Origin of the sequence: Nitrosomonas sp. Nm34 (assembly GCF_900113925.1) — a bacterium.
GTDB lineage: Bacteria > Pseudomonadota > Gammaproteobacteria > Burkholderiales > Nitrosomonadaceae > Nitrosomonas.
Genome location: NZ_FORD01000018.1, coordinates 1 through 57,671 on the forward strand (window position 1 = coordinate 1; position 57,671 = coordinate 57,671).

The window sequence follows — 57,671 nt, forward strand, 5'->3', positions numbered from 1 at the left end:
CGGTTTCCCCCTTGCGTTTCACTACGGTTGTCGTTACTAACTCCGGTTATCTCCTCTCAGATAACAAGTTTTAACCCATGCCGGGCACACTAGGGTGCAATAAGTGTAACGCATTGCACCAGATGATGAAATAAGGCACATACGGCGCAATGTCCGATGGTTATTGCGCCTTACGCGGGTTTAATGACGTAATTCCATTTCCAAATCAAACATGACGTGAAGGCGACCGTAGGTACTATGAATAAAACGTCAAGGTTACGCCTACAAAGCCAGTTTTAATTTAGAAATGGAATAAAAATTAATGCGTCTCAATGAGGCATAAGGACAAGAAATCTTTTAAGAAAGAAATCAAGCTTCACTTTTCTGCCAAAAAAAACCGGTAAAACTGTCATTCGGGGATTTCCCTCCATCTCAATAAAATTTTTAAGCTGTACAGGCGTATTAGCAAGCCTCTCGTATCAAAGGGCAAATACGCATAGAGGTCAAGTTGCCGGTCGCCACAGAGAATCCCATGACACCGATCCCTAGCCCATCAAACTGTACCCATGCTCACTTCCATACCTCTCCCCAAATATCCCATTATCCCATTTGAAGCTTTTTAGGAGCTCAAACACCCAGGGATAGAAATTGTATGTCTTTGCATTATTGTCTACTTGCCGTCTATTCCTTAGCATCATCATAAAGCAGAGCTAGATCAATTTGATTCGCGACCTCTGCTTAAACTCCAGCTGTCAATCAGCTTGGTAAAGAAAATTCATTTTCCTAGGCACATTCGCTGTCCCCTAGCATGGCTAGACCCACTAAAACTGAGCAACCAAGACGTATTGCCTAAATCATCCATTCCATGGAGGAACGCAAATGTATAAAGTCTTGCACCAACTCGCCTCAGCTCTTTTCTTCCTCTTAATCTCGACAACCGTTGCCACACTTTACTCAAAGGATGTATCAGCCCGCTCTGCTCCGCCCGGACCGTATTTGAAACAGGAGACGCCCGCCACTCACTTACAAAGCACATTCGATCATGATCAGCCGATCGTTGGCACCTATTACTTCTACTGGTACGATATCAATACTAAAATGCACATCCTGGATCCGGATGGGACGGATGCTCTCACCGATCACCCCACCGATTCCAGTGGAATGTCGTATCGTTCTTCCGCTTGGCATCTCCAGCAATTACGCGACGTTCTTGCCGCTGGAATTGATTTCATGCTTCCAGTTTATTGGGGTTACCCAGGGTCCGGGTCGCATTGGAGTTTGGAAGGACTGCCAGCCTTAGTGGACGCTGCTCAAAAACTTGAGAAAGAAGGGATTCGCTCTCCCCGCATTGGAATGTTTTACGATACAACCACTTTGCGAGACAACAGCAAAAAATATCATGTTGATCTTAGCAAACCAGAAGGCAAGGAATGGTTTTATCTTACTGTGCGCGACTTCTATTCGATGATACCCAGCAATCTGCGCGCTTCGGTCAATGGCAAACCGATTGTATGGCTCTATTCAGCTGCATTCGCAAAGAACCAGGATGCGACTGCATTCGATTATCTCAGGACGGAATTCGCCAGAGACTTTGGCATCGAACCTTTCATCGTCAAAGAAGCTTCATGGCAGGGCCGTGCGGATCTGGACTATAGCTGGGGCGCTGCGCTGGAACCCCAGATAAAAGGCGTCGCGGCTGTTGGACCAGGATTCGACAATTCAACTGTCCCGGGTGTCAAACACCACCTCCGTCAACGGGAAGGGGGAAATTTTTACCGAAGCGCCTGGAATATAGCGCTCTCTCTCGATCCCGTAACGAGACCAAGAATCGCCGTTGTTGAAACATGGAACGAGTTCCACGAAGGTACTGATATCGCACCATCAAGAGAATATGGACGCCTGTATGTTGATCTCACCCGAAAGTACGCCAATCTCTGGCACTCCGGTATACAAACTAAGCGCGAAGGCCCATACGCAGATGATCAGGAAGTCTCCATTATTCTCGAACAACCCCCAGTCAGCCACGGTTTAACGCTGGGATCAAATCCTGACGGAAAAACAACCCTTGATTTAACAGCTGGCATACCTGCCATGCGGGCTGAGTGGTCGAATCACGCTGTCAATTATTTCTATTTCAACGTTGACAATTCCTTCTTCTTTCGGGATAAAGTACCACTTGAACTGGAATTCGAATACCTGGACATAGGAAACGGAAATATCATTGTTGAATACGATAGCACCATGACAGTACTTCCAAATGATAATGCATTTAAATCAGTCATAAACGCTCACTTGACCAATATGGTAGCGTGGAAAACAGCTAAAATTCGGCTTTCTGATGCCTATTTTGGAGGACGGGTCAACGGTCAAGATTTTCGTATTTCGGCACCGGATGCCGGTCTAACCATCCGAAAAGTCATACTACGCAAACTTCAGGATGCTAGCCCGCCCCTTCTGGTAATGCCTTAATGAGTTATGATGCCCTACTGGCATTCAACCAATTGATCGACCACCAATTGAAGTTGACATAACATAATACCCTGGTTAATACACTGATTAAAGCATGTCCGCGAACCGTAGAACCGTAGCAGGATCATATTGCGCCCTTTTGAAAAGTAAGCATTTACTGGACGACGCATTTTTTAAGTATGTTTATCCAAGCTCGGTTTTGCGGCTAGTCTCAAAATTTATTTACATTGCTTAATATTGTTCAGAAGTCTAACCGATTAAAAACAGGAAAAACTGCATTTCACTATATGTATTCACCAATAACGACAGTTGGAACAACTCTCAACCAGATCAATCAGGAATATTGTTTCACCGCACATGACTCTGGCTTGCAAACCGAAGTACACTACACTACGTTAAGAGTTAATGTCATAAACTGGAATGATATGTTTATTTCTCGCTTTGCTCAATAAGATTAAAGCCAGCAAATATATACCTTATTAGGTTGCGGTTTATTCGGTTAAGTTTATAACATATGGCGAATGGCACAGGCTTATCCGCACTAACTCACTGCTTGAAATCCATAAACAAATCAGCCAGCCACTAGAGATTTGTTCCAGTAAAACAAAACATTTACCTGTCTAAGGTGAGCGTAGCCGAACCGCTAAGCAATAATATCAGCCTTCGACACACTCAAGTTGAACGGTATTTCTGTCATAGTTGAGAAAATCTACGAATTAACTAATGTGCAATCTGTTTATCAGCGAAACTTCATCTTTACTTTTTTTCAGAAATATTAATAGCAAAATAGCAAAATTCAGTTCCTGGGTTATCTTCGCTGTCAGGCAAAATACCTACAAAATCTCCACGACCATCTTTCATGACTGGCACATCATACTCCATGGTATGAATTGACCATTCTGACCCTGCGATAAATTTGCGCCAACCGGAATTACCAACTTCGTTAGTTGAATAAGCCACAGCAAAGTGTGATCGATCACTACCAGAAGCACGGGCAATAACATGTACAGTGACATGATGGCCACTTGCTGCAGCTTCAACTTGATCAGGAAGACGAACGCTGTAACCATTCGTAGGTCCACTGGAAAGAGCTTTAGGATTACCTTTAGCGAGAGTAATATAACCATCCTCACCATTCTTGCCACCGTAGCTTGAACAAACCATTCCTGCAGGGATAGTTGTTGCACCGCCTGTTTCAAAAACGTAAATATAAGCGGCATCCTGAGCAATTTCAGTACGTAACTGCTCTATCAGACTAAATGATTTCGCTGGTATTTCTGTTACTTCAGAAGAAGTAGTCTTAGGAGAATGAATAGCTATAGAAGAAGCTGGAGAATTGATTTTTGAAGAAGAATGTTCCGAAGGAACCTTTTCTCCACCGAATACCTCCTGTATCTTCTCAAAAAATATTTGTAAAATTCCTTTTGTCATCGTTTGAGCCTCTCTTTATAAAATCAGAATGGAATTTTATACAAATTCCTATTTCATGCCACCACACTAATTTCTTTAGGATAATACATCTAAATGAAATTCGTTAATATATAATCAAAACTAAAACATTTCCTTTCATGAACACGCCTGCTTTTTAAATAAAAGCTGGATCTTTAAATACAGCAATGTTAAGAGACATGACGCTTGCTGTCACATTGACTCTCATTTTTACCCTGACTTATTATCCCTCTGAAGCGCAACAGTGTAAGAACTTGTGACACACAATCTTCCAAAGGCAAGCTATCTGTTGCAACCACCAATTCTGGACTTAGAGGCGGCTCATAAGGAGAAGATATACCTGTGAAATCCTTCACCTCACCAGCACGGGCACGACGGTAAAGCCCTTTCACATCGCGCTGCTCACAAAGCTCCAGCGGGGCTTGGCAATAGATTTCAATAAAGTCACCATGTGAAAACAAATTGCGTGCCCGTTCCCGGTCGCTGCGGAAAGGGGAAATGAAGGCTGTCATTGCAATCACCCCTGCTTCAGTGAGAAGTTTAGCCGTTTCAGCAATACGACGAATATTTTCTGTACGATCTTCAGCTGAAAAACCAAGGTCCGCACAGAGGCCATGACGAACATTATCACCGTCCAGTACGAAAGTACGACACCCTTGACGATGCAGTTCCTCCTCTACAGCATGGGCTAAAGTGGATTTACCTGCACCGGAAAGTCCCGTGAACCATAACACTACCGAACGGTGACCATTCTGTTGTTCACGACGGTTACGAGTGACAGTAGCATGATGCCAGATTGTGTTAGTGCTTTTTTTCATACAAATAATTGAGTGGAGTAATTAGCACTTCAAGTAAAAGCTAACGATAAGGATGAGCATATGTTCTTTTCATACAAACACAAAGCAGCCATCAACTCAAGTCTCAGCAAGTAATTGATTGCAATGAAATATACAAGTTGTCAAATGTGAATATTACTAAAGTAAAATTTTATTGATTTGTTACTATTCAAATATTTCTTCGTAACTTTGATACACCATTGTTCTGCCAAGTTAACATATATTTTCTATACTTCCGCCATTCAAAATTTAATTTATAAAAGAGTTTTTTATTACTTATTATTTATGGTACTTTTATTATTCTAGTGTAAATGCTTCTAAAATAGAATTAGCTACAGTCTAATAAACGACATTCTCCACCGAAACATTAGAACAAATTTACATTGCCATTTCCTTTAGCATAAGTCGGTAGATTTTGAGCATTCTGCTAACAGCATATTACACATCAAAATGACAAGAACTTTCTGTTACACTCTGTTAAGTAAGAAAGCATAAGAAGTTAAATCATAATCCGAAAGATTCTAATATACTAGAGACATATGCTGAAATTAATATAGAGATTAGTTTATTGAATCGCTCCAATAGAGTCATTACAGCCCAGCCTGCACTGAGCAGTCGGTTTGCCGAACCGTTAGCAATGAGCTTGTCGAATCGTTCGCGGTGAACCTGTCAAACCACTAAGCAGCTGACATCTGCCTTCAATACGCTCAGGACGAACGATAATTTTATAATTGTTATGCTAATACGATTATCTAGCAGCATGATCTTTACCACTTTAAACACTACACAAAATTTGTAATGACAAAGGCTTACCGAGCTCAGACCACAAAGAAAAGAATTAAGCCAAATCAACTTGATGTAGAACAAGCTCCAGCTACTTCTCTGGCAGCTTTGTTCGCCACCTTACCACAACAAACTAGTGCAGAACATTTTTATGCACAGCCTATTCTTGGCCTGGATGTCCCTGGCATCAGTCCTTTTTATGGTTTGCATCTGGCGATCTGGCAGATCCGGGATAAAGATCTGCAGCAGATGTGCCCGCTCACCACAATTGACGGTCGCCATCGCTTTCTTGCCTGGTGTGTCGTGCATGGCCGCAAAGAATATGTTGCATTGCGTGAACTCATCCCATTCTGGCAAACATTGTCTTTACCTGCAGAGCTACCCGTTACCGAATGGTCTGGGGGGATCTCGCGCTTTATGCAATTGGTTATCATGGAACGCAAAGATCTCGACATCAATTCAAGTCTAGCTACCAGTGAAGATCAATTAGCAGTACTCGGCTGGTTCTGGTGCGCTGGGGGATGGCGTGAACTCGATCTCGCAATAGTTGAAATTCCTGCATGGCAAAAGCACTTTTTAATTGATCATGATGAAATCGACAAAACTTGTTTTGCTCATCTCTTATATCAATACCGCGCCGATCTGCGAGCTGCTTTTGATCTTACCACTACACGGGGTTGCGGCGGGTTCCGTCACTGGCTGGAGCATTATGCGCCGCAGGAAACTGCCCTACCCTTGCTCACTCAAGTAAAACCGCAAACCTGGTCGCATATCAGCAACAAATCTTCAACCACACATCAAGATTTTGGTATCAACCTGATAGGCTACGCCTTTGGTGAGCTTGGTATCGGTGAAGATGTCCGCATGGCAGCACATGCATTTCAAGCTGCCAATATTCCCTTTACCGTCATTGACTTCCCTCCTGGCAGTAATATTCATCAACAGGATCGAAGCATCGAGCAATGGGTTTCGAGCGAACCACGCTATTCTATTAATCTTGTTTGCCTGACAGCTCTGGAGCAGTTGCGCCTTTATATTACCCGCGGCGCGCATCTATTTCGTAGCCGCTACACTATCGGCTATTGGCCGTGGGAACTGCAGAACTGGCCGACTAATTGGAACCACTGCTTTAACCTTGTGGACGAGGTCTGGGCTGCTAGCCAGCATATTCAGCAAGCAGCACAACGCGCCAGTAGTGTGCCAGTACTATATATGCCAACGGCAGTAAAGCTCCCGGATATCGATCTCACGGCACCCACTCAACGCCGCCGTTTCGGTCTGCCGGAAAATAAAACATTGTTTGTATTCTCATTCGATGGCAATTCCTTCATTGAGCGTAAAAATCCTTTAGCCATTATTAACGCATTTCATCAAGCATTCCCTTTGATCGAAGATGCGGTCGGTCTTGTCGTCAAATGTATGCGCCCCGATATTCATAACCCAGCTTGGCAAACTATCCTTACTGCTGCAAAAGCTGATAACAGGTTGGTTATTCTTGATGCCCGACTCAGCAAAACTGAAGTGCTGGAGCTATATAGATCATGTGATTGCTTTATTTCGCTGCATCGCGCTGAAGGATTTGGCCGTGGTATTGCCGAAGCGTTGCTACTGGGTCTGGAAGTCATCGCCAGTAATTACGGCGGCAATACCGATTTCTGCCGTACTGCAGGTGCAAGATTAATTCCTTGCCACCTCAAAGCTACGAATTCAAATGATTATGTTGAGGGACAAGATAATTTCTGGGCAGAACCGGATATATCTGCCGCAGCCGAAGCCATGCGTGAAGTATTCCGAGTGCGACAACGTCATACCAAGGGAAACATCTCGATTGAGCGGCAACAACAGATGAAAGATTTATTTTCTCCGGAAATTATCGGTGATCGCTATCTCGAACGTCTCACTGTTCTGAAAAATCATATAAAAAATTAACTTTAGGACGCTCTAAAAATTAGAGTTCTAAACAACACAAGATTTGAAGTGCAAAACTATATTAATATATGTACTTAAAAGCCTGCTCCTCGCAAAGCTCTCTCAATCACCTCCTCATCACACACAACGTCTGCCTCACTCTGCAGTGAAGCCAACAGTGGCACGGAAGTTTGTTCGGTTGCAAAATGGTTGCTTTGATCGGGGAAAAAATGTTTACTAAACATCCTCATCACATGCTTAACTCCGATTTCAGTCACTTGCCTCAAATCATCAGCATAATACCTGCCACCTGCAGCTGGTGAGGTTATAATTTCGTATGAAGGAAAGTAAATCACATTTTTATAGCTTCGTTCAGCCACATCAGCCGCAACCCTAAGCGCGGCCTTACTGTAAGTAGTGGATACCCACACATGCCGATTCTCGTACGTCGCGATCAGAGGTACGGGTGAAACCGTCAGCAGAATCTGCACATCAGGATTCACGCTTCGAATTTTTTCAATAAGCAGACAAAGATCCGCCTGAACTTCGTCACAAGTGAAATTAACAAACTCATGCTTGGAAGAATCAAATTCTCCTCCAGCCACACCAGGAGCTGTAGGATAAATTGCTCCATCCAGTCTGGAACGCCAGGCTTCTGTCAAACCCAGCGTAAAAATGAACCAATCAGCCTTCTTAAAAACATCCCGTACACAATTCAGATGATTGGCGACATCTCGCTTTACCTCATCTATTGAACCATAACCATCTGGCTCGATTTGAGGCCGGAAAGCATCAACAAATCGCCCGTTTCTTTTCCATATCCCATCAATAGGTGAGAATTCTTCAAATGCCCGCTCAAATAATTGAACAGCCTGCCGTACCGTGTACACATTCCCGTATCGGGCAGAAAATACACCATAATTTTTCTGAGTAGCCTCCTGCTCACTCATACCTACTGGCGCTGACTCTGGCACATAATAATTCAAACCGGACGCCCTGATATGCTTAGCCAGGTGCTGGGCAAAACAACTTCCCATGGTAGCGACTTTGTGTGACGGTAATATGCTGGCGTTTCTTGTCGCTGGATCTATTTGTCCGGGAGGAGGTGTTGTCATACTGCGCGACCAAAAGCAATAATCATCCAATCCTTTGTAAGGGTTAGTCATTTTTTAACTCCTGCAATTGGCCCGAGAACGTGGTCATATACGGATTCATCCCGTCCACGGAATTTGATATCATAGCTCTCAACCCTTTGGCTTTGAAAATTATTAAAGCTGTATTCAATATAATTATTTACTCCACTTATTATTATATTTCCATAAAATTTCCAGTCATAAGAACCGCCGGGTAAAGCATAAAAATCTGCAATCTCTGGATAAACGGGCCAGACAATATCAGTTAATCCATCTCTAATATTAATATCTTTTTCCAGAATTGACTGATTAATACCAGCTTGCATAGCAATCATTTTTGCCAGTCTTACTAAAACATATACTTTTGGATGGTTGATCGAATACATAAACAATCCCTGTCGGATAATGAAGGGTAGAAATAAATTTGCATCCAAATTACAGCTCTTAAATAATTGCAAAAGATAATCAACGCTTGATTTCCACTTAGAGAAATAACCTAACTTATAATAAACCTCTGATGTAAAAAGTGCAGCAATATCAACAATTTCCAGGTTATTTTTATAACCCCAGACACATATTGCTGAATGATAATCATGCGGAGTTCTAATTACTTCATTTGTCGATATTTTATTGGCATAAATTAAATCAGGATGAAAAGCTGGAAAATGCAAAGAAGGGATTTTGTAGATCGCTAACTTTGGATTAGTTGTTAAACACTTCTGAGCTATATCAAATCGATCCGACGAAATCCAGATATCTGCTTCAGATAAATGCTCAAGTAACTGATCATTGGTGAAGTTTGGGTGAGGCACAGCCAAGACCTTGTCTTTCCAAAATATTTCTTGTAAAGCAGCCGTTATTCCACCGGTCTGGCAGTTACTACTGACAATAATCGTTCTTCTCACGATATTCTTTTGTTGAAGAACATTTTGAATTTCAATCCTCTTTGTTATAGTAATAGAAAAATAGCAAAAATCAGTTCCCGGGTTCCTCTCACTGTCGGGCAGAATACCGATAAAATCTCCCCGACCTTCTTTCATGACGTTAACATCATATTCCATGGTGTAAACTGACCATTCCGATTCCGCGTTAAACCAGTGCCAACCGGAATTGCCAACCTCATTTGTCGAGTAAGCTATAGCAAAGCGTGATTGATCGCTACCCGAGGCACGGGCAATAATATGCACAATGACATGATGACCGCTTGCCGCAGCTTCGATTTGATCAGGAAGTCGCATACTGTAACCACCTGTAATTCCATCGGAAAGAGCTTTAGGATCACCTTTAGCAAGTGTTACATATTCAACATCATCATCCGTGTCAATATGATTTGAACAAATCATTCCTCTTGGGATGGTTGCATTGCCTGTTTCAAAAGTGAAAAGAAAAGCAGCTCCCTGAGCAATTTCAGTACGTAACTGATTTACTCGACTCACTGATGTTGTTGGCAATACCACTTCTAATGATAAAAGTTCAGTATTAGCAGCTACAGAAGAAGAAATAGCCTGAGTAGTACTTTTTGAAGAGTCATCTTCTGAGGAAGTTCTTTGCCTACCAAACGCTTCCTGTATTTTTCTTAGAGATATTTGTAAAATTCCTTTTTTCATTATTTTGAATTTCTATTTATAGAAATAAGAAGCTGTCTGGCAAAACACTAGACGCACTTTGCAAGTGTTATTTTCATCATGGCAATACGAATCATATTTTAAGCAGTACCAGTCAAGATTTCAAAATCCTTGGATGAACGGCGGAAGTTACCTAGCCAGGAAAACGTACGTTCGACTACCCATCGCTTTGGCAAAACAGCCCATTTACCTTCGATTTTTTCTGAAATGTGGCAAACTCAGACCTAGTCTACCAGCTGCGAAATCAACTGCTGTACCTCGGTAGCCGGCATCCCCTGAGAATGCTTTGAGTGAAGGGCATTTATCGTATTTATCGATAACGCTTTCCAACACTATACAAGCGCTTTTGGTATCGCTCATATTGGCAGCATGAACTTTGACATGGAGTAAATTGCCAAGAATGTCTACTACGACATGCCGTTTGTGACCTTTAACTTTTTTGCCACCATCAATTCCTCGTTCTTCGCTGGCATACTGGGTTTTTAAGCTTTGCGCATCAATGATGCCATAACTGGGTACTGCACGGCGTCCAGTTTTTTGGCGACGAAGAACCGTCAACTTATCCATGCATTTCTCCCAGACACCTCGCTTGTTCCATCGGCTAAAGTGATCGTAAACAGTTTGCCAAGGAGGAAAATCGTTCGGCATAAGCCGCTACTGAATCCCGCCTTTGACAACGTATAGAATGGCATTCACAATGCTTTTTTTGCTATGTTTGTGGCTATTGCCGCGTTTACTGATAGGGTCAAACTCTTTTTTATCAAATTCCATTCCTCATCATTTATATCCGTTTTGTATGACATTTCTTAACTTATTATAACTAGAGTTTAGAGTTTCAGCATCAAAGGAGAAAAATAATCTAAAATCAATGAAAAAGTAACATAAGGCTTGACAAAGCAACGAAAAAATCGTTGCCGCCTTTCTAAATAGCTTTGTTTTTAAAAGCTATTTAGAAAGGCTGCCTCTAGAAAGAAATGTCATTTTACTTCTGGAGGCCGCGATGAACGCAAAAGGACAGGTTGGTATCCCTGGCGAACTATGTAATTGGATAACATTTTTAGCGAAAGTGCTACCCTTAAGATCAACAGGTACCTTTATTGAGCTGTTGATCGGGGCGATGTTGACCCTAAGGGGATTTGTCACGGACGCGTATTTGATGCTGGCTATGCGCAATCACTGGACGAGTTACTACAAGTGGCTGCAACAGGGAAAATAGTCCTGGCTGGCGCTGGCACGGCAATTTATGCGACTGATGTTAGCAAACGTCACACACGATGTGGTTCATCTGACGATTGATGATACGTTGACATTGCGTGCTTCGAAAAAAGCACCAGGCAGCCGGATTCATCACTAGCATGGCAATAAGGTCAATCTGTCAACATTTGTGCAAGATCAATGCTGGGTCAATCTGGCGATCATCAATCGTCGGCCCAGCCAGGAACCGGTAGCGTTGCCGTTACTTTCCCGATTGATGCCAGCGAGTAGCCACACCGGGAAACGGGTGGCAGCTAATACGCTGATACGTGCTGTACAGAGCTTGCTTCGTGGTTTTAGGGTGCGCGTACTGATGGATAGCTGGTATATGCGGCAATACGTTATCAGCAAGATGCTTAATCGCGGCTTTGATGTAATGGGTCAGGTCAGAAGATATACTCGTCTATACGATGTGCCTGCACCAAGGTTAGAGAACCAACGGGGGCGAAGCCGGAAATACGGCGAGAAGTTTACGCCCGAACAGGTTGAACACTTGCATCGTTGGATGGCTACCTTGCACATCTACGGCAAAGAACAACGCGTCCGTTTGCGCAGCATACTGGCAAAAGCGCGCTTCCTGAACGGCCGGTTGGTTCGGGCTGTCTGGTGCGAGTTTGAGAATGACCATAAGCCTGGACAATGGAAAACAGCCAGGCAGTGGAGATATTGTACCAGTATTCTCCATGGCGCAAGCATCAACCCCAAACTGCTGGTCAGATTCGTAAAGGACTGGTGGATATTTTAAGACATGTCGCTATTCGCTCATGGTGGAATGCAAAATGTAAGAAATTCATGCCGCCAGATTGGAATAAAAACTCGAATTCTGGATAGGTATAAAGCAACAACATGTAATACAACAAAAAAGATCATATGCATTACATTTTTCAGGTTGGGAAAAAATTCCAACTATAAGGGGCGTTTACTCTAAACTCTAGTTATTATAAAAATCATTGATTTTAATTGAAATTATTTTTCCAGACAGCTTCTGAAGGCTGCCAGGTAATAATCAAAGCAGCAATTTGATAAAAATAAATTATTACTTAATAGTTTAAGTACGACATTATCGAGAAAATACTTTTTATCAACATTTTTGCCACATCAACATCAAACTGAGGCACCACCTCGGCTATCGTAAACTTTTCTTTATCTTGGAGAGCCAGGACTTTATTGCTGAATGCAGTGAATTTGCCAATAAAGTTCGTTCTTATAAAGGGCTTATAGCTCATGTATTTGGAAAACTAACTGTGTCTCCCTTTTTTCTGGAATTTTTACATATTAGCTCTTAATTCAAATTTTAATGATTAGATTTCGCCAGCGATGCGTACCCGCTCCAGTGTCATCTTCACTAATTCCTTTGCTTGCACCTCGGAATCTGTCTCAGCATAACACCTCAGTTCCGGGGCATTACCCGATGGTCGCAGATGAATAATCTGCCCAGAAGTAAATGTCAACCGCAAACCATCCGTTTCATCCTGGCTTACTACATTACCACATGCATCCCCCAGCACTGTTAATACGTTCTGACGAGAACTCGCCAAGTTGGCGATCATCGCTTGACTGCGCTCAGTAGGGAATTCCTTAATCCGGTCACTTGCAGTAAATCGCTGAGGCAAGGATGCGGACAATCTAGAAAGTGGTACGCCTTGCTCTCGCGCTAATGCAAGCAGCGCCAACATTGGCAAGACAGCGTCACGGGTTGGTAAAGGTTCTAGCTTGCAGCCGTTTCGTTCAAAATTGTTCCCAACTAGAAAGCCGCCATTGGCTTCGAATCCAACTACACCACTTCTCTCTGCAATCAATGCTGTCTGCATAGCACTGATTACATAAGGTGATCCTATTTTAGTACGCATGACATGAGTAAAAGCATCGCAGCGCTCAATCGCGGTAGTACTGCTAACAGGCGTCACCACCGTGTGAGCATTGAGATATCGGGCACAGAGTAAACCTATAACATCTCCACGCAGCCACCGACCAGCTTCGTCACCAATTAAGGGACGATCTGCATCGCCATCCGTGGATAACAACGCATCTAACCGATGCGCGGCAGCCCATTTTTGACCCAATACTTGGTCTTCTTCACTCACCGCCTCAGTATCTATCGGCACAAAGTTATTTGTGCGACCGAGTGAAACTACCTCGGCACCAAATTGTTTGAGCAGCTCCATCAAGAAATCCCGTGCCACGCTGGAATGCTCATAAACACCAATTCGCTTACCACTCAGAAAGTTTTTCGGAAAGAATTTTCGATAACGCTCCCGGTACATATCTAGTGAAGCGGTAACTGGGATTAGGTCCGTAGCGCTGCTATAGGTTCCCGCATCAGGAACTACTGCTTGTGTGATCGCAATTTCGTGCTCCTTGCTTATTTCACCCTCGTCAGTGTAAAACTTAATACCGTTGCGGTCAAAAGGGATATGGCTACCCGTAATCATAATGGCGGGTATCTGCTCCTGTAATGCATAATAGGCCAAAGCGGGCGTCGGCAGTGCACCCGCATAGACAACATCCAACCCTCGCGCCTGGATTGCTGCTGCACAGGCCTGGATAATCTGCGGGCTGCTCGGCCGCAGATCGTGCCCTAACGAAATACGCTTCGCTCCGGGTATAACTTCCTGTAGGAACGCGGTTGTATACGCCCAGCACACACGATCAGTCATATCTGATACTAAACCGCGTGCGCCGCTGGTGCCAAAGCGCACCCCCGAATCTTTGACAATGTCTTCCAAACAAATTTTGTTACTCAAGACCTTCCCATCCCTTATTTGTACAAGTCAAGTATTTAATACACTATATACGAAGGTATTACTAAGGTCAGCTTAGTATCTATTTCAAGCCTGCCGATAACGATCCTGATTCGCCACAAACCAGGCATAGGTTGCACGCAGACCCTCTTCCAATTGAATTTTCGCCTGCCATCCTAGCGCTTTAAGACGAGAAACATCCATTAATTTGCGTGGTGTTCCGTCGGGTTTACTGGCATCGAATGCCAGCTGCCCCTTAAAACCAGTAACCCGCGCCAGCGTTTCTGCCAGCTCGCGAATGGTGCAATCAACTCCAGTCCCCACATTAATGTGAGACAGCATGGGCTGAGTATTGGCGCGATAAATATCTTGATTCATATTCATAACGTATACACTGGCCGCTGCCATGTCATCTACATGCAGAAACTCTCGCTTGGGTGTTCCGCTGCCCCAGATCACCACTTCTTCGGCTTCAGCCTGAACCGCTTCATGAAATCGCCGCATCAGCGCAGGAATGACATGGCTATTATCCGGATGAAAATTATCATGCTGACCATAAAGATTAGTTGGCATGACTGAACGGTAATCCCTGCCATATTGCCGATTGTAACTCTCGCACAGCTTGATACCGGCAATCTTGGCAACCGCATAGGGCTCGTTAGTTGCTTCGAGCACACCGGTAAGGAGTGCATCTTCCCGCATTGGTTGCGGAACATTCCGTGGGTAAATGCATGATGATCCTAAAAAAAGTAACTGCTGCACCCCGGCGCGATGAGCGGCGTCGATAACATTGCATTCCATCATCAAGTTTTCGTAGACGAACTCGGCCGGATAAGTGTTATTGGCATAAATGCCCCCAACCTTTGCTGCTGCCAGATAAACCTGATCAACACGCTCATCCCGGAAAAATTTCTGTACATCCGCCTGATTCAATAGATCCAACTCCGCGTGAGTACGTGTTACGACTTCACAGTCACCTCTCGCTTCCAACTGTCGCACAATTGCTGAACCTACCATACCCCGGTGTCCAGCTACATAGATTCTTTGCATATAAACTCAACTCCAAAAAACTGAATAGTTGGAAGGCTCATTTCAATATCTTGACAATGGCACAAGCAGATCCATAGCCAGAGCAAAATGGAATAGGCACAGACCCTTTTGTCATAGTAACCCACCAGATATGCGTATTTATATTCTATAGCAATGCTGGCAAGGTTACGCAAAACGTTAATTTAGCTTATAGATTAAATATTATAAATGCCAATTTTTAATCGATCATCACTCATGATAGTCAAACACCGCAAAACCATGGCGTTTCACCAGATCATCTCGCTCAGCGGACTTCAGGTCTTCCTGCACCATCTCAGACACCAGCTGAGCAAAACTTATGCGTGGCTGCCAACCCAATTTTTCCTTTGCCTTGGTTGGATCACCTAATAAAGTTTCCACCTCAGTAGGACGGAAATAGCGAGGATCCACTGCTACAATCAGCTTCTCATTCCCTGCCAACATTGAAGAAATCGAGGGAGAAATCCAATAACCCTTTTCTTTCACCCCTTGCCCTTCCCAGCGAATTTTCATCCCAAGTACATCCGCTGCCGCATTCACAAAATCACGTACACTGTACTGCACCCCCGTAGCAATCACAAAATCATCCGCTTGATTCTGCTGCAACATCAACCACTGCATTTCTACATAATCTCGTGCATGCCCCCAATCGCGCTTGGCATCAAGATTCCCCAGATACAAACAATCCTGCAGACCAAGCTTAATTCGTGCCAAAGCGCGCGTAATTTTGCGAGTAACAAATGTTTCACCACGCACAGGTGATTCATGATTGAACAGAATACCGTTGCAAGCATACATTCCATATGCCTCACGATAATTAACCGTAATCCAATAAGCATATAACTTAGCTACCGCATACGGACTGCGCGGATAAAATGGCGTGGTCTCCTTCTGAGGAATTTCCTGCACCAGGCCATAAAGCTCGGAAGTTGACGCCTGATAAAACCGTGTTTTCTTTTCCAGTCCGAGAATGCGAATCGCTTCCAAAATTCTCAAAGTACCCAGCGCATCAGAATTGGCAGTATATTCAGGTTCCTCAAATGATACCCCAACATGACTCTGTGCCGCCAAATTGTAGATCTCGTCCGGCTGCACTTGCTGGATAATGCGGATCAAACTTGAAGAGTCCGTTAAATCTCCATGGTGGAGGACAAATCGACGATTTTCGACATGAGGATCCTGATACAAATGATCAATACGATCGGTATTAAAAAGCGAAGTGCGCCGTTTGATACCATGAACTTCATAACCTCTTTCTAACAGATATCCTGCCAAATAAGAGCCATCCTGACCAGTAACACCACTAATTAAAGCTTTTTTCATTTTATATTTCTTATAAAATTAATTTGAATATGTCGATTAAATGGAGATTAAAACGGCCATAATATGCTGTAATTATCTGTTTATTTATGATAAATTCTTTCTCCTCCCGAGGTGATAGAATTGATCATAAAAATAATCAAACTCACGAATAATAAGAGCCTGGCCGATTTATAAATTATATTCAACTATTGATTATGACAAGACCATTATAATCAATAAGAATTTACCGGCAACTATTGTTTCTGATTAAACCCAAGTGCAATAGAAATGGAAGGTCTTCAGAAAATTTGCATATAAGGGTAATCGGCAATTTATTCGTTGGCTTTAGCAGTTTAAGCATGGTTAAAGCATCAAATTATTGACGCTATCCACAATAACCCGCTTCAACAGCCACTTCATCGCAGTCCACTTCAGCCATTAACGCAATTTACCGCATCAGATCCTGATCAAGAAAGTTTACTTGCTTTTCAACCGCAGCTCGATCGGCATCAACGCTGGCCGGACACAGCCACAGGTGAGGCAACATGCAATCCATGGTTTTTTACGAACTCGTCCAGCATGACCTGCATTGAGCGCATGCCCTGTGGGTCGCGCGTGTCGCAGCCCCTGCAGGTATCGCAGACTGGTTCCTGCCCCGGGTTGAGCTGACCCCGCCGCAGCGCACTGAACAAGGGATTCCGCCACAGAGTCTTGAAGCCCTTTTCCTGCGGGAAATCGAACGGTGTATGGGGCGCAAGGTTCAGGGTAGCCAGAGGTCCCAGGCAGGGATACATGTAGTGTCCGCCCGGAGCTTGCGTCTGGTACTTTTCGCTGATCCCGATAGATGCCTGCCGCCAGAGGTAATGACAAGGAGCAGACTCTACCGGTCGAAGCGGTGTACTGATCAACAGCTTTTCTAGCCGTGAATCGTGGAGCTCCGAGTTGGCAAAATCTAAGAACTGTCGGTGCTCTATACCGAAGGCCGCTGCCTTGGCGCCAGCAGGCGCCGGCAATTCAACGGACACTTGCCAGTGTTCGGCTGCCTCGACTGTGCGGGCGTAAATCTCATCGTAGGCGGAGCCAACATGGTGATACGCATCGTTCGGACCCAGCCGATCGAGGCGGTCATACCCTAGCGAGAAAAATGGGATGGCAGTGAAACGGTCCACACCCAGCTGCCTGCATAGCCGCGGCATCAACGGTAGCTCGTACACGCTCTCGCGCGTGAGTACCATTGTGCCGTACAACACTGGGGTAAATGACTTTCGGTGGCGCTTTTCCTCCAACAAAAACCGCAAGTTACGAGTAACTCGTTCGAACTGCTTCGTGCCGCAGAGCCTTGCCCAGAGCTCTGGCGTGGCTGCGTTGAGCGAAACGCTGATCCACGCCAGTTGGCTACCCACGAGTGCCGGGATCAGACCAGCACGGTCCAGCAAGATCCCGTTGGTGAAGAAATTCATCGAGATCTGCGGAAAAGCCCTACCGATATAGCCAACGATGTCCGCTAAGCCGCGGTTCACGGTGGACTCTCCGTTGCCGCTATGAAGCCGTAAAATACGGATATCTCGCAGGAAATCGAGTTTCATCATTTGCGCAACCGATGCCTGATCCTTGCGTGCGGTGTTATGGCTGTACGAGCAGAACCGGCATTCGAGGTTGCACAACCCGCTCAAGGCGATGTGGATTTCCGACGGAATGCTATCGGGCTGGGGTTGACCCGAACGGTGCTCCACCACGTTGAGTAATTCGTTGAAAATCCATCTGGCTGCGGATGTCTCGCGTTGGGCGACCAGCGCCATGTGCAATTGCTCCACGTTTCCATCGATGGGCATGCGGTGCGCCGGATGCAGGATGGCTTCCGCCAGAGCAATGTTCAGGTACGCAGGCGCATCGAAGGGCATCACCGCACTACTCGCGCCCGAACCGGCCATGGTAGGCGACAGCTCAGGCCCTGAGGTCTCGATGGACTCCCAGGCTTCGACTGCAACGCCCGCTGCGGGCTGCTTCGACCGTGCTGCAAGCTTGCTTGTCAACCGCCGCAGCAGCTCGGGCACGGCTCTTTCGTGGCCACTCAGTTCGCGCAGGGACACGGCCACAGCGTACAAACTGCCGTCTCCGGTGCCCGCGCAGGCAATGCTCGTGCGAAGCGCCCTCCTGAGCAGCGCATCGAGCCGCGGATCAATACGCAACAGGTAAGAGGCCGTGGCAAAAACAAGGACCTCACAGCTGGCAAGATGCTGTGGCCTAGTCCCCATCGCAAACCGCTGCAGAAATGCGCCCAACGGCTCACGTCCGCGCGTAGCCCAGGAAACGATACTGGCGGCATCAGCTGCGGCCCATTCGGACGATAGATGCATGATGTGATTCGAAGCTGCGTCATAGCCGGCCACCTGCGCCCCCAGTTTCACCAGAGCTGCGCCCGCCAGCGAAGATGTCAGCTGGCGGATGGACTGCACTAACACCCCACCTAAAAACATCGGTCCACTAGGCGCCTCGATGGGTGTGACCGGAAACATCACGTAGATGCATACCCGCGGGACTGGCTCTTCACGCGCATGGCCTTCGCCCCTTGTAGAAGACTGTCGCCACATCACCACTTATCTCACCAGGGGTATTTCTATAGCACGATGCAGTTCGGCCAATCCACCTTCGTTGCACTGCTTCACCTTCCGCAAAGCACTACTAATGACCGACAATGTTTCTTCGAGCTCAGCCTCAGTGTGGGCGTAACTGGGAAGCATAATTCCGGAATACGTAATCAGCCCACCGCGTAGAAGCTCCTGTAGGTATAACGTACGAATCAATCTGTGACGCTTCGGATCGGTCTCATTGAAGTGGAGCACAGTGCGAAACGGCGGCCCCGCAATAGAGGCATCCAGCCCTGCTTCGGCACAAAGTCGAGAGATGCCCTCCTGCAAGCGCCGTCCGTACGCCCAAACATGGTCAATTACCGGTTCAGTGCGGTACAGCGTCAACGCAGCCTGGGCCGCCGCCATAGAGTACACCTCGCCCTTGAAGGTTGGGCCGTAGAATGTGCGATCCATATGGCGCATTACACTATGCCGGCCCAACAGGACCGAGATGGGATATCCGTTTCCCACGGCCTTGCCAAAGCATGCCATATCTGGTACCACGCCAGTAGCCTTTTGCACACTACCCTTAGGGTACCGGAAGCCGGTGATAATCTCATCGAAGATTAGCACCGCACCAGCCTCGCGCGTGGCTGAGGCGGCTGTCTGAAGGAATTCCAGGTCGATGTCCTCCCCCACCATCCGATGACCACCCGAGGCTCCGGACGGCTCCATTATGACGCCTGCCAAGTCCCGGCGATGCGCCACGATCAGCCGGGTCAGAGACGTCGTATCGTTGAAATCCACCCGCAGTACCAGGCTTGGTTGGCGCTCGGGAACACCTGTTCCGCCAAATCCCAGCGACTCCGAATACCAATCCTGCCAACCGTGGTATCCGCAAAATAAGATGATCTTGCGCCCAGTTGCCTGACGCGCCAGGCGGACGGCCAGCGTGCACACGTCCGAGCCATTCTTGCCGAAAGCCACCACTTCGGCGCAGGGAATCTCCGCGGTCTGACACAACATGTCCGTCAATTCCAGTTCAAGCCGGTGTGGCAGGGGCAGCGTCGGTCCGCATCCCATCGAGCGGCGCACTGCTGCTTCGACAACGTCGTTGCCATGCCCCAGAAGGGCGCAGCCCCAGCCCATCGTGTAATCGATGAAGCGCCGCCCGTCGAGATCCCAGACATGGCAGCCCTTGGCCCGCTCAAGCACTTGGGGCAGCGCCGTGCCATCGGCCAATCTGGAGACCCCCAGTGACGGGTGATAGAATGCCCAGTTGCTGCGCAAGGCGGTATCGTAGAGCGCGGCTCCAGCTGGGACGCTGGCTGAGCTGACCGTGAGTGGGGTTTCCATGGAAGACACGTTTTTCGCCTTGAAGTATGTAATGCCTTCGTGCACTAGATTGACCTCCAGCACATATTGCCCAGGTACCACAGGCGCGGACACAACCATGTGCAGGTCGCAGATCTGGAGCGGCCCCACCGGAGCGGGCAAGCTCTCACCGGCCACGATGTGACCATTGATCCACGCAACCACCCGAACACGACGGCCAGATGCCGCGGAGATATCCCAGTGCAAGGAGCCGCTATTGCGCAGCCGCACCCAAATGCCGAAGCGCGCTTTTGGGCACACCGTCGCGGGTGAGCTGAATTCCAAGAAATCAACACCATAGGTCGGCGGGTTGGCAGTGACATTGCTGGTCAGCTGCAACAGCGCCGATCGTGCATCGGAAAAATACGTAACATTCTGCTTGACCATGTCCACAGTCAGCACCACGGGATCAGAGGTTGAAGGCCAGAGAAACACCATCTGAACTCGCGCCGCTTCCTGCGGATCGACCGGATGTGGCAACGGGAACTGGTGTGTGACTTGCTCCACACGTAGGACTAGATTGACAGCCTGGCCATCCGGAGGATGCGGTTCCCAACGCTGCGTGCCCTCGTTGCGTACATCCACCCATGCACGGCACCACTGGCCGGGTATGAAGTGTGAGGGTAGCGAATGGTCGACATAGCGAACCGCATGTGCTCTGGCAGGTTCGGGTGCGGGCGGGCTATCGATGCACGCAATCGACAACGGCTCCAACTCGATGTATTCCAAGATTTAACCCTCCTTAGTCGGTAGATTGGCAACGGCCTTACTGGTCAGCTGCAACGGCGCCGATCGTGCATTGGAAAAATACGTGACGTTCTGCTTGACCATGTCCACGGTCAGCACCACGGGGTCAGAGGTTGAAGGCCAGAGAAACACCATCTGAACTCGCGCCGTTTCCTGCGGAGCGACCGGATGTGGCAACGGGAACTGGTGTGTAACTTGCTCCACACGCAGGACTAGATTAACAGCCTGGCCATCCGGAGGATGCGGTTCCCAACGCTGCGTGCCCTCGTTGCGTACATCCACCCACGCACGGCACCGCTGGCCGGGTATGAAGTGTGAGGGTAGCGAATGGTCGCCATAACGGACCGCGTGCGCTCTGGCGAGTTCGGGTGTGGGCTGGTGGTCATCGATGCGTGCTACTGACAATTGCTCTAGCTCGATGTCTTCCATGGTTTTGCCCTCCTTATCCAGCAGCGCGAGCGACAGCCGCGCCAGCGCTGCGCCATCCTCTCGAGATTGTTCTAGCGGAAAATACGCGATGCCTCCTGATGGTACCTCGGCCCGCAAGCGTAAGCGGCCGACCACCTTATCATCGTCGGCACGGTGCATGAGCAGGTGCACAGACGGCCGGTCTTCAGCTAGATGCCATCCGTGGGTGCCGATATTCTGGATCACGATCACAGCGTTCGGGCTACTGCAGGTTCCGGATATCCAGCGTCCCGCATACTTCGAGGGCTGAGTATCTGACGCAACCATGGGGCCAGGCACTACGCCGGTTCTGAACATTTGCATCATTTGACCGTGGCGTTGCACAAGCTGGCCCGGTATGTCGATACCCTGCGGGCAGCGGCAGCTATGGTTATCGCATGCCGAACAGACGGCACCTTCGGTAACCGGGTGAATATCGAAGTACTGCCTTTGCTGGGGTGTTTCGAATGATACGGCGCCAGTGCGCTCGATGTCGCTGGCACGAAACAGCCATGATATGGGAAGCTGTCGGCTGCACAACGGCTCACATTGGCCGCAACGTGAGCAAACCGAGTTCTGCAGCTGATCCACTACCGCCGACACGACAGACTCGAGGCCCACGCTGCCCCCCAACACGCCGTGTCCGGCCGACGCGTTCTCAAGCGCCTCCTCGACACTGGCTGTGCCGGGCATCACGCAGGCAACAGTGGGTGCCCTGCGCAGAATATAGCGCAGCAATTCGCTCACCGCCGGGAGCGATGCATGGGTCGGGGTAGCCTGCGCATTCCCCGTCTGCAGTGGTATCCGAGCGGGAAAAGCACGACTGCGGCACAGCAGCCCGCCCGCGAGTACTTCCATCAGCATGACACCCACGTCCCGGGCATGGGCCAGTTCGAACAGAGCCAAGTTGGCGTCGACAGCTTCTCGGCCCCGGTCATCGGGAGGAGTGAACGAGAGCATGTGGTAGCCCAGCGGGTTGTACGCGAACATCACCGCGTCGAAAACATCGCTCTTGATCAGTCCGTGGATGTAATCGGGCGAGCCGTGGGATGTGCAGAAGGTATGTAGTAGCACTCCTTCTCGCTTCTTACGCTGCAGAAAGGCGACCAGTCCCTGGCTGCCCCAGACGTCTTCATGGAGTATTTCACGATCCTCGACGCTTGCGATACCGAAGAAGTCGAGCTGCACTTTACCATTGCTGCCCTTGTGTCCGAACTTCGATATCGTGTCCTCGAACAGCTGCTCGAAGTAGGAAGTACTGCCCCATCCGTTAGAGCATACATAAACATGCCGTCCGCTTACCCGTATCGCTTCGGCGATCAGCTCGGGAGCATCACCGTAGTCGGGTGCGGTATGGACGATGTTGACGCCCATGTTGAACCCAGTTACCAGCGTTTCGATAGCCTGATGGACAGGCACCATGCGTAACTGGCAAGTGCCAAAACCAACCTCCGACACCTTCAGATTGGTACGTCCCAGACGCCGATACCGCATCTAGACACTCCTCTTGTGTGAAATCGACGATCGTTGGGCTAAGTGTAGGATAAATAAATACTCATTTTTCATAAAATGAAAATACAAGAAAACAGATGGAGTGTCAAACTTAAGTCTCTTCCAATGAGGAATGAGTCTGAAGTGATGAAGCGTAGCGTTATTTGAGACCCCATCTGCCAGTATCAGCCGTAGGAAAGCCACGAGGGTTGAGTATGCGTCAAGTGGTAACAGATTGCCAGTGGCGACAATTGCCTCGTGAATTCCCGGTCTGAGCTCGGTTTATTACTATTTCTACCGCTGGTCCTATAACGGGACATGGAAACGTCTTCATAATTTGTTGCGCTCTCGCTTGCGAGAAAAATGTGGTCGACATAAACAACCGACGGCAGGCTGCCTGGACAGCCAAAGCGTCAAATGTAGTGCAGTTCCTGGGCAACGTGGTTTTGATGCAGGCAAGAAGATCAATGGTCGTAAACGCCACATTCTGGTAGACACACTGGGATTGCTGTCGGCGGTGTAGTGATTGCTGCCAGTGTGCAGGACCGTGACGGTGCCCGCCTGCTGTTGCGACATCTGCCCAGAGGGTGTAAAAATTAAGGAAGATTTGGTTGGATAGTAGCTATGGCGGTCGTTTAGTAGACTACAGGGTCGCAACGGTTTAAATTCTGTCTGAAAGTGGTGTTGCGCCCCAGGGAAACCAGGAAATTTGTGCTATTGCCTCGTCGCTGGGTAGTCGAGCGCACTTTTGGCTGGCTGAACCATTCACGCAGGCTTAGTAAAAGCTATGAGCGCCTCACCCGAACACATGAAGCCTGGGTTTACATCGCCATGACCCGCATTATGTTGAGGCGCTTGACATAAAACAGGAGTTTCCAAACAGTTTCTTAGGTATAAAAGTTAATTAATGCAGTATTACATTGAACAAAGCCCAGTGCATTACTTTAATTCTTACAATTAGTTGGAACGGGTGAGGTAACAGGATATAAATATTTTCTTATTGCCTTAATTTGCTCAATCTGTGCTGGGTCAATATAACCCACATATGGAGTAGGTACACTGGGCCCAGCACTTCCCTCTCTATTAAACCCCAGAGTCCCTACATCAAATGTCAGCGCACCTCCTTTTGAGGTAACTTGCGCTATATACTCACCTAATTCTTGGTTGGAAAAACGAACTCCACCTGATGACCAAAATCCACCAAGATATGTCCAAGAATGCCATTGTGCTCCATCAAGCCAACGATTATTAGGGATCGAGCGGAGGTTTTTGCTTTCACCAGCAATAAAATCAGAATTAAGCGTATAACGATTACTCACTTGTCCTGGATTAAAGGCAACAAGAGCATTCGGATTCCCCACACGCAAAGCATTAGCAATCATAGTAAACCAGCGCTCACGATTTAGTGATTTTTTATACTGTGGCACCCCAGCTCCATCTACCCACCAAGCGGCAACTTTATTACCATAGCGCAGTGAATATTCCCTGTAAACAGCGGCAATATTATTAATTAAAGCATCATTAGGCGGCCATCCACCCATGGTATCCTTTACCATTGAATTAGCTGTCATAAAAATATTGACGTAAAGTATCAATTTGATGTTTTTCTTACCTAGGGCTTTATATAGCTCGAGCGGGATATCTCTACTAGGTGTGTAGTCACTATTACCCACGATAGTATCAAATGTCTCATTAGGAGCCATCATCATCCAATTTTGGTGCTGTAATGTAAAAATAAACCAAGACGCCCCTGATTCTTCAACTTGATTCGCCACTTTCTGTACTTGAAAGGTATTGGCGACTTCCTCCACACTCTCCTTCTTCAAAGGAAAATAGTGCGTAGAAAGTCCTATTTTTCCGCGATACATCCAATCTGTCTTGCACAATACTGAATGGTTGACACTCGTTTGTACGTTGGCCTGCTCTGCCCAAGACAAGTCGGCAGCAGTAAATAACCCGAAATAAAAGATAAGTATGACAGCTAATCCGCGCCAAGATCGCACACTCTTTTCACATATTGCATAGCGTTTAGATCCGAGTTCTTCTCCCTCTGTCATAATAGAGATATTTGATTTTTCTATCATAAATACACATCTCAAGAGATTTTGATCAAAAAAATGTATGTTTTCTTTTCATATAGCCCACCAACAATACAGAGCGAAATCAATCTTTGAAAGATTCTCAGTTTTTCAATTTTTAACCTCAACTTCTCAAAAATGAATAAACTCGCCACAAGCATCGGGTTATCAGAAGATGGCTAGTTGCTTATCTTTGCATAACTGTTGATGCTCTTTTCTCTGTTTTGACATAGTTTCTCATTATACTTTCATTTTTATGGTAGCCAACTGTGCTGGCAAAAGATATCTGGCTAGAATTCATCACCCCACAGCAGTTTCCTCACATGAGGACACAAGCGAAATATCTCTCGTGCATGACATTACTATCAACCTTATTAGATTTATTACACTATAATCCGCGTGGTTATAATTGCGGATTTAAAGTGGATGAACATATTAAATTATCAGTTTTTTCGTTTTTATTTTCCGCTTCCGTGGCTGGGCGAAGTATATAATTAGAGCTTACTCAGAAAATATAATGAATTTTTTTACTAAGGTCTGTTGACATTTTACATAGGTAGCCACAGATATCCATACGCTATGGCTACCATACTCTCGTAATTTCGCTTCAGTTTGTCGTATCGTGTTGCTATTGCTCGATACTGCTTTAGCCGGGCAAAAGCATGCTCCACCAAATGCCGGTATCTATACAAATCCCAATCCATATCTGCATTACCCTTCAACGAGTTGCGCTTGCTCGGTATCACAGCTCGAGATCCCTTCTTCATTATCTGTTCCCGTAACCATTCGCTGTCATAGCCCTTGTCCGCAACTATTGCTTTTGCGTCAGGCAACCTGGCAATCAAATCAGGTGCGGCAGAACAGTCATTGACTTCTCCGCCGGTGATTTCAAACTCAACTGGTAAGCCATAACCATCGACCCCTAAATGGATCCTGGTGGTATTGCCTGCACGGCTTTTCCCGATAGCGTGCGATTCTTGACTCGCTGCTCCCGCACTATGTTGATGCGCTTTAACATAACTGCCATCCATAAATCTCCATTCCCAATCCGGATCAAGCCAATGCTTTGAAAACATTGAGCCATTTCCTGCTCAATGACCCTGCATTGAATCTTTTATAGATAGAATTCCAGCAGCCGAGCACCCTGGGCAGATCGCGCCATGGACAGCCAACCCGCATCGATACAGTATGCCTTCTACCGTCATGCGCAGATTGTGCTTGTTATAAATCGCTTCTTGAAGCAGAATCTTCTCCAGCTTCGACCAGTACTCATCATTGAGCATCATTCGGGGCATCGCAAACTCGTTTTGTGGGTGGTGTAGGAGCCCTAATATTATGAGTTTGTTTTTATCTATGAAATACTTATCTTAAAACGTCAACAGACCCTAAGAATATCGTAAAAGTCACTTTTTAAGTGCAAGGTTTTTGAATAAATTATGCAGAAACTTTTACACTTGATTTGAGCTCAAGCTCACCTGAGTACGATCAATTTTTATTAAACTACCTACTGCTATGAATAATATTCTTTAGGGCGCCTCTAAAAATACGTAAAAGAAACCAAATCAATCTAATCCGGAGAGCGATTTCACTCTATTTGGAAGATTTTCTGTCTGATGATTAGATTTCCCCTCAATTCAAGGTGATTTTAGGCAGTTATCCTCTTGTTTTTGTCCCCTTTAGGCCATTTCGGACGCAATAACCCTATCGAAGCTGAAATATCCTTTGCGAATAAACGTCGCTACACGCTTGATGTTATAAACGAGATTGAGTAAGCCTATTTGTACTTTTGCTCTTCCATGACCAATGGTACGAATGGTGATACCGCCCAGTTCATTCGTCATCGAACCAAATACATGCTCGACTCGCGCATGCACCCGTGATTTCTCCTTGTTGCTGGATGTTTGTGCATCCGTGAGTCGGCGATTGCGAGCACCCTTTTCGTGAATCTGACTCGTGTGTCCTGAGGCGAGCAGACTTTCTTCCTGTGCATTGCTGCGATATGCTGAGTCCGCGTAAACCTCTGCTCCTCCCACTTCAGGGGATTGGAGTACTTCTTCCAAAACCTGACTGTCATGAATTTGTGCTGAGGTAACTTCCCATGCGGTTATCAGCTGGTATCCTGATCCACATTGACGTGATCTTTGTAACCATAAAATGATTCGTTGTTCTTCTTAGTCCAGTGCGCATCAATGTCTTTTTGTGCCCGTTTGTGGGGGTTCTTCCCCCATTCAATCGGAACAGCGCCTTCTTTGATTATCTCGTTTTCTTCACGCGTATTGCGTTGTTTAGGCACAGTCACAAAGCTCGCATCAATGATCTGACCTGATTTCAGCTCTACACCCAGCCCCCGTAAACATTCATCAAATCTTGCCAATAGACGCGCCATCAGATGGTTCTCTTCCAGCTCTTCCCGAAACGCCCACATGGTTTTTGCGTCAGGCACCACTCCTGTCAAATCAAGCCCCAAAAACCGCATGAAACTCAATCGATCCCGGACTTGGTACTCCACAGCCGATCATCTGACAGATTATTCATTCTTTGCAATACCAGCATCTTAAATAGCATCACTCGATCAAAGGGTTTGCGCCCCGCTGCATTTTTCCGGGGCTTCGTCGTTGTCTCTGCAAGAAGATCAGCGAATAGATTCCAGTCGATTACGCGATTCAGTTCTTCAAGCGGATCTTTTAGCTTACTTAGCTGAGCATATCGATTGTCAAGATCAAAGAAACCGAGTTGCATGGTGAGTTCTCATATCGGAAAGAATAATTTTTATATTATAGTTTTAAAACAATGTATTATCCTAACTCAACCAAAAAACAACTTTCTTCCCCTCTTCCCCTGATCTGCCTCATTTGGTAAATTGAATTTTTAGAGGTGCCCTTTAGAAAGCAGTAGATTATATAGATAATAAATTTTATATAAAATTACAAGAAATACTTTTTGAGTAGACGCTATTTAAGAGCAGACTGCACCAGAAAATGAAAATAATACTTGAACCTTTCGATCTCCAAAAATTTCATCTAGTAGCGCCGCTCAAGCTCTAAAAACACATTCCGCAACACTCCGTCTGCATCACCAAAACGGCACGACGATATTTCACTAGAGACCAAAAATAATAGTGAAATATCATTTCATTACAACTTTTATGTATATATTCTTTCACATCAATACTCTAGCCGCAAAGGATGGTAAATAAATCAAGGAGGTATAATAATTATTTATATAACACTAAAAAACATTCCGGTTCAATATCGTTTCATGTAACTAGAGTATTTCTTAGGTATTATCGGCAAGATATCCATATCCAAACTGACGAAGTATATTTTCGTTCTTAATTAAAAATCTTGTTATTGCAGCAGGTGAAAAGAACTCTCGATAATAATAAGCTCCCATCTTATTGAAAAAAATCGCATTATTAGAGGCTTGATCAGTTAAATTTGATTTTCTTTCTTTAGTGGTTTTATTTACAGAATCTAATGCGCGAGATAAATCAACAGAATTAAAGGTAAAGTATGGAAGTGTTTTCATAAATTCTTCGCTACCTGCTAAGCAATCTTCATACCGAATTGAGATTCCCTTACCTTCATTGGCCGCATTAATCCATGAAAGAGTGTTCTCAAACCAAGATCCACTCATATTATTAAGAGTTTCAATATTCAATTGACTATCTGAGAAAGCATCTAATGCATGATCTAAATTCGCAGTTGGTATGTCCTCCAGTTTAATATTTCGCCAAGTATCACATTCAATGTAATGATTATAACCAAGCATATGGTAAAAAATAATATCCTTATAATTTTTTTCGTTAAATCGATAAGAATACTCAAGACGAGTGAAATTTAAATAAGAAAGCAAGACATCAAAAGGATTACGGTAAATATGAATAAATCCAACCATATTAAAACCATTGTCATGATGAGGGGGAGCTACACCAATTAGAGCATGTGTCTTCAAGACGGAGCATGGCTTAATGGTAACATTTGGATTTACGCACTCACAAATCGGAAAATTTTTTCCTTCCTTACTTAACATATAGTAATCAAGAGTACTCTCTGGAAATCCATAGTTTATCCCAGCATTTTGGATTACTGAACAAACCCAGGTATTTCCCGATTTTGGATAAGAAGCGATCCAAATCACATCTCTTAATTCATTCACTATTCTATCTCCGCTTAATTAAACAATACGATATTAAATTTTAAGTATCTCAAACATATTTAACTTACCATATCTAGCTTACCTCGTCAGAGGCTTAATTAGCAATATTAGACATATTCATCTTCTTAATGACATCACCATATAACATTTAACACACCAGCAGAATAGGTAAGTTGCTCTACTAATAATGTTAGTTGTTCGGCAAAGTACCAGTGAAATATCGACATGTTTTTGTCACATATGTGCACCAGCTTCGAATATGAACGCAACAAGATCGACCAGTGTATTAGACTCACCGCGTGCAATGACTAAGTTATCCGGGGTATTCTGTTACAGATATACCACATCGCCTTGGCATATTCTGACGCACAGTACCGTCGCGCTTGGTATCAAGTCTGCCAAGTACAAAACATTCTTTACCTTCTGCCGCAATTCGCTCTGCAATTTGAATATTTTTTGTGTTATGAAACGCTTGGGTCTTAAAGTTAATTTATGGTCGAATAATATTGCAGTGCTTGCATACAAATTGTATGACGCCGGATAATTGGTTAACAACTTTTGGGCTGAGGTCTTAGCTACTGCATGTGGATTATATGGCTTGAATAGTTTTTTTTCATCAGAAGGTGTATTACTGATATTACCAAAACACTTGTTTGAACCAATGTTATAGAGCCCGACCGTTTTTTTCATTACTTTAATGACCTCGAGTAGAAGAACTCATGTCATAGTGCTTTTTAAAGTGTCGGCTGATTGCTCAAAAGACAGACCAACTAACTTTGTCCGGCTAGATAGGAAATTTCCGCAGGATCACTTTGTTCTACCGCAGTCAGCACATTGGAAGCCGTTAGGTACTATGAACATGCCTATCACTTGTTCAGCTAAACCTAGTGCCTGCAGATTGTACAAGGATGATTACCGCGCATCCCGAGAGGTGCCCTAAACCTGATAGCCCCTGCCAAGTATAAGCTGAATCAGATAACTGCTCTCCTGTCCACGATTGCTATAAATTAATGCTCCCATACTGATGCCTTCATTGTGAGTAGTCGACGTTAGCCTGTATTTGACGCAATCTTTTCCATTCAACAAAAAAATTATCGTAAACACCAGCACGAGACTCTTTGACTAAAACTTCAGCTATAGCTGTTAACTTGTTCGCTATGACCTCCCAATGAAATTTTTGGGCATGAGCTAGCCCTTTCTGACGCAAAGTGTCTCGTATATTTGTATTCTGGATCTGTATCAATGCTGAACGCATCTCTTCAATCGATGTACCACTGATGAGTAATGCAGCATCACCTGCAGCCTCTGCAAGAGAGCCATGTGAGGTGGTGATTACAGGGCAACCCGAAGCCATTGCCTCAACCACAGGCATACCAAAGCCTTCATAAAGAGAAGGGTAGACTAATGCTAATGCGCCCCCGTAAGCTAGCGCAAGTTCTTCATCAGTCAGTACGACACGCTGACAACGTACGCCCGCCGGTAACTTGTTTAGAATTTCCTGTTCGACCTCACGCTCACCGCCAACACAAAACACGTCAAATTGAACCTCGCTCATACCAGCCAAAGCTTCGAAGAATAAACCACTGTTCTTATAGCCAGTGTGCTGTACGCGCGAACCTACGAACAGAAAATAAGGTCGGTTAAGTCCATATTGGATCCTGAATGCATCAATCGTAACTCGGTCATGTTGATGGAATACAGTATGATCTACACCATTATATGCCGTGAACACCAGGTCAGGAGGAATTTCCGGGTAAAGAGCTAACAAGTCGTTACGAGTATTATCAGAAACACACAAATAACGTTGCGCATAGCAGATCGCAGTCATTTTTTCCATCCAATCTTTATGCGATAAATCAAAATTGAACAATTCAGGTATCATGTCATGCACCATTAATATCATCGGCGTGGATATCGGAGTGGTATAGTAGGTAGAGCTGAATACATCAATCTTGTAGTAATCGCAGATATCCTGTATCAATTGCGAGTCTGCAGGACAGTTGGTTGCTAAGTATGAGGGGAATGGAATGTACTCTATGCCTGAAATTGAAGGAGCTTTTCCTCTATCCAGGAAATATATCTGAAAGCGTTCATCTGCAACTAAAAGCTCTAAAACTGAACGCCACACGCGAGCGATACCGCTATTACTTAGCTGAAAAAAGACGCCATCAACAAGCAACTTGATCATAATTTGATTCCTTGGTCATTTTGTACTTTTGATGTCGCGCTAAATTGCGCAGCGCTTGCTGCGCCAATACATAGCGATCTTTAGAATTATTTACATCCACCCAGGTTGCTTCCTTTGAGTTCAGTCTTTGTAATAACTGCTCGTGTGAAATCACCATTTCAGACGGGATGAGTTTGCGGCAATAGCTCTTGTTTATTTCCATACTTTCCACAACCCCTCGACTATCTGGTCGCGTAGATAGTCCTTTTGGATTTTGATAATAAATCACGTGTGGATCATTGATTTTATAAAACTTCTTGCCTGAAGCAAGGCAACGCATCCAGAATTCATAGTCGCCGGCTGACTTATAATGCGTGTCGAAATATCCAAGCTCATCGTGCAGACGCTTTCGCCACATGGGTGCATTATGAGGTGAATTGTACCGCATCATGTTATGGGGTGTGATAACTGGCAGCGAAGTCTGGTAACCGAAGGCGCTGATCTCTTCAAATGAAAGACGGGGATCGAATGTATAGTACAAATCCTGATAAACAACATCAACGAAAGGCAGATTGTCCAGAACGCCGGCTTGTAGTTGCAACGAATCATGACGACGAAAATCATCCATATTAGTATTTGTAAGATATTCGCCACGAGCAGCTTTTGCCGCTACATTCCACGCGTCATAAATTCCTATCCGATAATTGCAACGGATATAATTAATATTTTTGTAATGCGCAAGATATTTTTTAATGACTTCATACTCATTCTCAGGTGATTCTGCATCTACGATCACGAGTTCTAAATAATCGTCGAAACCATCTTGACTAGTAATATTGTCCATAAACTGTTCAATAAAGTCACCCCCGCGATACATACTCGCCAGTGCTGATACTAATATACGGGGCTCGCCCTTGATATAAAAGCGATTTATATATCGTTTGTCTGCTTCTTTTGGAGGTGCATCGCGTAATTCCTCTGATCGATGCTGCCAGTCATTAACAGTGACATGTTTATCCGTTCCCATGATTAAACAGGATAAACCATCATGAGGTGCTGAATTGGCTCGCGCTAAAGAAGAATTGTATGAAATCTCGAACAAGTTTGCGAGCAGCCCTGCACGATCCATACTGCCATCTTCCAACTTGAGTATCCAAGGCTCGATTTCCCATGCTGCAGCACCGCGATTCAATACTAATTCGTAGGCCATCTGGATAAACTCACCATTGCTAATATCTGGCAGAATTGATCGGCGCTGGGAATGTTGTTGCGCTTCCTGGCTCGCACCCATCAGCAACATAAACTCATGAAATGGCAGGCCATTATTAAAATTATTTTTCCATATTTCAATCTCTTCAGATACGGGTGTACGGCCGACAGAAGTCCGATAAGTTTTGACGATCGCGTCCTCAAGCGTGAATTTTTTCTCGCTCTCCTGCTCTTCAGCTGGGGCCAGAGTCTTATTTATCGGCATAGCGCTAAGCTTGGCAGCCAATTTTTCACGCAGGTACAGTAAAGAGCGTACCAAGGGAGCTCGGGTAGCTGCCGATCTACAGTGGGAAAGTTCGCGTGAGCAGCGATTAATGTACAAGGCCAGCGACTTAAAAGCTATCGTAGGTTTGTCTGCTTTGATCAGTTGTAGGATATTGTCTCTTATATGATTGCTTTCGCTCTGTTTGAGTACCCAATCCACTAATTCGATAATTAGGCTAATCTCTTGCCTTGTTACCGTCGCACTCGCAAGCTCGATTAGTTTTTTTGTATATTCCATATCTTTTTCTTATCTCTCCGAAAACCGCATATTATCTTGCATATCGCTTTATGCTTCTTTTAATAACCACATTAATTCAAAATCTTGATCACTCAAGAATTTAGAAAGATCAAGTTATTAATATCCCAGGACAAACTTCAATTTACCCGTAGCCTGCTGTAAATCTCTTTCCACCCGATCAAAGCCTGAGGAATAACTCAATATGAAAACTTCTTGTCAATATAAAAAACATGTTTTACATCTACTGATCTCTGAGCAGGAAACTTGTTATCGATTCTACTGCTCCATTTGGTAGGGTATTAGCACCTCGCTTAATCACTACTCCAATACTTACGGCAATAGATAATAAATGTTTAATGTTTTTAACTTCTCTATCGATTCTGGGTACGTGCCATTATCCGTCTGGTGGAGAATAACTTTCTGATATTCTTCATTCTTCTATTTTTTCATACCAATCATCCCATTGCTGCTCAGTACATCGATAGCCTTGCTGCTCCAGCAGAGCACGAATATCGGCACGCCTTTGTGTAAAGTTATGCTCGATTGTTAGCAAACGGATATGCCATCGATCAAATGGAAAATTTTCAAGGATTTCAAATTCGCTGCCTTCCGTATCAATACTCAGATAATCAATTTCACGCGGGGCATTATGTTGCTCCAGAAAATCATTGAGTGAGGTGGCGGTGAAAGTGAGCATCCTGCCAACGTTACGATACGCTGCGCGTTTATCGGCGTGTTGATCATCATCGGCATATTCCTGGCTACCACCATAGGCATCAGCGAGAATAAATTCGACCTGTTTCCCTGTTATGCCTCCAATATATGCATCAGATATTGTGCATTGGCGGTTTTGTTTGAGTTTAAGAAAAAACTTGGGATTGGGTTCTACACAAATACCCTGCCAGCCGAATTCTTTTTCCAACAGCCAGCTATTGCTGAGCAGTACTCCATCAGTAGCACCAAATTCTACGAAGTAGCCGTTGCGCTTATATTTAGTTTTTTCCAACACCCAGAGATCCTGCCCAAGTTGTGAGACAGATTTTTTCTTGAGGGTATCAAGGCATAAGGAAGCGCCTTCGACGAATGCTGGTGTAATCTCAGCCGATGAAGTATGAATCATCTTTTGTTGCGCAAGTGATAACTCACTGTGAAGCAGTTCGAGTTCAGTTTCAAATATCTTCAGATGGGATGTTTCAAGGAAAGAAGCGCGCTTCATGGCACGTAATTCTTCATCCATCAGACGTGCAGCTTGGGGCAGTAGTCCGAGCTTCGCTGTCTCGCGGATGATCCGGGTTTGACCCAGCAACCGTACGTCAGACTGGGGCATTACGATGGCAATGGATGTCTCGAAATGCTGGATAGCGCGCTGCTCCTGCTTACCAGCGACAGCGGCACGGCCTAGCGTGTTATACACGCTGGCAATCAGGACCTGGCTAACTATTTTCTTGCTGCATCCCCATTCCTGCGCCAGACTGGTGAATTGACGAGCAGATTGAGTATCGCCTTGCTGCATATGACCCGCGGCGGCCAATAACGCAAGCTTAGCTCGGTCCGGATGATGTTGCAAAGTGTCATTATTGAGTTTAACGAGATTAGCCCAGTCGCCAAACTGCCATTGAGTACGTGCACGCTCTAGCAGGTTTTCATCATAAGGAATGACAGGACGAATGGTGGATTGCTCATCCATATGAATAGTTTCGGTGTCTTTCTGGGTATTTTCCACTGGCGTGGCGGAGCTATCGGTCTGGGTGGAACTACTGAGCCAACGAATAATAAATGTGCGAAGATTGAAAAGCATAGTATTAGGATATGCCAGGATTACAGTCCAGGCTCTCGGAGTAAAACATCCTTAAGCTGCTCCAGCTCGGCCTTATGTTGACTGATCATTTTGCTTTGTTCAGCTTGTGTCTGGGTCAAGGTGTCGATCTGCGTCCAGCGTTGATGGGTTAACCTATTTTGTTCTTCGCATGCCTTACTCAGCACCGTCATTTCCTGTTTCAGCACTTCGTATTGTGCCGTTAAGGTTAATTTTTCCTGAATCAGCGCTTCTTTAGCAGCCTTCAGCGCAATATATTTCTGAGTCAGGGTATCAATCTCCATTTTATGTTGATCTGCCAACACGCGTTGTTTGTTACGCCCTTTGTTGAGAATTGCCACCTCCTTTTTAAGCGCCCTATTCTTTGTCATCAATACTGATTTTTCTTGAACCAGTTCTTTTATATCCGTTTTTAGGGCGAGATTGATCTGAGTCAGGGTGTCAATCTGCGTCTTATGTTGATCCGCTAACATTCTTAGCTCATCATGGGCTTTAATAAGTGTTGTTACTTCTTGTTTGGACGCTTCATGCTGCGCCATCAGCTCTGATTTTTCCTGACTAGAGTTTGTAGTTGAGTGGACAAGTGCTAAGATTTCTTGGTCAAGCGTATCCAGCTGTGTAGCCTGCTCCGGTTTTTCCTCAATCAGACAAGCACTCTTGGCATAGAACTTTTCTAAATACTTATCGCTAACACCTGCAAGCCAGAATAGATGTTTGCCAAGCTCAGGGTGAATGCGGAGTTTTTTTATCGACGCCTCCACTATCGCTTCCTGCTTTCCGACAATCACTAAATTGGCATGGCTGCCTTCACTCCAAAGTAACTCAAAAGCCGCGGGCATTTGAGTTCGTCCTTTATGCGATTCAGTAGTACCAACTAACAGGAGCGAAAGCCATGTTTTCAATGCTTCGGCCATTTGATCCGCATCGATGGTCGTGCCTAAAGCAGGTGCAGAATCTTCGATACCTGATCCTTGATGGAGCCAGCTCAAAACAAAAGGTTGCTCGCGCTTCGAGCCGAAGACCTGTAACCATTCATATAATTGGTCAGCCACAGCACGTGAAATACATATTGCGCCATCAAAACAAAGGATAGTCTTGAGTCCCCATTGATGTATCGCCTCAGCATCGTCCAAAAAAATCTGTGGTAACAAAATAGGCGATAAATCATAGATTACAAAATAAATCTTGATACCCCGTTGATTCAAACTTAGCAAATAGTTTTTTTGCGCTGACACAACCACTGATTGCAAATCCAATCCCAGGAATATATCTCCCTCCCAGGAATTAACCGGCATATCTTCAGCCCAACTATCATTAATCTCCAGAAATTGGCTTGCAAATCGATGAGCATAACAGTAGCCATTAGTGTCTTTTGTTGCGTAAACAGGTTCAATCGTCCATCCTTCAGGAGGGTTACGCAGGAGTTCCCTAAGAAGCGCATGGAGAACGTGCTGAATACCGCTTTCCGCATCATGCTGAACGAGTTCACTGATATCCAGCAGTAATTGCTTACGATGAGGTCGAGGTGGAAAATTGTTCACTGATTGGGATGAATGACGCGACCATTCATCTAAAGATAAACCTGGATCGGTATCGGCATCAGCAATTGCATCAACTAATGCCGGTAGCTCTGCTGATGTCTTATTATAGCGGGTTGCCTTATTGTAAAAATCTTCAATAGCCTGAGTATACAGTTTGGCACAGTGCCGTGGCTGATGAAAATTGCAGATCACTTCTCTGGCATGTTTCCCTAAAGTATTGCGGCGACCAGAATCATGCCACAGCGTTGTTAGTGCCTCAATAAGTTGATCATCGGCAAACTTATCAGGCAACATCCACACGGCATTTACCGGCAGATCTGCCATCGAACCATGGGCATTGACGATGGTAGCCAACCCGTAATTCATACAATCTAACACTGTGCCCGAAGTTTCACCACGCGATAAATCACGTAATTGAACACCTATGTCGGCAGCAGCCAGCCAGGTTCGATAAAGCTCCCTCTCTGCCCAGCCGGTAATCTCAATACGATCCGCTGACAGACTACTGTGCCAGGTACGCACCAATTTATTGCCATACTCTCCGCCATAATTCTCACCGACGAAAACCAGGCGGCAGTGGAGATCACTTGCCAATGGTGAGGCCAGCCAGGCTGATAGTAATTTATGATTAAGCTTATGGGGCCCTAGAAATCCGAAACTACAGATGACCAAGTCATTTTCTGCTAGCCCAAGCTTTAGCCGTGCGGCATAACGAATAGCTTTCCGGTCAACATTTAATAAAGGTACACGCAGGTGTGGAACTTTTACCCAATTATCCTCAAATCCTTCACCATACCACTCTTTCGCCAGTCTCCGAGAGTATTCCGCATGGACGATCACTCCCAAGGCTTGTTCTAAAATTTCCAAATTGCAGGGATACGCCCAAACAACATCAGCTGGATCTTTTGCCAGGTAGCGCTCCTGAAGGGCTCGCCAACCATGCGCATAAGCAAGCGCTTTGGCCCAACTATGCGGCTTGAACCCGTGGACATCCAAATGCGCAACAACTCCCGAAAGAAAAAAGTCATGCAATACTACTACACCTGGAAATTCAGGAAGCAGGTCAAACATATGAATGTGAAACAGAGAATTGCCAAAGTGATACAACACTCGATCGAAGCGAGAAGCATGCTGCCGAAACCATGCAACATCACGTATTGGACAATGGGATCGAACCCAATCATCCGACACTTCTGATTGCATAACAATAACTTCTATCTCGTAGTGTTGAGCCAATTCCGGGAGCAGTTCTGCGCTGTAATCACTAATACCGCTCTGTTCTGGTGGTAGAGGAGAAATATAGGCTAAACGTGGGCGCTTTTGCATTGCCTCTAAATCTTGCATCACTGAAGATTAATTATGTTCAGAATGGCGCACTTCCTTGGCACCTTCTGCCTCAGGCGTAATCTTCCCTACGGCTGCGCCAATCATAACTATCGCCGCAGGCTTACCAAACCATTGTTTTAAGTAAGTATTAAAGGTGGATTTAGCGGTATTTTTTGACATACTTACAATCCAGGCTCTCTAAGTAACACATCTTTAATGAGCTCGATTTGTGCCTCGGCTTTGATCATTTCTTCGTTAATTAGATGTTGCCGAGTATTGTTTTCGGCAAGCTCCGACTCCAATTGAGTAATACGTACACTCGATTGCCGTAATTTTAATTGAAGTTGCTCAAGCTCAGTTTTGTATTGAGCAACCAGCTTGGTTTGCTCAGCTTGGTCTTGGGTCAAGATATCTATTTGCGCCAAACGCTGATGAGCTAATGTACCTTGTTCATCACAGACTCTGTTAAGCTTTGTCACTTCCTGTTTTATCGCATCAAACTGAGCCGATAATTTCAGTCTTTCCTGAATCAGTGCTTCTTTTTCAGCTTTTAGCGCGACGTTATTCCGAGTCAGCGTATCAATTTGTTTCTTTCGTTGATCTGCTAGCGCGCGCTGTTCGTTACGTGCCTTATTGAGAGCTGTCACCTCCTGTTTAAGCGTCTTTTTCTGTGCCGTCAGTGCGGATTTTTCCTTAATCAAAGCTTCTTTATCAGCTTTCAGGGCAATATCAGTTTGTGTAAAAGTATTGATTTGAGCTTGCAGCTGCGTCGCTTGGTTGGCATGACTATCTCGCTCTTGTGCGAGTACTTCAAGCTGCTCTTGGCGTTGATTCGCTAATGCACTTTGTTCATCGCGTGCCTTCCTAAGCGCTACTATCTCTTGTTTAAGCGCCTCCTGCTGTCTCGCTAGCACTGATTTCTCCTGAGCTATTGCTTTCTTTTCATCATTCAATGAATTATTTGTTTGTGTTAAGGTAACAATTTGAGTTTGCAGTTGCATTGCTTGGTTGGCATGACTATCACGCTCATGCATTAGCGCCTCGGTTTGTGCCTTGTGTTGATTAGCTAATGCACTTTGTTCGTCACGTGCTTTGCTCAGTGCTGCCACTTCTTGCTGCAGTGCCTCGTACCGCGCTGCTAATAATGTTCTCTCCTGGTCTATTGTCTTCTTATCAGCATCCAGGGCAATATTAGTTTGTGTCAAGGCATCGATCTGCGTCTGCCGTTGGTCCGCTAACGCACTTTGTTCATAGTGCGCCATGCTAAGCACGCTCATCTCCTGCTTCAAAGCATCATGCTGAGCGGCTAGTTCTAATTTTTCCTTGGTGATTGTCCCCTTATCAGTTTCCAAAGCAATATTGGCTTGCTTTAAGGTATTGATCTGTGCATGTAACTTCGCCGCCTGGCTGGCATGACTATCACGCTCTTGCGTCAATGATTGATTAGCTAATATACTTTGTTCATCGAATGCCTTGCTAAGCGTTGCCACTTCTTGCTTCAGAGTATCACGTTGAGTTGCTAGTACTATTTTTTCCTGAGTTATTTCCTCCTTTTCAGCTTTCAAAGTAACATTAGTTTGCGTCAAAGTATCAATCTGCGTCTGCAACTGTGTCGCTTGGCTATTATGCCTGTCGCATTGTTGTGTCAGTGCTTCGATTTGTACTTTACGTTGATTAGCTAATGCACTTTGTTCGTCACGTGCTTTGCTTAGCACTGCCACTTCCTGTTTCAGTATTTCATACTGAGTTGCCAGAGCTGATTTTTCCTGCACTAATGCTTCAATCTGCGCAAGATATTGACTGATTAATTCATTTTGTTCATCGCGTGCTTGGCTTAGCGCTGTCGTTTCCTGCTTCAGCGCCTCGTACTGTGCAACCAATATTGATTTTTCCAGAGCTAATGCTTCTGCACCATCATTTAACGCAATATTGGCCTGACCCAAAGTGTCGATCTGCGCTTGTCGCTCCGCTGATTGGCTGGCATGTTTGACGCATTCTTGCGTTAATGCTTCAATCTGCACAAGATGCTGACTTACTAATTCGTTTTGTTCATCACGTGCTTGGCTTAGCGCTGCAACTTCCTGTTGCAGCGCCTTGTACTGCGCTGTCAATGCTGATTTCTCCTGAGCTAATGCTTCCGCATCAGCATTCAGCGCAATATTGGCCTGACCCAAAGTGTCAATCTGTGCTTGTCGCTCCGCTGCTTGGCTGGCATAACTATTGCGCTCCTGTGTCAATGATTCGATCTGCACCAGGTGGATATCGACTAACGCCTCTTGCTCTTCATATGCCTTGCTAAGTGCTGCTACATCCTGATTCAATGCCTCCTGCTGTCTCACTAGTGCTAATACTTCATCAGTTAGAATAGCATTCGCCTTACCAAGCGTTTCAGTTCGAGAATGCAATATCCTTTTCCAGCTCCGGGCGAAAAGTGCGTAACCGATCGCAGGGTGGTTGCTTTCCGTGATTTCGACACACTGGAAACCTAGTGGCTGAAGATAGGTTTCGATACTTTGCAGCGCCGCGTCTTCTTCGATTTCGGCAGCAGGATGAAGCAGTACGCGAAGTTTGAGCACATTCCACTGCTCGATGTATATACCGGCGCCTCTGAGGATGGGCAAAGCAGGAAGGCAATCGACAAATACCCAGATCGAGTCGGCTTGTGCAAATGTACTACCGATATCTTCAGCCAGGAGATGATCAAGACGCCGGGAAGGACAAACACTTTGATCTGTTGTATGTAGATTAGGCCAGAGACTGCTCAAACGCTGTGGAGAAATGAGACCATCTTCTTCAGGGTTGCTCGCCTGGTAGTAGTCAATCTCACCTTCATTTTCGGAAAGAACTGCACTAATAGCGTACCAACTAGGATTCTCGGCAATTAATGGTCGTGCCCACTCGAGGCGGTCTTCGTTTGCATCAATGAGGAGAGCATGGGATACATCCCATTGTCTCCATTGATGCATTTCCCCATAGCCATCCCCTGCACCAATATGAATGATCGCTTGCGGTGGCGCAAGCTTTTGCAACACACAAAGTGAGCTCAGTGACTTTTTAACGATCGTTGGTCGTTGTTTGATATTGGGTGAATATATCATTTTTGGACTCTGCGTCTTTTTGTACCTGAAGCAGATTTAGCAGCACTCGTCTTTAATGCAGTTTGAGTTGATGATTTTTCGGAGGGCTTAACCACAGAAAGCAGCTCCTGAGTTTGCTTGGGTTCTTCCGGGGATGAAGCACTCGTTGACGGTGCCGTGGACTTAATAGAAGCAACGGACATTGGTACCGCTGGCACTGGTGTTGGCACCAGAGATACAGTAGTACGCATTGCGAAGATACGCTGTATTTCGGTGGCCAATTTGCTCCATTCCGCCCACGGCCTTTGGAGCTTCCCATCCGAATTTTTCACCGTGTCAAGAATAAATGGTAAACATTTGATCAGTGCGGCAAGAAAGGTACGGTCGTGTTCCGTCAGGCGCCACCAGATAGCCATATCCATGGCATCAGGCTGTGCAAAACGCAACTCGAGCTTGGTCCCAAAATCATCATATGATTCTACGAACCAGGCATTGAACGGAACCTGACCACCTTCTTCTGGAAATTCCAGCCTGGGATGAGCACCAAACTGATTTGGCTGAACATCCGCACAGGCGATACGAAATTCAAATTCAGGCCAGCCTTTGCCGTGGAATGAAAAATTATCAAAATGTAACCACAAATGTTCATAGCCAAGTGTAGTATGCACACTCTTGAGTTGAACTTGATCATAGCGCACTGTTGCCGGGAACTTCTTAAGAATCTGCATAAACTTTTCCAGTCCGCTGCGAAATGCTTCAGCCTGAATATCAGTATATTCCTTAATAAAATCAGGGGAAGCAAGTTTTTCAATCAATAATGCAGTAAGGGCTTGGATTAAATTCCAGTCACTAGTAGTCAGTTCAAATGAAGTTTCGATGAACTTCTCAGTGGACATTCTTTCCCCGACAGGCATAAGAATGAGTTCATTATGATGTCTGGCTGAAGCGGGCCAGCGAGTAAAGAGAGAAATACTTTCTGACGAACGGGTGAATATTATTCCTGCAATACCTTGTTCAAGCGGTGTTCTGAATTCAAGAGTGGGGAGTAGATGCCCAGCAATAAACAAATTAGTTAATTGCCATGTTATTGCTTTATCTTCACCGAGTAAAGCGGGTAGAATTTTGATTGTCTCATAATCCAGATAAGCAGGATTGCGCTGTAACAAGCGTTGCCATCGAGCTTCAGCTATTTGGAGACGATCAAGTGTTTCCTCTTGTTGCTGTCGGAAGGATTGCTCGCTTTCCAGTTGAGCTTGATGGAGTTGAAGCAACAAAAGTTCATTATTTTCTGTCTGATTTTTATCAAGTTGCTCAAGCTGAGATACAATTGCTGAATTCTGCTGGGCTAGTGCTTCATTGTTGGTTTTCAGAACCGCATTTGCTTGAGTTAAGGAGTCAATATGAGCTTGTTTTTCGGCCACATGGCTAGTGTGCTCTTGAGTGAGCGCTTCAATCTGAGCCTGGAGTTGATTCGCAAGCTCACTTTGTTCATCGTGAAGTCTGTTGAGCATCACGACTTCCTGCTTCAGCGCCCAAAACTGTGCCATCACTGTTGATGTTTCTTTAATCTGCGCTTCTTTGTCATTTTTCAGAGCAGCATTGACCTGATTCAAAGATTCGATCCGTGCTTGCTGTTCTATTACTTGATTAGCATAGCTGTCACGCTCTTGTTTTAATACTTCAATCTGTTCTTGGCGATTGGTCGCAAGCGCATTCTGTTCATCACGCGCCTTACTTAGCGCTGCTACTCCTAGTTTCAGCTCTTCCTGCTGTGCGAGTATCGTTGATTTCTCTTTCACCAGAGTTTCCTGTTCAGTTTTCAGAGCAACATTCGCTTGAGCCAAAGAGTCGATTCGAGCTTGTCGCTCCGCTGCTTGGTTAACGTGCGTATCACGCTCTTGAGTCAGTGTCTCAATTGCTTAACAATTGATTTTTGTTCTTCACACATATTGCTAAGCATCGTCACTTCCTGCTTCAGTGCTTCCTGCTGTGCTGCCATCACCGTTTTTTCCTGCAGCAACGCTTCCTGTTCAGCTCCCAGCGCAGCATTAGTCTGGATCAAGGAGTTGATCTGTGCTTGCTGGGATTCATGTTTTACGAAAGCTGCCTCAAGTTCCCCCTGCATCTGGCGTGACTGCTGAAGCAAGAGTTCAATTTCCCGAGTAGCTTCGTTAAATATATCCTCGTTATCCTTCTGCTTTTGTGTATAGCTCGCTAGAGTTTGTTCGAAGCTGATCCTGAGATTTGCAAGCTCTTCTTCAACAGCTTGAATTTGTCGCAATTCGGCAGATCGATCGCATAGGGCACGGTAACCAGCAATAATTTGCGTGGGTCCGAGGGTACTCGTTTTGTTAGTTTGATCTCCATTACTGAGGTGTGTGAGCGTAGCTGCAAGTTCATGATGCAAACTAGTGACTTGAGGATAGTCCTGGCACAACTGATGAGCCAGATAAATAGCTAAGGGATCAGTTGTTACCTCGAACTGGATTGAATCAAATGAGGTAGTGAGCGGAAGCTTCCATTGTTCAGTGCAGTGTTTGACTAAATTTTCCGGATAACTGATGCACTCATTAAAATCAACCAGCAAGCTACGTTGTGGATTGCGGAGGTGAAAACGTAATAATTCCTGATGATATGCCTGCCAGGTATTCATCACCATTTCGACAGAAAGAGTCTCTGTTTCAGTCGCCATGACACTCGCAAGCATTTGTTGTGGTGAGATACAAACGAGGATGAAATTGAGGTGGGGCTCAAAGCCAAGCCAATAGTCGAGAAGCCAGGTGCTGTAGGTATCAGACCAACCCCATATTCTTGATTTGATGTTGGCAACAAAAATATCGCTTGCGAGTTGTTCCCAGAGTCTGCCAGGATTAGCGATCGATTGCGCACTGCCGAAATCTTCCATTGTCAGGGCCATGACTTGCTCATGCCAGAATCTTATGTCAACAGAATTGTCATTCTTAACTGGCTTTGACTCCTTCATGCCGGCTTGATGCAGAATATTGGCAACGATTTGTAAATTGGATTGAACTGCCCCGGTGATACAGATACTTTTCATTTGCTCTCTAAACGCCTTTTCTAAATACTTATTATTATTCCAATTCTAAATCAAGACTTACTTTATCGATTTTTCCTTGCCATATTGTTCAACCTGCCTGCAGCACGCCTTCTCGTCATTTTAAATTGGAAATAGAATTAGCTGGTACGGCCGTAATTGTCTTCAAACCTTACGATATCGTCTTCTCCAAGGTATGAACCGGATTGAACCTCAATTAAATGCAAAGGGATTTTTCCCGGGTTTTCCAGCCGATGAACGTGGCCGAGCGAGATATAGGTTGATTGGTTTTCAGTGAGCAGAATTTCCTTGCCATCGACTGTGACCTTGGCGGTGCCGCTGACCACAATCCAGTGTTCTGCACGATGGTGATGCATCTGTAGCGAGAGTTTTTCTCCTGGTTTCACCATAATGCGCTTGACCTGAAAGCGTTCTCCTTGATCGATACCTTCGTACCAACCCCAGGGGCGATGCACGCGAGGGTGTTCCAGGTGTTCCTTCCGATCGTTTATTTTACAGTGCTGCACAGCATTCTTGATGAGCTGGGCTTTGCTCTTATGCATCACCAGCACAGCATCAGCCGTTTCGATGACCACAACGTCTTCAAGACCTATCACGGAAACCAAGCGATTTTCGGTGCGGATGTAGCTATTTTTGGTATCAGCAAGGTAGACATCGCCACTGGTAACGTTGCCGTTCTTATCCTTAGGCGCAATCCCCCAGAGGGAATCCCAGGAACCAACATCGCTCCAACCAAATTGTGCGGGCACCACTGCGGCTTGCTCGGTGTTTTGCATCACCGCATAATCAATGGAATCCGAAGGGCAAGCAAAAAATGCACTCTCACAGGGACGGATAAAGCCAATATCTGCTGTTCTCTCCTGCCAGGCTTTTTGTACGGCAGCGAATATATCCAGCCGGTGCCGCCGCAATTCTTGCAGATAACGTTTAGCCGTAAAAACGAACATGCCGCTATTCCAGCTGTAGCCACCTTCCTTCAGATAAGCCTCTGCGGTTGCACGATCAGGTTTTTCGTAAAAAGATTGCACCCGGCAGGGGTTAAGCGAAGTCGATGTCGTAAGCGAGATCGCTTCTCCCGCCTTAATGTAGCCATAACCTGTTTCCGGCGCGTGCGGCACTACGCCAAAGGTGACAAGATAATCTTCCTGGGCGGCTTGTACTGCCGTGTTCACGGCTTCTGCAAAGGCAGCTTGATCTTCGATGACATGATCAGCTGGCAAAACGAGCATCATGGCATTTTCATCCGTTTGCGCAAGATGGAGTGCGGCCAGTGCAATGGCTGGGGCAGTATTGCGTCCGACCGATTCAAGATAAATTGCCGCTGGGGTGATGTCGATTGCCTCACATTGCTCTCTGATCAGAAAGCGATGCTCTGAATTACATACTAATATAGGGGCCTGTGTTCGGGGCAAGCTGATTGCTCGAGCAAGCGTGGCTTGCAGCATGGTTTCTTTATCCACCAGCGACAGCAGTTGTTTGGGATAAGCAGCACGGGAAAGTGGCCATAGTCGAGTACCACTACCACCAGAAAGGATAACGGGGTGAATGTATGTTTGCATAATTTTATCAATAGATATTAGTCAGTACTAAAGATTAATCATATCTTTCGTTGAGAGATTTTGAAAACGAAGTTTCACCAAAACGGAATTTCGATAAAACGAAGTTTAATTTATTTACTGCGTAATCCAATCGCTATATTGACCAGCACTCGCTTCCTGCCTCTCTACGTGATATGTCGCCTCAGCAAAACTCGCAAAGCTTATTTTACATAACCGAGTTCCGTCTGCCCTGCTCTCGTAGGTATTTATTAGATTTTCTTTACAATTTTTAGAATATTGTGTGATTATCAACAGTGTTCCTAGCAAATTTTTATAGCTTCTTTGCGAAGGGTTAAAGTGCTCGCCAAGGCAAGCAAGAAAATTCAATAAATATATCATTTAATAATTAAAAAATTAAGTGTAGAATATGACATTATCAGTTTTCTTATGAAGATCTTGTTGCGAATGTGCTGAGTCAATTTATCAGCCTTGTCATAACACTTTCAGCACTTATTCATATTCCTGCCTGAATCAAGCTTTTGCAATTTTACTAATTAAAGACCTATAAAATTATTGACCAGCAAGTCATGCGAGATTTGCCGCTGTATCTGTTTCAGTAAGGTTAATTAGGTATGGTTACAGATGTTCATCTAGCGTATTCTCCTGAATACTATATATAACGGCCAGTGATTCTAATAATTGAGCAAAATATTAGAAAACGTAAAGTAAAACATTTGGTAAAGTAAGGCGGGCACGTCGAGGGATAAAGGATCCCTATCAGTTATTGTGAGTGACAAATTCTAATAGCAAACCGCGGTTTGCTCCTTATTAAAGTTTCCGCTCCAAGGTATTTTCGCTACTGCATAACAATGTAAGCTGCTCAGAGCAAACTCTACCTCTATACCTGCCATCAACTTTATGCCCACCATTGAGTACGTCGTTACCAAAGGAATACGAGTCAATGGATTTTTCTTAGAGAATTCGAGCAAGCCTTTGAACTGTTGGGGATCTTCGAACGGACGATCAGACCATTTGACCTCCACCGCAAACCGTGGTCGCTGCTGGGCATCAAGACTGACTAAATCCACTTCCCCACGTTTCCAGCGAGCGTAATAAAGCGAGTCGACAAACGTTACGTTATGTAACCATTGACTAAACACTGCTGTCTCGACCAATTGTCCGATTGTTTCATGATGCTCATCCACAGGACCAAACAATGCCGTGCGCATCGTTGTATTGGTCAGATACACCTTGAATGTTGTAGCGCGTTTAAAATGTGCTGCATCCTGGTCCACGCAACGAATACGCCGAATTAAAAAAGCTGCTTCAAGCTATTCTAACCTGAGTTCGGGATAAGCTTTCAAGCTTTGGCCAAGCTATTGACCCTGGTCAGGTTCAAGGCTGGCTTGTTATCGGACAAACAGTAAGCCACGATGCCAGCCATCAGATTGACGAGGAAATTGAAAAGGGAGCGATGGCGGGTGTGCTCGATCTGGCAAAGATTCTTCAATCCGTCGAAGATCGTCTCGATCAGGGAACGGCGGCGTAGAATGATTTTTTCGAACTCGGTACGAGGCACAGGCTTCATGTTTTTCTTAAGGGTAGTGATGAGTTGAAGGTCTTGCCGGGCCAGTGTCGAAGTCAAGCCAATGGGCGATATAGTCCTTATCGGCGAACAACTGGCCGAACAGTCCTTGGCAGAGGTTGGGCATGGGCTGACGGTCATCCACATTGCCGGGAGTGAGCTGGAGGCGGATCAGCTCACCCTTGGAGTTGATAATGGCGTGGAGCTTGAATCCATAGAACCAACCCATCGAGGTCTTGCCACGCTGGGCGCTGTCTGCGAAGACTCGATGGCGGGCGATGCGCCGGTTATCACAAACAGCGATCGGGGTGGCGTCGGCAATGGAAATCCCGTCGCATTGGCCTTTGAGTACCTCGAACAAGGCTGCCAAGGGAGCTGCACAGCGGGGCAGGAGTTCCACACATCGTTGATAGCTCGGCAGCTTCGGAAACTCAGTCCGCAAGTAGCGGCACACGTAGACCAGGTAAAAACTCTTGAACTGGCGAAAGCGCAACTGATGGAATAAAACGGTCAGAGTCATCAACTCCGACAAGCTTAACTGGCTTCAGCGTTTGCGCTTTTTTGCTCCTGTTTCCAGAAGACGGTGCTCTAAAGTGGGTTCAAACAGGCGGCAGAAATCATCCATAAGGCAAAAAAGTTCGGTTAAACTGTCCATGGGCGTCTCCCGGATGCGATTAATTTATGTGTGGGAACATAATTTTACGCAAAAAAGCAGGCGCTCACTCTCACTCTTCTTATCCCGAACTCAGGTTATTCTAAATATTTTACTAGTGTATTTTTTGCAACATGCGAAGTTTGAGATAAATCTTCCAGGCTCAATTCCTGCCCGGTGTTATATGCTAGCGTACTGAAGAGACTATTCAACTCCTCGATTCCGTAATACCATACAAAATGGATAAATCTCGCAGCAACACCTTGTCAATGATATCGCTCTTGATATAGGGACGCGGATTCTGACGTACAGCTTGCATAAACACAGCTTCAGGATACCCACCGAAATTCAGGTAATCAATAAAAACTTCGTTCAATCCATGCAAATCATTCGCTGCAAAGCGCAAGATTCCGCGTTCTTCTTCTTCACGAATCAGCTCTTCCTCACGCTCGATAAAACGTAAATATTCAGCAAAGGTTAAAGATGGCAATACAAACTCAGTGAATCGCCCTGCTCCGGATTCAATGCTTTTGGTCTTGAGTGCTGCAGCTGCAGAACTGGTTGCAACAAAACAAATTCTACGAAATGTGTCCACCAGTGATTTGAGATGCACTTGCTAATTTTTTAAGTACTGGATTTCATCGAAAAATACATATAACTGTATACCTTCAGGACGATGAAACAACTTCAAAAAACGGGTCACCTAGCCCTCAAGCATTAATCCCGTATAAAGCGGGATTTCCAGTGAAACGTATAAAATATCTCGTCCACTAACGCCGTATATATCCAGCAAATCCTGAATGGCAGGATAAATCAGAATGGTCTTGCCAAAGCGACGTGGTCCGAGCAGCACTACCGACCGATTTACCTCCTGACGCATCAATCTTGAAAAATCATGCAGATATGCGCGACGAGGAAAGATTTAGTAATCTGATTCGATTCCATTGCCCGCTTGCCACCAAGAATTATCCAACCTCAAGCGATTTTCTATTTCTTTTTCAGAAACTTGTAACATAACCAGCACTCAGAAGCAACGAAATGATGCTAAAACATACCAAATAAGATCAATTCTGTAACCTTATTTGAATAATATTAATATATTAAATTATATCAATGAGTTATCATGAGATTAAATACGAACAATAGTTTACTCATGCATTAAGAAATGGTAGAAATTCTTAGAAAAATTGATGCACCTCGGATTTTTCAATATAGCCTAGCCAGTTAAGAATGATTCAAAAAGAATTCTCATCTAAACCAGACATGACGTGAAGGCAAGCTGTAGACAGTATCAATAATACGGCAACAAGAGCCGACAAAGTCATGTTTGATTTAGCTGGCAGGGTGCAATAAATGTAACGCATTGCACCAGATGGTAAGCACATACTACGCGGGGTGTTCTATCGAACACAAATAGGCGTTGTCCAAAGTACTGGGTAAACAACCAAACCGTCGACATGCTCTTTGAATCCGATACATTCTGAATCATTCTTAACTGGTCAGGCTATAGATGTTCCTTATCCCTGCGAGAGGTATCAGGTAGGGAAAAATATTTTTTCCTCTCGCACACACTAAGCGGGCAGTTTCCACTGTTTGCCCTGAGCTGGTCGAACCGTGAATCGCTAAACAACAGGAATCGACCTTTGACAGGCTCAGGTTGAATGGTGTTTTATATCTGTTGATTTATTTATGTCGTTCATTGCTGATAGCCGATAGGATCCACTAAAAATGTTTCTTGACAGGAAGAAGGAGTTAGTTTTGGCGCCTGTGCAATGAGTTGTTCGAGATCCTTGCCTGGCGTCAGGTCAGCAATCAGGCTGATCTGTACTTCCACTAGCATTCCCTGTTCACAGTTCAGTTTCACCCGCTCGCGTGCTGCTGCACCCAGGACTGCGGTAAGATGATTCAGAAAATGCTCGGTACGTACTTGCTGACCGATTCTGCGATTCATAAAATAAGCCATCCCTGCCTCATTAAATTGGCGGGTTAAATCCACTGAAAGATCATAATATTCCTCCATAGACCAAATGGTCTGGCAAGTGCCGTGCTTATGCCACTCATGCCGTTCCAAACAAGAGCCGGCTGTTACACTGGGCATGACTTCTGCTAAGGCGGTCCGGGAATCTGAATCTAATTTGATGGCCGGGTAATCGCAAAACTTCTCTTTCTTAGCACGAACCTCACCACAAAATTCATAACGCTCTCCACATGACTGCTGGTTGGGCCATAAGCCATGCAAAGTAAAATGACGTGCCTGATAAGAGGTAGGATTGGTAATCCGGCATTCTGATTTTTGTGGTTTAATTTCGCAGAATGCAGGCTGCCATGAGAGAGCGAGTACATAACTATCTGCTCGACCAGCGGTATTACAAGCTTCATTTTTTACGACTGCCCCAGTTCCTAACCCCTCCTCTGACTGGAACTGACCACAGTCAGCACTGACCCAGCGCTCTTTAGGATAAGCATTCGGGACGATAATACGATACCAGCTTGGATGATCAGGCCGATTCACCTCGAGCGTCTGGTAATGCTCTCCCACCTTAAGCTCGGCATTACCTGGGTTAGTCAGTTTATTTTTGGATACATAGGCTGAGCATGATTGCTGTGCTGAGAATATTCCATTTGTTTTATCCGCCCAGCTTGGAAATACACAATTGATACCAACAATCAGCAGCAATAATTGAAATGCAGCGCGCCTTCGAACAGATATCATTTTCTCTTTTCTATAACAATTCAGATGCAAATAAAATACTAAGGTTAGTTGGTATTTCATATAGGTAGCCCCAGATACCCACAAGCCATGGCGGTCATGCTTTCGTATTTTCTCTTCAGCTTGTCATATCGTATGTTTCCTGCTCGATACCGCTTCAGACCGGCAGAGACGTTTTTCACCAAAAGCCGATTTTATACAAAACTAAGCCATGTTTGTGTTAATTTTAACTGTGTTACGCTTTTTTGGTATCACCGTTCTAATCGTCCACAGCCCTTAGTTACAGAAAAAGAAAAATAAATAACTCAACCATTTATAAATATTATCTATGTATATTAGATAATAATACACAGATACTGAATAACATATTTGAGTTTTGAATAAAATTCTGTCGAAGAATTTTACAATTTTATTAAATAATATCTCTCGCAGCGCACGTGCATACACCCATGCACACTTCCCTACTCCTCTTTATCTCGCTGATGCGGACTTACCTGGTATTAAAACCAGATCTTTTTGTACTAAATCAAGAACGTAGTTTTCTCTCTAAGCACAACAAAATCATGTCGCAGAATTTTACACTTCAATTCAGTTTTATGCTCCGTTTACCTGCAACATGATGTTTATTCACGAATTATATAGCTTGGCATGAATTATGCTGTGTTTTTAATACAATTTATGCTTTTGTAATCTTTAAAGATAATAGAAATAATAATAAATTGTAGAAGCTTAGAGGTTTAACCTCAGAAAATATTTATATGGTCTAAAAGGAGGATGTTTATGAAAAAGAATTGGAGATTAACAGGGGGTCTGCTTGTCACTGTGGCAATGTGGCTAGCATTAATGATAGCGCCGCCTGCCTTTGCCGATAATGTGGTCAAATTGAAAGTATTGGTTATTTCGACAGGAGATGTAACCCAGGATCTGGGACTCAGCTATATTAAGCCTGTTCTTGATGAAATGGACGTACTCTATGAAGTATTCAATGCTAACACCCAGGATTTAACTGCCGATATGCTCGCCTCTTTGAATGGTGTAGCCTGCAACTCTCTGGATGCGGGTTGTGTAGGTAACTATAACGGTATTATCCTGACCCTCTCCGATTTGACTCCCAACTTCACCCCGGCAGAGTGGGACATTCTGCACAATTACGAAAAGGACTTTAAGGTGCGTGAAGCCGTCTTGTCGGGGTGGCCCGCCACTTATTTTGATGCCAATGCGCCATTCGGAATCTACCTGGATTATGGCTTGGTTTTTTCATCCAGTGCAGCCAGCTACAATACGCAGTGGTCAGTACCGGCTGCCTATCAAAAAGAGGTACTTGAATCGGTAAACCTGGCAAATCCGTTGCCGATTACTGATTTTGCCTTTGCAGCCACTCCCCGCAATAATAATGCGGGTCCACGCGATGGCACTATCCCGAGTGTTACCCCTCTGCTGAAAACCACCAATGGAGAGGCGCTGTTATCGATCGTACAATACAAGTTGCCCAATCAGACCACGCCAGCGCGTGAGGTGATGATCTCGACCATTACCCATGCTTCATTCCTCATCCATTCAAAAGTATTGGCTTACGAGTTTATCAATTGGGCGACGCAAGGCGTGTTCGTGGGAGGACGTCACGTTTATATGGCAGCCCATTTGGATGATTTGTTCTTAGCGAATACGCTATGGGATCCCAGCCTTAAAGCGGATAATCCGTTGCAAACCTATCGCTTGAACAGCGGCGATATCAACAATCTTGTGGGCAAGCAAACTGCCTTTCGGGCTGCCCATCCCACGGCAGGCAGCGCTTTCCAACTCGATTTTCCATTCAATGGATCCGGGGCTGTGGTTGATCCGGAAGCCACGACACTGGTTGCAAATCTGACGGAAGATTTGGTAGCGGCAGTAATCACCAACAAAAATGCGTTCCGTTACATCAATCACACCTTTACGCATGCAGACATGGATAAAGCACCAACTCCGGCAAATGCTCCGTGTGATTATGAGACCTTCACTACCGTGGCACCTATCCAGGCAGAAATTACCAAGAACCGCACGGTATGGGGGCTTCTAGGGCTGCCTGATCAAGCGAACAACGACCGGATCCTGCTAACTGGCAATCACTCCGGCCTAAAAGACCGCAAATGCACCGATGATCCTTTGCTGCACACAGATATGGCCAATGTTCAGGATGACGATGTAGCGTTTGATGAGGGTGGTGCCAATCCGCTATTCCTACGAGCCGCTGCCATTACCAATGTGAAATATCTGGCTTCCGACTCATCACAGCGAGCGCAAAACATTGAGCAATTTATCACTCAGTACGATGATGGCAGTGCGTCTTCTAATCGCATTATGCTGCCGCGCTGGCCAACCAATGTGTTTGTTAATGTCATCAATCCGGATCAACTGGTTGATGAGTACAACTATATGTTTCACGATCGATTTGTCAATGCCGGCCAGGATCCCTGCACGACACCCGGGGCGATTTGCACTCCCCGCAATTATGCAGAAATTCTCGCAGCTGAAGCTGATAATGCGGTACGCCATATGTTGTCCTTTAATAAATGGCCTCACTTTTTCCATCAATCGAATGCAGCCAATTATGCAAATGGTAATACCCTGATATTTGACTGGTTAAACGCTGTCTTCGCAGCCTACGAGCGATTATTTAAATTACCCGTCTTGAATTTGCCGTATTGGCATATTGGCGATAAGACAAGACAGAGAATCGACGCGAAGACTACAGCTATTCAAGCGGAGTGGGATCGGACCACCAATCAAGTCACCTTATCAGCAAACAAAGGTGTAACTCTAAAGGTTACGGGGATTATGGGTGGAGGAATCTATGGCGGCCAGTATGTCCGCGTAGTTAGCTTAACAACGACACCAGCAGTGTTCACGGTTAACCGGGGACTGACGCAGTAAGTAACCGCTAGTTCGGTAATTTTATAGAAAAGGGTTAACAATTAAGAGGATAATCAAATGAAACACTATATTCATTCATTGAGAACCATCCTTGCTCTGCTGATCGTCGCCACAGCTATAGCGATCGGCACAGGGGTGTCAATATCGGCCCATGCAGCGGGAGGACAAAAACCCGATAATCCTGGCAAATCTGATGCCGCACCAGGACATAATAAGGATGAGTTTGAGCAGCAGAGAAATAAAATACGGAAAGAGGAAGAGCATAAGTTAAAAAAAGGAAAGGGGATAAGAGAAGGGAGGGAACAGGGAGAGGAGAATTCAAATTACCCTCAGCAGGCAAAGTCAATGGCAGAGCGGCTTAGAGAATCGGCAGCTATTGTGGCTCAACAAGGCGGCAATGCCCAACCGCTACTTGATGCGGCTGCTTATTTCGAAAAAGATGCGGAATAATCGCTTTTTTGTTCGATGGGCAGCCTAAATAGTTGCCACTGAGTAATTATATAAGCTCTAGACTAACAGACATCATCTGTTAGTCTAGAGCCTTTTTTATTGAAAGTTAGAATGATACGTTCCTCGTGAAAAAGAAACCTTCCCTTAATATTAGGCCCGCTCAATCTCTTCCACCGTGGTTTGTTGCGATCCTTATGCCGAACTCACGTTATTCCATTTCTAAATCAAAACTGACATTGTCGGCTTCACCTTGCTGTATTATTTATACTGTCTGCGACTCGCCCTCGGGTCATTTTTGATTTAGAAATGGAATAAGAATGTGCCTCTTGTCTGTACTCTGGATTCGCACAACTATGTGTATAGACAGATTTTATTATACACACCGGAGCTTCTTCCTAATGAGAACGAACATAGTTATTGATGACAAACTTATGGAAGATGCCCTCAAAATTACAGGACTCAAAACCAAGCGAGAAGCTGTTGAGCTCGCGCTTAAAATTCTGATTAAACTAAAAAAACAAGAAAGCATTAAAGCATACAAGGGCAAGCTAAAGTGGGAAGGCGACCTTGAAGAGATGCGAACCACAAGATGATTCTTATAAATTCCAGTGTCTGGATCGACTACTTCAATAGCCTGGATACGCAGCAAACAAGCAAGCTCGATATGCTACTTGATGTTGAGCCGTTGGGTATAGGCGATCTTATTTTGATTGAAATACTTCAAGGCTTCCGCCTCGACAAAGATTACGAGACCGCGAAACAGTTGCTTACATCATTAAGCATTTTTAATATGCTTAACATGGAATCGCGATTAAATCGGTTGATAATTTCCGGTATTTGCGGAAACGAGGCATTACAATAAGGAACACTGTTGACACAATCATCGCAACATTTTGCATCGAAGAAAAATATCCACTCCTATTTTCTGATAGAGATTTCCTTCCTTTTGCAGAATATTTCGGCTTACGCGCTGTCACAACCAACACATGACGCTAAAGTCCACCCGCTTATGCCCCTCATAAATTCAAGAATATCCATAGCGCTTACAGGAGCGGGCCGGAGAGAGCGCAATATTAGGCAAGAAATAGTGGGATCAGGTTTACTATTCGCCATCTAGCTTTTCTCTATTTTTTAACTACCAGACTAAAAGTAGAATAATATAACCCAAATTTATCCGCGATCTGTTTTTCTTGCCGTCTCATCATTGCTTATTCCGTAATTCCAACGAGCCAAAGAATAGCTCAGAATTTTGGTTTGTCATAATGAAAGACTTCGTATATTAACACTGTGTGTGATTGGTACACTGTAAATCGGTCCAGAATAACATTTACAATAGTACCGTTCGGCCTAATTCCATTTCTAAATCAAAATTGACTTTGTCGGCTTCACCTTGCCATATTATTTATACCGTTTGAGGCTCGCCTCGCGTCATTATTGATTTGGAAATGGAATTAATTATGCTCTTTCATACACCCATCTAATCAGCGCATCCATTGCTGAACGTGCGTTAGTTGCTTGCGCATGATTAACAAAGAAAACAACCACATTACGGCGATTTTTATGATCCAGTAAATAACCCGCGATCGTCGCTACCTCGTTGAGCGTACCGGTTTTCATATGCGCCCTTCCTGCTACCAGCGTCCCTTTGAAACGGCTTTTCATGGTTCCATCCACCCCGGCTATTGGCAAGGATGAGATGAATTCCGGCATCACCGGGCTGTGAAATGCTGCGACCAGCAATTCTCCCATTTGACTGGCACTGATCCGCTCCGTGCGTGATAGCCCTGAGCCATTCTCCAGAATTAATTCCGGAGAGCTTAAACGTTTGGTCAACAACCAGCGTCTGATGATTTGATCGGATTGCGCTAAAGAAACAGAAGTATGGCCATTGGGTGGAATGGTCGTGTCCCCCAGCGCCAAATAGAGCTGCCGTGCCGCCACGTTATTGCTGAATTTGTTGATGCCCCGAATAATTTGTGCAAGCGGTGGCGAATGATACACTCTGAGCGGTACTATTCCTTTTGGCACGACGCTATTACGCACAGCGCCACTAAATGAGCCGCCCTGCTGTAACCATAATTTTTTGAATAAATCATGAATATAGTCTGGGTTTTCATGCAGGCTCAAATAATAGGTATTGTGACCACATTGCATGGCGTAATTACCATTGAGAATAACGGTAGTTCGACCATTACCGTTTTGCCGTTCACGCACCTCGACACGCAGTTGATTACTCCAGTCACCACAATTACCGCGAGTCAGTTTCAGATTGTTCTGCAAATCGAGCAATTCCGAAGCAGGATCCGCCACGACGCGTACTGTATTATTTTCCACCTGCGGCATCAGATGCAAAGCTGAGGTGCGATAATTGACCAGTAGTGCTTCAGGGAAAATGTTATAGGTCTTATAGCGGTCCCCATCAAAAGCGCCAGGGTCACCCACCGTCACATTGTAATAGCTGTTGTCGAGCAGCAGATCGCCTGTAATTTCTTTGATACCAGCCTGCCGGATCTGGCGAACCAATAGCCAGAAATTTTCCAGATTGAGATGGGGATCACCATACCCTTTAAGCGCGAGGTCGCCTCGTAACACCCCATCCTCTATCTTACCCAATGCATAGATTTCAGTTCGCCAGCTATAGGCAGGCCCCAGCAACTCCAGTCCGGCGTAGGTGGTCACGAGCTTCATCACCGAAGCCGGGTTCAAGGCGGTCCCTGAATTAACCGCAATCACTGGCTGCTGGCTGCTGACTTCTTTTACATAAATACCGACCGCCGCCTCAGGAATCCTTGCTTGCTTGAGTGCCTGACGGACAGCCTGCGGCATATCGGCCGACCATGCAGGTAAAGCACATAAGATGGTGATCGCCAGTAAAAAAGAAAGCATCGCGCTTGATTTAGGCTTCAGGCTCAAGAATGGCTTCATCCCAATTGAAACGGTCTGAATAAATTTGCGTGCTATCGTTTTTTTACTTAAAGCAGTTTTGAGGTTGAATTAACGTTTACCCTTGCAAATCGAAAACCCATCATCCCATCCCATGCGGTATTGCCCATCATTACGGTAGCGTTGCTCATCCTTGAACCCATAACGGGTTTTTTTCGCGGTTTCACAACCATCAATATAGCCTTCCTTGGTGGCAGGAGGATAACCGCTCAGATTGTAAGTAGGCCGTGCACTCGGGGGTAACGGGCCAGCCGGGCGCTTCATTGGTGCCGGGGCGGGCGCTACCTCAGGCGCAGGTTTTGCAGGCGCGCCAGGGGATGGTAAAGGTTGAGTCGGAGCACAGCTCGCCAGTAATCCGACTAAAAACACAGCCATTAAAGATACAGCTGAAATTCGATACATCGTTGTTCCTTTTTATTTTATCCAAACGATTTCTTCGGCAAACCTTATGCCATTTCTAACTCAAAACTCACTTTGTCGGCCTGATTTGGTCTTTTTTATCTTGCCATAGTATTGATACTATCGGCAGTTCGCCTTCGCGTCATGTTTGATTTTGAAATGGAATTAGAGCCATGTCTTTGTGGTTATAATACCGATTTGAGTAATTTCCCCATTTCTGCCGGGTTGCGGGTGACGCGAATGCCGCATTCCTCCATGACGGCAATTTTTCCCTGCGCTGTTCCTTGACCACCTG

41 protein-coding genes and 4 pseudogenes (1 of these 45 running past the window's edge) are annotated in these 57,671 nt (G+C 45.3%); 10 read left to right on the forward strand and 35 right to left on the reverse strand.

The features are described 5' to 3' along the window. Positions 1-858: 858 nt before the first annotated feature. The gene (locus BM283_RS09025; protein ID WP_090692228.1) at positions 859-2,448 is read left to right on the forward strand and encodes a DUF5010 domain-containing protein; all 1,590 of its coding nucleotides are present in this window, start codon (positions 859-861) and stop codon (positions 2,446-2,448) included. Between the two features lie 756 nt (positions 2,449-3,204). On the opposite strand, the gene BM283_RS09030 is transcribed toward BM283_RS09025, so the two are convergent. Together BM283_RS09030 and cysC are read right to left on the reverse strand one after the other, a co-directional pair. Next, on the reverse strand, positions 3,205-3,879 hold the full coding sequence (locus BM283_RS09030; RefSeq protein ID WP_090692229.1) for a hypothetical protein: 675 nt from the start codon (positions 3,877-3,879) through the stop codon (positions 3,205-3,207). Between the two features lie 188 nt (positions 3,880-4,067). Then, complete coding sequence (cysC, locus tag BM283_RS09035; RefSeq protein ID WP_090692232.1) at positions 4,068-4,715, reverse strand: adenylyl-sulfate kinase; 648 nt, start codon at positions 4,713-4,715, stop codon at positions 4,068-4,070. Between the two features lie 816 nt (positions 4,716-5,531). On the opposite strand from cysC, the gene BM283_RS09040 reads away from it, so the two are divergent. Next, a complete protein-coding gene (locus tag BM283_RS09040) occupies positions 5,532-7,445 on the forward strand; it encodes a glycosyltransferase (protein WP_090692234.1) in 1,914 nt (637 codons plus the stop codon). Positions 7,446-7,519: 74 nt separating this feature from the next. Here BM283_RS09040 and BM283_RS09045 read toward each other — a convergent pair whose 3' ends face one another. The 5 genes and pseudogenes from BM283_RS09045 to BM283_RS20545 all read right to left on the reverse strand — a co-directional run. Further along, on the reverse strand, positions 7,520-8,590 hold the full coding sequence (locus tag BM283_RS09045) for a GSCFA domain-containing protein (protein WP_090692236.1): 1,071 nt from the start codon (positions 8,588-8,590) through the stop codon (positions 7,520-7,522). Continuing rightward, positions 8,587-10,164 carry a WcbI family polysaccharide biosynthesis putative acetyltransferase gene (locus tag BM283_RS09050; RefSeq protein WP_090692238.1) on the reverse strand — a complete coding sequence of 526 codons (1,578 nt, stop codon included), beginning with the start codon at positions 10,162-10,164 and terminating at the stop codon, positions 8,587-8,589. The genes BM283_RS09045 and BM283_RS09050 overlap by 4 nt, the downstream gene beginning before the upstream one ends. A gap of 98 nt (positions 10,165-10,262) precedes the next feature. Continuing rightward, the gene (locus BM283_RS20540; RefSeq protein ID WP_368086420.1) at positions 10,263-10,358 is read right to left on the reverse strand and encodes a transposase; all 96 of its coding nucleotides are present in this window, start codon (positions 10,356-10,358) and stop codon (positions 10,263-10,265) included. A 10-nt stretch (positions 10,359-10,368) separates the two neighbouring features. Further along, positions 10,369-10,749, reverse strand: coding sequence for a transposase (locus BM283_RS19405; protein WP_217646490.1), 381 nt, complete (start codon positions 10,747-10,749; stop codon positions 10,369-10,371). A 12-nt stretch (positions 10,750-10,761) separates the two neighbouring features. Next, positions 10,762-10,830, reverse strand: a pseudogene (locus tag BM283_RS20545) (hypothetical protein); the annotation flags it as partial. Positions 10,831-11,182: 352 nt separating this feature from the next. Between BM283_RS20545 and BM283_RS09060 the strand changes: the two are divergent. After that, entirely contained in the window at positions 11,183-11,398 is a 216-nt protein-coding gene (locus tag BM283_RS09060; protein WP_090692240.1) for a hypothetical protein, read from the forward strand. Positions 11,399-11,566: 168 nt separating this feature from the next. Continuing rightward, a complete protein-coding gene (locus BM283_RS09065) occupies positions 11,567-12,181 on the forward strand; it encodes an IS701 family transposase (protein ID WP_090692242.1) in 615 nt (204 codons plus the stop codon). Positions 12,182-12,737: 556 nt separating this feature from the next. Here BM283_RS09065 and BM283_RS09075 read toward each other — a convergent pair. The 6 genes from BM283_RS09075 to BM283_RS09100 form a co-directional block, all read right to left on the reverse strand. Further along, positions 12,738-14,180: a phosphomannomutase gene (locus BM283_RS09075; protein WP_254776301.1), complete on the reverse strand. Its 1,443-nt coding sequence runs from the start codon at positions 14,178-14,180 to the stop codon at positions 12,738-12,740. 84 nt (positions 14,181-14,264) lie between these two features. Further along, positions 14,265-15,227 carry a GDP-L-fucose synthase gene (locus BM283_RS09080; protein WP_090692246.1) on the reverse strand — a complete coding sequence of 321 codons (963 nt, stop codon included), beginning with the start codon at positions 15,225-15,227 and terminating at the stop codon, positions 14,265-14,267. A 228-nt stretch (positions 15,228-15,455) separates the two neighbouring features. Then, positions 15,456-16,568: a GDP-mannose 4,6-dehydratase gene (gene gmd, locus BM283_RS09085; RefSeq protein ID WP_090692250.1), complete on the reverse strand. Its 1,113-nt coding sequence runs from the start codon at positions 16,566-16,568 to the stop codon at positions 15,456-15,458. A 488-nt stretch (positions 16,569-17,056) separates the two neighbouring features. After that, positions 17,057-19,024 (reverse strand): radical SAM protein, encoded by a 1,968-nt coding sequence (locus BM283_RS09090; RefSeq protein WP_175492078.1) that lies wholly within the window; start codon positions 19,022-19,024, stop codon positions 17,057-17,059. Between the two features lie 120 nt (positions 19,025-19,144). Next, positions 19,145-21,220: an aminotransferase class III-fold pyridoxal phosphate-dependent enzyme gene (locus BM283_RS09095; RefSeq protein WP_090692256.1), complete on the reverse strand. Its 2,076-nt coding sequence runs from the start codon at positions 21,218-21,220 to the stop codon at positions 19,145-19,147. Positions 21,221-21,223: 3 nt separating this feature from the next. Further along, on the reverse strand, positions 21,224-23,179 hold the full coding sequence (locus BM283_RS09100) for an aldo/keto reductase (protein WP_090692259.1): 1,956 nt from the start codon (positions 23,177-23,179) through the stop codon (positions 21,224-21,226). A gap of 334 nt (positions 23,180-23,513) precedes the next feature. Here BM283_RS09100 and BM283_RS19415 point away from each other — a divergent pair, with 334 nt between their 5' ends. Together BM283_RS19415 and BM283_RS19420 are read left to right on the forward strand one after the other, a co-directional pair. Then, positions 23,514-23,699, forward strand: a complete 186-nt coding sequence (locus BM283_RS19415) for a transposase (protein ID WP_217646486.1) — start codon at positions 23,514-23,516, stop codon at positions 23,697-23,699. Positions 23,700-23,848: 149 nt separating this feature from the next. Beyond that, the gene (locus BM283_RS19420; RefSeq protein WP_368086421.1) at positions 23,849-24,040 is read left to right on the forward strand and encodes a transposase; all 192 of its coding nucleotides are present in this window, start codon (positions 23,849-23,851) and stop codon (positions 24,038-24,040) included. 80 nt (positions 24,041-24,120) lie between these two features. Here BM283_RS19420 and BM283_RS09110 read toward each other — a convergent pair whose 3' ends face one another. The 19 genes and pseudogenes from BM283_RS09110 to BM283_RS09190 form a co-directional block, all read right to left on the reverse strand. Then, on the reverse strand, positions 24,121-25,260 hold the full coding sequence (locus BM283_RS09110; protein WP_090692261.1) for an alpha-L-fucosidase: 1,140 nt from the start codon (positions 25,258-25,260) through the stop codon (positions 24,121-24,123). A 542-nt stretch (positions 25,261-25,802) separates the two neighbouring features. Beyond that, a pseudogene (locus tag BM283_RS09115) lies at positions 25,803-26,549 on the reverse strand (IS5 family transposase). Between the two features lie 381 nt (positions 26,550-26,930). Beyond that, a pseudogene (locus tag BM283_RS09120) lies at positions 26,931-27,993 on the reverse strand (IS5 family transposase). Between the two features lie 537 nt (positions 27,994-28,530). Beyond that, the gene (locus BM283_RS09125; protein ID WP_175492079.1) at positions 28,531-29,412 is read right to left on the reverse strand and encodes a sulfotransferase domain-containing protein; all 882 of its coding nucleotides are present in this window, start codon (positions 29,410-29,412) and stop codon (positions 28,531-28,533) included. A gap of 330 nt (positions 29,413-29,742) precedes the next feature. Continuing rightward, a complete protein-coding gene (locus BM283_RS20550) occupies positions 29,743-30,111 on the reverse strand; it encodes a GDP-mannose 4,6-dehydratase (protein WP_368086422.1) in 369 nt (122 codons plus the stop codon). A 331-nt stretch (positions 30,112-30,442) separates the two neighbouring features. Next, on the reverse strand, positions 30,443-31,600 hold the full coding sequence (locus tag BM283_RS09135) for a glycosyltransferase family 4 protein (protein ID WP_090692268.1): 1,158 nt from the start codon (positions 31,598-31,600) through the stop codon (positions 30,443-30,445). Continuing rightward, positions 31,581-33,350, reverse strand: coding sequence for a glycosyltransferase (locus BM283_RS09140; protein WP_090692270.1), 1,770 nt, complete (start codon positions 33,348-33,350; stop codon positions 31,581-31,583). Before BM283_RS09140 ends, BM283_RS09135 begins: the two co-directional genes overlap by 20 nt. 430 nt (positions 33,351-33,780) lie before the next feature. Continuing rightward, on the reverse strand, positions 33,781-35,148 hold the full coding sequence (locus tag BM283_RS09145; protein WP_090692272.1) for an FkbM family methyltransferase: 1,368 nt from the start codon (positions 35,146-35,148) through the stop codon (positions 33,781-33,783). A 20-nt stretch (positions 35,149-35,168) separates the two neighbouring features. After that, entirely contained in the window at positions 35,169-38,033 is a 2,865-nt protein-coding gene (locus BM283_RS09150) for a glycosyltransferase family 4 protein (RefSeq protein ID WP_175492080.1), read from the reverse strand. Positions 38,034-38,060: 27 nt separating this feature from the next. Continuing rightward, entirely contained in the window at positions 38,061-38,213 is a 153-nt protein-coding gene (locus BM283_RS18785; RefSeq protein ID WP_175492081.1) for a hypothetical protein, read from the reverse strand. Between the two features lie 2 nt (positions 38,214-38,215). Next, positions 38,216-41,131, reverse strand: a complete 2,916-nt coding sequence (locus BM283_RS09155; protein WP_090692276.1) for a coiled-coil domain-containing protein — start codon at positions 41,129-41,131, stop codon at positions 38,216-38,218. After that, a complete protein-coding gene (locus BM283_RS09160) occupies positions 41,128-42,909 on the reverse strand; it encodes a coiled-coil domain-containing protein (protein ID WP_139225232.1) in 1,782 nt (593 codons plus the stop codon). The genes BM283_RS09155 and BM283_RS09160 overlap by 4 nt, the downstream gene beginning before the upstream one ends. Positions 42,910-43,013: 104 nt before the next feature. Continuing rightward, complete coding sequence (locus BM283_RS09165; RefSeq protein ID WP_090692280.1) at positions 43,014-44,168, reverse strand: hypothetical protein; 1,155 nt, start codon at positions 44,166-44,168, stop codon at positions 43,014-43,016. A gap of 137 nt (positions 44,169-44,305) precedes the next feature. After that, positions 44,306-45,745 carry a mannose-1-phosphate guanylyltransferase/mannose-6-phosphate isomerase gene (locus tag BM283_RS09170; RefSeq protein ID WP_090692283.1) on the reverse strand — a complete coding sequence of 480 codons (1,440 nt, stop codon included), beginning with the start codon at positions 45,743-45,745 and terminating at the stop codon, positions 44,306-44,308. A 779-nt stretch (positions 45,746-46,524) separates the two neighbouring features. Next, the gene (locus BM283_RS09175; protein WP_090692286.1) at positions 46,525-47,037 is read right to left on the reverse strand and encodes a DUF4143 domain-containing protein; all 513 of its coding nucleotides are present in this window, start codon (positions 47,035-47,037) and stop codon (positions 46,525-46,527) included. A 47-nt stretch (positions 47,038-47,084) separates the two neighbouring features. After that, positions 47,085-47,964 (reverse strand): annotated as a pseudogene (locus tag BM283_RS09180) (IS982 family transposase). A 205-nt stretch (positions 47,965-48,169) separates the two neighbouring features. Continuing rightward, positions 48,170-48,574 (reverse strand): AAA family ATPase, encoded by a 405-nt coding sequence (locus BM283_RS09185; protein ID WP_090692288.1) that lies wholly within the window; start codon positions 48,572-48,574, stop codon positions 48,170-48,172. 90 nt (positions 48,575-48,664) lie between these two features. Then, positions 48,665-48,841, reverse strand: a complete 177-nt coding sequence (locus BM283_RS18790; RefSeq protein WP_175492083.1) for an AAA family ATPase — start codon at positions 48,839-48,841, stop codon at positions 48,665-48,667. A gap of 816 nt (positions 48,842-49,657) precedes the next feature. Then, entirely contained in the window at positions 49,658-50,674 is a 1,017-nt protein-coding gene (locus BM283_RS09190; protein ID WP_090692291.1) for a ribonuclease T2 family protein, read from the reverse strand. Between the two features lie 777 nt (positions 50,675-51,451). On the opposite strand from BM283_RS09190, the gene BM283_RS09195 reads away from it, so the two are divergent. The 4 genes from BM283_RS09195 to BM283_RS09210 all read left to right on the forward strand — a co-directional run bounded on the left by BM283_RS09195 (position 51,452) and on the right by BM283_RS09210 (position 54,896). Next, positions 51,452-53,584: an Agd3-related carbohydrate deacetylase gene (locus tag BM283_RS09195; RefSeq protein ID WP_090692293.1), complete on the forward strand. Its 2,133-nt coding sequence runs from the start codon at positions 51,452-51,454 to the stop codon at positions 53,582-53,584. A 57-nt stretch (positions 53,585-53,641) separates the two neighbouring features. Continuing rightward, a complete protein-coding gene (locus tag BM283_RS09200; protein ID WP_090692295.1) occupies positions 53,642-54,034 on the forward strand; it encodes a hypothetical protein in 393 nt (130 codons plus the stop codon). Positions 54,035-54,432: 398 nt separating this feature from the next. Then, positions 54,433-54,627: a type II toxin-antitoxin system VapB family antitoxin gene (locus tag BM283_RS09205; RefSeq protein WP_090692297.1), complete on the forward strand. Its 195-nt coding sequence runs from the start codon at positions 54,433-54,435 to the stop codon at positions 54,625-54,627. Next, positions 54,624-54,896 (forward strand): PIN domain-containing protein, encoded by a 273-nt coding sequence (locus BM283_RS09210; protein WP_254776302.1) that lies wholly within the window; start codon positions 54,624-54,626, stop codon positions 54,894-54,896. Before BM283_RS09205 ends, BM283_RS09210 begins: the two co-directional genes overlap by 4 nt. A gap of 593 nt (positions 54,897-55,489) precedes the next feature. Here the strand turns inward: BM283_RS09210 and dacB are convergent. The 3 genes from dacB to sucD all read right to left on the reverse strand — a co-directional run. Next, a complete protein-coding gene (dacB, locus tag BM283_RS09215) occupies positions 55,490-56,947 on the reverse strand; it encodes a D-alanyl-D-alanine carboxypeptidase/D-alanyl-D-alanine endopeptidase (RefSeq protein ID WP_254776303.1) in 1,458 nt (485 codons plus the stop codon). 81 nt (positions 56,948-57,028) lie between these two features. Then, the gene (locus BM283_RS09220) at positions 57,029-57,379 is read right to left on the reverse strand and encodes a hypothetical protein (protein WP_090692302.1); all 351 of its coding nucleotides are present in this window, start codon (positions 57,377-57,379) and stop codon (positions 57,029-57,031) included. Between the two features lie 182 nt (positions 57,380-57,561). Next, positions 57,562-57,671 carry the end of a succinate--CoA ligase subunit alpha gene (sucD, locus tag BM283_RS09225; protein ID WP_090692304.1) on the reverse strand. It continues 766 nt past the right edge of the window, so the window shows 110 of its 876 coding nt (coding positions 767-876); its start codon lies off the right edge, out of view; the stop codon is at positions 57,562-57,564.

Excerpts from the sequence above, each read along its gene's own strand:
- BM283_RS09025 (WP_090692228.1), top strand. The coding sequence starts at position 859 with ATGTATAAAGTCTTGCACCAACTCGCCTCAGCTCTTTTCTTCCTCTTA.
- BM283_RS09030 (WP_090692229.1), bottom strand. The coding sequence starts at position 3,879 with ATGACAAAAGGAATTTTACAAATATTTTTTGAGAAGATACAGGAGGTA.
- cysC (WP_090692232.1), bottom strand. The coding sequence starts at position 4,715 with ATGAAAAAAAGCACTAACACAATCTGGCATCATGCTACTGTCACTCGT.
- BM283_RS09040 (WP_090692234.1), top strand. The coding sequence starts at position 5,532 with ATGACAAAGGCTTACCGAGCTCAGACCACAAAGAAAAGAATTAAGCCA.
- BM283_RS09045 (WP_090692236.1), bottom strand. The coding sequence starts at position 8,590 with ATGACTAACCCTTACAAAGGATTGGATGATTATTGCTTTTGGTCGCGC.
- BM283_RS09050 (WP_090692238.1), bottom strand. The coding sequence starts at position 10,164 with ATGAAAAAAGGAATTTTACAAATATCTCTAAGAAAAATACAGGAAGCG.
- BM283_RS19405 (WP_217646490.1), bottom strand. The coding sequence starts at position 10,749 with ATGGATAAGTTGACGGTTCTTCGTCGCCAAAAAACTGGACGCCGTGCA.
- BM283_RS09060 (WP_090692240.1), top strand. The coding sequence starts at position 11,183 with ATGAACGCAAAAGGACAGGTTGGTATCCCTGGCGAACTATGTAATTGG.
- BM283_RS09080 (WP_090692246.1), bottom strand. The coding sequence starts at position 15,227 with ATGCAAAGAATCTATGTAGCTGGACACCGGGGTATGGTAGGTTCAGCA.
- gmd (WP_090692250.1), bottom strand. The coding sequence starts at position 16,568 with ATGAAAAAAGCTTTAATTAGTGGTGTTACTGGTCAGGATGGCTCTTAT.
- BM283_RS09090 (WP_175492078.1), bottom strand. The coding sequence starts at position 19,024 with ATGTTTTTAGGTGGGGTGTTAGTGCAGTCCATCCGCCAGCTGACATCT.
- BM283_RS09100 (WP_090692259.1), bottom strand. The coding sequence starts at position 23,179 with ATGCGGTATCGGCGTCTGGGACGTACCAATCTGAAGGTGTCGGAGGTT.
- BM283_RS09110 (WP_090692261.1), bottom strand. The coding sequence starts at position 25,260 with ATGATAGAAAAATCAAATATCTCTATTATGACAGAGGGAGAAGAACTC.
- BM283_RS09135 (WP_090692268.1), bottom strand. The coding sequence starts at position 31,600 with ATGATCAAGTTGCTTGTTGATGGCGTCTTTTTTCAGCTAAGTAATAGC.
- BM283_RS09140 (WP_090692270.1), bottom strand. The coding sequence starts at position 33,350 with ATGGAATATACAAAAAAACTAATCGAGCTTGCGAGTGCGACGGTAACA.
- BM283_RS09145 (WP_090692272.1), bottom strand. The coding sequence starts at position 35,148 with ATGCTTTTCAATCTTCGCACATTTATTATTCGTTGGCTCAGTAGTTCC.
- BM283_RS09150 (WP_175492080.1), bottom strand. The coding sequence starts at position 38,033 with ATGCAAAAGCGCCCACGTTTAGCCTATATTTCTCCTCTACCACCAGAA.
- BM283_RS18785 (WP_175492081.1), bottom strand. The coding sequence starts at position 38,213 with ATGTCAAAAAATACCGCTAAATCCACCTTTAATACTTACTTAAAACAA.
- BM283_RS09155 (WP_090692276.1), bottom strand. The coding sequence starts at position 41,131 with ATGATATATTCACCCAATATCAAACAACGACCAACGATCGTTAAAAAG.
- BM283_RS09165 (WP_090692280.1), bottom strand. The coding sequence starts at position 44,168 with ATGAAAAGTATCTGTATCACCGGGGCAGTTCAATCCAATTTACAAATC.
- BM283_RS09170 (WP_090692283.1), bottom strand. The coding sequence starts at position 45,745 with ATGCAAACATACATTCACCCCGTTATCCTTTCTGGTGGTAGTGGTACT.
- BM283_RS18790 (WP_175492083.1), bottom strand. The coding sequence starts at position 48,841 with ATGCGTCAGGAGGTAAATCGGTCGGTAGTGCTGCTCGGACCACGTCGC.
- BM283_RS09190 (WP_090692291.1), bottom strand. The coding sequence starts at position 50,674 with ATGATATCTGTTCGAAGGCGCGCTGCATTTCAATTATTGCTGCTGATT.
- BM283_RS09195 (WP_090692293.1), top strand. The coding sequence starts at position 51,452 with ATGAAAAAGAATTGGAGATTAACAGGGGGTCTGCTTGTCACTGTGGCA.
- BM283_RS09200 (WP_090692295.1), top strand. The coding sequence starts at position 53,642 with ATGAAACACTATATTCATTCATTGAGAACCATCCTTGCTCTGCTGATC.
- BM283_RS09205 (WP_090692297.1), top strand. The coding sequence starts at position 54,433 with ATGAGAACGAACATAGTTATTGATGACAAACTTATGGAAGATGCCCTC.
- BM283_RS09210 (WP_254776302.1), top strand. The coding sequence starts at position 54,624 with ATGATTCTTATAAATTCCAGTGTCTGGATCGACTACTTCAATAGCCTG.
- BM283_RS09220 (WP_090692302.1), bottom strand. The coding sequence starts at position 57,379 with ATGTATCGAATTTCAGCTGTATCTTTAATGGCTGTGTTTTTAGTCGGA.